Genomic DNA, 56,006 nt, shown 5'->3' on the forward strand with positions numbered 1-56,006 from the left:
TGGATCAACTTCCCGTGGAGCGTCGAGCCGCCGGTGGTCCGGCGGGAGGGGCAGATCCTCGACGCGTGACCCGGTAAGTCCCGTACCGCACAAGGGAGTTGGCTTCGGCCGGCTCCCTTGTTTGCGTCCTGTGCGCGTCTTTCGGCCAATGGCGTTACCGGTGTTCCGCCCGGGCTTACTTGCGAGTACAACCCGCGGTAACAGCAGACCGGAGGGGAGGCCGCAGGGTGCGTACGACAGGCGTGAGACGTGCGGGGCACGGGTGGCGCGGGTTCGGTGGCTTACGGGGTGCGGTGGTGGGCTCGGCCGCGGTGCTGGGGGTGGTGTTCAGCCTGGCGGCGGGCGGCGGGGCGAGTGCCGCCACCGGAGCCGCGAGCGGAAGCGGGCGGGCGACGATCAGGGCCACCACACCGCTGCCGCCCGAGCTGGAGAAGGTCCGGGCGCAGGAGGCCGTCAAGCTCTACGGGGACCCGGCCGAGCGGCCGCTCGCCGAGCGCAAGACCTCGCTGATCTCGCTGGGCGACAGCGAGATCTCCGGCGAGGGCGTCGGGACGTACGAGCCGGGGACCGACGGGCCCACCAACTGGTGCCACCGGTCCCCGGACGCGGCGATCCACCGCACCGGCATCGCGGCCGACGTCACGTACAACGTCGCGTGCTCGGGCGCGTCCAGCGGGAACATCGTCATCGGCGGCAGCAAGCAGTACGCCGATGAGCTGGTGCAGAGCGACAGCCTGGCGATCGCGGCGCGCAACACCCGGCTGAAGATGGTGCTCCTGGTGGCCGGCGCCAACGACGACCTCCAGTTCGGGCCGGTGATGACGGACTGCGTGGAGCACTGGTTCCTGTTCCAGGGCACCTGCGAGCCGAAGTACCGGCCGGGGTGGCAGGCGCGGGTCGACGGGCTGGTGCCGAAGATCGAGCGGACGCTGACCGACCTGCGGACCGTGATGCGGAACGCCGGGTACGCGGACGGCGACTACCGGCTGGTGGTGATGTCGTACCCCAGCCCCATCGGGCCGGACGTGGAGGACAACCCGCACTTCCCCGGGAAGCTGCCGGGCGGCTGCACCGGCTACACCTCCGACGCCGGCTGGGGCCGCAACGCCGCCGTACCGGCCTTCGAACGCGGCGTCCGGAGGATCGCGCAGGACACCGGCGTGACCTACCTCGACGCCTCGCGGCTCTTCCACGGCCACGAGGTGTGCATGGAGGACACCTGGGCGCGCGGACTGTACGTGAACCTCACCAACCCCTTCCCGCCCGACTCCAATTCGGTGCGGCAGTCCTTCCACCCCAACGCGCGCGGGCATGCGGCGTTCGCCTCCTGCCTGACCCAGCTGTACGCGGCGCCGGGACTGCGTGAGGCGTCCTGCGCGGACCCGGCGAGCACCGGGCGGCCGAAGCTGTACCCGGGCGCTTGGGACGACGCGTACCGGCCGCTGCGGAACACCGCCACCGGCAGCTGTGTGGACGCGACCGGCGGCGCCAGCGGCAACGGCACGGTGGTCGGCGGCTGGGACTGCAACGGCCAGCGCCACCAGGACTGGTGGTACGACGACGACCAGCGGTCGGTGCACGTCGGACTGACCCAGGACCGGTGCCTGGACGTCCCCGGCGCACGCTACGAGCCGGGGGCCGGGCTGGTGCTGTGGAACTGCTCGGGCGCGGCCAACCAGCAGTTCGCCCGGCCGGCGGACGGCACGATCCGGCCGGCCGCCGCGCAGTCGCTCTGCCTGACGCTGGACGGTGCGAAGGAGCCGTTGCGGCTGCGGTCGTGTGACGGGTCGACAGGGCAGCGGTTCGCGTAACGGCCGCTGCCGGTACGCCGATCGCGCGCGGCGCCCGTACGGCGAAGGGCCCGTCCCGGAGCGGAGTGCTCCGGGACGGGCCCTTGCCGTGTGGCGGTCCGGTCCGGGCCGTGGCCTACAGCGTGCCCAGCTTGAGCAGCGCCAGCAGCGCGACCAGCTGGATCGCGGAGGCGCCGAGCGCCTTCGGCCACGGCAGGTCGTGCGACTTGCTGACCATGGACGTCAGCAGGTAGCCGGTGGCGAGCCAGGTCAGCCAGCCCAGGACCTGGACGAGCGCGGAGTCGCCGCCGAGGAACATCGCGAACAGCAGCCGGGGCGCGTCCGTGATCGTCATGATCAGCATGGCCAGGCCGATGGTCGGCTGCCAGGCACCGTCACCGCCGAGCTGGCGGGCCAGGGTGTGGGTGACAGCGCCCAGGATCAGACTGCCGACGATGAACATCACGGCGGTGATCAGCACCCAGGGGATGCTGTTGGAGAGCGTGGCGTTCAGCACGTCCTCACGGGCCTTGTCGAAGCCGAAGACCGCGAGCAGGCCGTAGACGAACGTGACGGTCAGGGCCGGGCCCCACACCTGGTGGTCCCGCATCTGCCAGAACGTCGGGTCGGGGCGCAGCACGATGCCGGACAGCAGCTGCTTCCAGTGCAGCCGGGGGCCGGCCGGCGGCGCGGAGGACTGGCCGGCGCGGTACGTGCCGCCGGCGGCGTAGTCACCGTCGGCCGGGCCGTTGCCGTACTGATCGGGGTACCCGCCGTACGCGTCCGGGGCCTCGCCGATGCTGAACTGCCGGGTGCTGCCGGGGTTGTTGTCGCCGCCGTACGGTGCGTAGCCGGCGCCGCCGGCGTCGCCGAAGTACTCGGGCTCGCCGTACTGCTGCGGCTGCCCCTGCGGTCCCCCGCCGTACTGCTGCCACTGCCCGTGCGGTGGCGGCGCGGCCTGCTGCCCGTACGGCCCCTGCTGCCCGTACGGCGCCTGCTGCGCCTGCCCCTGCTGTCCGTTCTGCGCGGGGCGGGCATCCCGTCCGCGACCCATCCTGAATCCAGCCACGCCTTCGAAAGTACCTGGTCCCCGGGGACCGGGTGGCCGAGTGGGGAGATGGGGGTGCGTTTGGGGCTGAGCTGTGACAGTTCGCTGCGCTTGGCTGCCGGCCCACGTACGGGCCTGCGGGGCCTTGTTCGTGGACGTAAAGCGTCAGCAGTCCACGAACAAGGCCCCTCCGGCCCGTCACCTCCCGTTGGCGGAAGGGAAAAGGCCGGTGGGGGTGCGCGTGATTTCTCACGGGCACCCCCACTCAGGGTTCTTCAGGTGTGGGCTACTTCACCGGCTCGGGCTCGGGCTCGCTCTCCGCGGGAGTCTCGTCCGTCGGGTCGGTGGGGGTCTTGACGGAGTCCAGCAGGAGCTGGGCGACGTCGACGACCTGGATGGATTCCTTCGCCTTGCCGTCGTTCTTCTTGCCGTTGACCGAGTCGGTGAGCATGACCAGGCAGAAGGGGCAGGCGGTGGAGACGATGTCGGGGTTGAGGGAGAGGGCTTCGTCGACGCGCTCGTTGTTGATGCGCTTGCCGATGCGCTCTTCCATCCACATGCGGGCGCCGCCGGCGCCGCAGCAGAAGCCACGCTCCTTGTGGCGGTGCATCTCCTCGTTCCGCAGGCCCGGCACCTTGGCGATGATCTCGCGCGGCGGGGTGTAGACCTTGTTGTGGCGGCCCAGGTAGCAGGGGTCGTGGTAGGTGATCAGACCCTCGACCGGGGTGACGGGGGTGAGCTTGCCCTCGTCCACCAGGTGCTGGAGCAGCTGGGTGTGGTGGATGACCTCGTACTCGCCGCCCAGCTGCGGGTACTCGTTCGCGATGGTGTTGAAGCAGTGCGGGCAGGTCGCGACGATCTTCTTCGACGCCTTCGGCTTCTTGGTCGACTCGTCCTCGTCGTCCTCGCCGAAGGCCGCGTTCAGGGTGGCGACGTTCTCGGCGCCGAGCTGCTGGAAGAGGAACTCGTTGCCCAGACGGCGCGGCGAGTCACCGGTGCACTTCTCGTCGCCGCCCATGATCGCGAACTTCACGCCCGCGATGTGCAGCAGCTCGGCGAAGGCCTTGGTGGTCTTCTTGGCGCGGTCCTCCAGGGCACCGGCGCAGCCGACCCAGTAGAGGTACTCGACCTCGGTGAGGTCCTCGACGTCCTGGCCGACGACCGGGACCTCGAAGTCGACCTCCTTGGTCCAGGCGAGCCGCTGCTTCTTGGCCAGGCCCCAGGGGTTGCCCTTCTTCTCCAGGTTCTTGAGCATGGTGCCGGCTTCGGACGGGAAGCTGGACTCGATCATGACCTGGTAGCGGCGCATGTCGACGATGTGGTCGACGTGCTCGATGTCGACCGGGCACTGCTCGACGCAGGCACCGCAGGTGGTGCAGGACCACAGCACGTCCGGGTCGATGACGCCGTTCTCCTCCAGCGTCCCGATCAGCGGGCGCTCGGCCTCGGCCAGCGCCGACGCGGGCACGTCCTTGAGCTGCTCCTCGGTGGCCCGCTCCGTGCCCTCCATGTCCTTGCCGCCGCCGGCGAGCAGGTAGGGGGCCTTGGCGTGCGAGTGGTCGCGCAGGGCCATGATCAGCAGCTTGGGGGAGAGCGGCTTGCCGGTGTTCCAGGCGGGGCACTGCGACTGGCAGCGGCCGCACTCGGTGCAGGTCGAGAAGTCCAGCAGGCCCTTCCAGGAGAAGTGCTCGATCTGGGAGACGCCGAACTGGTCGTCCTCGCCCGGGTCCTCGAAGTCGATCGGCTTGCCCGCCGAGGTCATCGGCTGCAGCGCGCCCAGGGCGACGTCGCCGTCGGCCTCGCGCTTGAACCAGATGTTGGGGAAGGCCAGGAAGCGGTGCCAGGCGATGCTCATGTCGGTGTTGAGGCCGACCGTGATCGCCCACGTCATCGTCACGCCGAGCTTGATCATGGCGACGAAGTAGGTCAGGTTCTGCAGGGTGCCGAGGCTGAGGCCCTTGAACGCCGCGACGAGCGGGTACGAGGCGAAGTACGCGGGCTCGTAACCGTCGACGTGGTGCAGGGCGCCTTCGAGGCCGCGCAGCGTCATGATCGCCAGACCGATGACGAGGATGACGTACTCGACAAAGTACGCCTGCCAGGCGGTCGAACCGGCGAAGCGGGATTTGCGGCCGGCCCGCGAGGGCAGGTTCATCAGCCGGATCGCGATCAGCACGATGATGCCGATCGTGGTGGCCGTGCCGATGAACTCGGTGTAGAGCTCGTACGGCAGCCAGTTGCCGATGACCGGCAGCACCCAGTCGGCCTTGAAGAGCTGGCCGTAGGCGTTGACGATCGTCAGCCCCAGGGTGAGGAAGCCGACGGCGACGAACCAGTGGGCGATGCCGATGACACCCCACTTGTTCATCCGGGTGTGGCCGACGAACTCTTTGCCAAGGGTGATCGTGCGCTGCTTCGGGTCGCCGGTGCGGGTGCCCGCCGGAACCGGCGAACCGAGCCGGAAGAACCGGATGAACCGGGCGATGGCTCGGCCGACGAGCGCAACACCGACTGCCGTGAGGACCAGCACCACGATGATCGCGGCGAGTTGCATTGGGGGCTCCTCGAACCTGCGAGAGCGGAATTACTAAGCGGTAACTTTTTGGATCTGACGCTGAGGTTACCCATTCTCCCCGGCGCCATGAAGGCGCCCGGCCGGTGATCTGTGTCGCGCAGGCAACCCTGCGTCGGGGGCGGGCGTCCTCCGGGGTGGCCGGGTGACGATAAGGGCGACATAAAAGTTGAGCGGACTCGACTCAGCTCTGTTGACAGGTTTTTCTCGGTGTTGCACTCTTGAGCCTGTTCCACTCAAGTCAGCTGGAGGAATCGAAATGGCACGTGCGGTCGGCATCGACCTGGGCACGACGAACTCCGTCGTCAGTGTTCTTGAAGGCGGTGAGCCCACCGTCATCACCAACGCCGAGGGCGCCAGGACCACGCCGTCCGTCGTCGCCTTTGCGAAGAACGGCGAGGTGCTGGTCGGCGAGGTCGCCAAGCGCCAGGCGGTCACCAACGTCGACAGGACCATCCGGTCGGTCAAGCGCCACATGGGCACCGACTGGAAGATCGGCATTGACGGCAAGGACTTCAACCCGCAGCAGATGAGCGCCTTCATCCTGCAGAAGCTCAAGCGGGATGCCGAGGCGTATCTGGGCGAGAAGGTCGTCGACGCGGTCATCACCGTTCCGGCCTACTTCAACGACTCCGAGCGCCAGGCCACCAAGGAGGCCGGTGAGATCGCGGGCCTCAACGTCCTGCGCATCGTCAACGAGCCCACCGCGGCCGCCCTGGCCTACGGCCTGGAGAAGGACGACCAGACCATTCTGGTCTTCGACCTCGGTGGCGGCACCTTCGACGTCTCGCTGCTGGAGATCGGCGACGGCGTCGTCGAGGTGAAGGCCACCAACGGTGACAACCACCTCGGTGGTGACGACTGGGACCAGCGCGTCGTCGACTACCTGGTCAAGCAGTTCCAGAACGGCCACGGCGTCGACCTGTCCAAGGACAAGATGGCGCTGCAGCGTCTGCGCGAGGCCGCCGAGAAGGCGAAGATCGAGCTGTCGTCGTCCACCGAGACGACGATCAACCTGCCCTACATCACGGCCTCGGCCGAGGGCCCGCTGCACCTGGACGAGAAGCTCACCCGCTCGCAGTTCCAGCAGCTGACCGCGGACCTCCTGGAGCGCTGCAAGACGCCGTTCCACAACGTGATCAAGGACGCCGGCATCCAGCTGGCCGAGATCGACCACGTGGTCCTGGTCGGCGGTTCGACCCGTATGCCGGCCGTCGCCGAGCTCGTCAAGGAGCTGACCGGCGGCAAGGACGCCAACAAGGGCGTCAACCCGGACGAGGTCGTGGCCATCGGCGCCACCCTGCAGGCCGGTGTCCTCAAGGGCGAGGTCAAGGACGTCCTCCTGCTGGACGTCACCCCGCTGTCCCTGGGCATCGAGACCAAGGGCGGCATCATGACCAAGCTCATCGAGCGGAACACGACGATCCCGACCAAGCGGTCCGAGATCTTCACCACCGCCGAGGACAACCAGCCGTCCGTGCAGATCCAGGTCTACCAGGGCGAGCGCGAGATCGCGGCGTACAACAAGAAGCTCGGGATGTTCGAGCTGACCGGTCTGCCGCCGGCCCCGCGTGGCGTCCCGCAGATCGAGGTCTCCTTCGACATCGACGCCAACGGCATCATGCACGTGACCGCGAAGGACCTGGGCACGGGCAAGGAGCAGAAGATGACCGTCACCGGCGGCTCCTCGCTGCCGAAGGACGAGGTCGACCGCATGCGGGAGGAGGCCGAGCGGTACGCGGACGAGGACCACAAGCGCCGCGAGGCCGCCGAGGCCCGCAACCAGGGCGAGCAGCTCGTCTACCAGACCGAGAAGTTCCTCAAGGACAACGAGGACAAGGTCCCCGCGGAGGTCAAGACCGAGGTCGAGACCGCCGTGGGCGAGCTGAAGGAGAAGCTCAAGGGCGAGGACACCGCGGAGATCCGCACCGCCACCGAGAAGGTCGCGGCCGTCTCCCAGAAGCTCGGCCAGGCCATGTACGCCGACGCCCAGGCCGCGCAGGGCGCCGAGGGTGCTCCGGCCGGTGAGCAGGCCAAGGCCGACGCCGCCGACGACGTCGTGGACGCCGAGATCGTCGACGACGAGAAGCCCAAGAAGGACGGTGCCGCGTGACGGAGGAGACCCCGGGCTTTGAAGAGAAGCCCGACGTCCCCTCTGACGCCGCAACCCCCGAAGACGCGGCGCAGGAGGCCGAGTCCGCCGACAAGGCGGGCTCGGCCCCGGCCGGGGACGTACAGGACGTAGCACTCCAGGCGCAGTTGGACCAGGTGCGTACGGCGCTCAACGAGCGCACGGCGGACCTCCAGCGGCTCCAGGCGGAGTACCAGAACTACCGCCGTCGGGTGGAACGGGACCGGGTCGCGGTCAAGGAGATCGCGGCGGCGAACCTCCTGTCCGAGCTCCTTCCCGTGCTCGACGACGTCGGCCGGGCGCGTGAACACGGCGAGCTGGTCGGCGGCTTCAAGTCGGTCGCCGAGTCGCTGGAAACCGTGGTCGCCAAGCTCGGTCTGCAGCAGTTCGGCAAGGAGGGCGAGCCCTTCGACCCGACGATCCACGAGGCCCTGATGCACTCGTACGCGCCCGACGTCACGGAGACGACGTGCGTGGCGATTCTGCAGCCCGGGTATCGCATCGGTGAGCGAACGATCCGCCCCGCGCGGGTCGCCGTCGCCGAACCGCAGCCGGGCGCGCAGAGCGCCAAGTCCGCCTCGGACGAGGACACCAAGGCTTCGGACGAGGAGAGCGGTGGCCCGGAAGAGGGCTGACGTGAACACCAACAGAAGAACCGCGCGGGAGGAGGGACGTCGGGGATGAGCACCAAGGACTTCGTCGAGAAGGACTATTACAAGGTCCTCGGCGTCCCCAAGGACGCCACCGAAGCGGAGATCAAGAAGGCGTACCGCAAGCTGGCCCGGGAGAACCACCCGGACGCCAACAAGGGCGACGCCAAGGCCGAGGAGCGCTTCAAGGAGATCTCCGAGGCCAATGACGTCCTGGGCGACGCCAAGCGCCGCAAGGAGTACGACGAGGCGCGCGCGCTGTTCGGCAACGGCGGCTTCCGGCCGGGGCCGGGCGGCGGCGGCAGCTTCAACTTCGACCTGGGCGACCTGTTCGGGGGCTCGGCCGGCGGCGGTGGCGGTGCCGGCGGCTTCGGCGGCGGGCTCGGCGACGTCTTCGGCGGTCTGTTCAACCGCGGCGGCGGTGCGGGTACGCGTACCCAGCCGCGGCGCGGCCAGGACGTCGAGTCCGAGGTGACGCTGAGCTTCACCGAGGCGGTCGACGGGGCCACGGTCCCGCTGCGGATGTCCAGCCAGGCGGCCTGCAAGGCCTGTTCGGGCACCGGCGACAAAAACGGTACGCCTCGGGTCTGCCCGACCTGTGTCGGCACCGGCCAGGTCAGCCGGGGCGCGGGCGGCGGCTTCTCGCTGACCGACCCGTGCGCCGACTGCAAGGGCCGCGGCCTGATCGCGCAGGACCCGTGCGACGTCTGCAAGGGCAGTGGACGGGCCACCAGCGCGCGCACGATGCAGGTCCGCATCCCCGCGGGCGTCTCCGACGGGCAGCGGATCCGGCTGCGCGGCAAGGGCGCTCCCGGTGAGCGGGGCGGTCCGGCCGGCGACCTGTACGTGGTCGTGCACGTCGGCGCCCACCCGGTCTTCGGCCGCAAGGGCGACAACCTCACCGTCACGGTGCCGGTCACCTTCCCGGAGGCGGCGCTCGGCGGCGAGGTGAAGGTGCCGACGCTGGGCGGCCCGCCGGTGACGCTGAAGGTGCCGGCCGGCACTCCCAACGGACGCACGATGCGGGCCCGGGGCAAGGGCGCGGCCCGCAAGGACGGCACCCGGGGTGATCTGCTGGTCACCATCGAGGTCGTCGTTCCCCAGGACCTCAGCGACGAGGCGAGGGAAGCGCTGGAGTCCTATCGCGAGGCGACCGCGGGGGCCGACCCGCGGGCGGAGCTGTTCCAGGCCGCGAAGGGAGCTTGAGATGGAGAGCCGGGGCGGGCAGCGTCGTAACCCGTATGAACTGACCGAAGAGTCGCCGGTGTACGTCATCTCCGTCGCGGCTCAGCTCTCCGGCCTGCATCCGCAGACCCTTCGGCAGTACGACCGGCTGGGGCTGGTCTCGCCCGACCGCACGGCCGGGCGGGGCCGCCGCTATTCGGCCCGGGACATCGAGCTGCTCCGCACGGTGCAGCAGCTGTCCCAGGACGAGGGCATCAACCTCGCGGGCATCAAGCGCATCATCGAGCTGGAGAACCAGGTCGCGGCCCTGCAGCAGCGGATCGCCGAGCTCCAGGGCGCCCTGGAGGGCGCGGCCAGCGCGATGCAGCAGCGGGAGGCCGCGGTGCACGCCTCGTATCGGCGCGATCTGGTGCCCTATCAGGACGTGAAGCAGACCAGCGCGCTGGTGGTGTGGCGGCCGAAGCGGTCCGAGTGACGGGCGCCGCGCCCGGTGGTTTCCCGGCCGAGGGCCGGGGTGGTGACGAGCCGCCCCGGCCCTCGGTCGTGTCCGGGGCGGGCCGCACGGGCGTGCCGGGCCGGGAGCGGTCCGGCGGGGCGCTCAGCAGCCGTTGTAGCCCGCGGTCGGCATCGACAGCCGGCGGTGTACCTGTGACTTCATCGCGAGCGTGTAGACCGGCTCGTCGAGGTCGGCGGTCTCCAGCCGGACGCCGGCCGCCGCGCAGCGGGCGCTGAACTCGTCGGCGCCGTCGATGGCGTTCTCCAGCGCCCGCCGATTGGGCGTCACGAACACGTCGACCAGGCCCTTTTCGACGTCGCGCCACAGCGCGCTGTGGTCGGCGCGCAGGTGATGCAGGGTGAGCTGGCAGGTCAGGTGGTAATCACGGGCCGCCGCCCACTGTTTGCACATGTCGTGCTGGCTGCGGTCGTCGACCAGGAACGGGTCCTCGTCCAGCTCGGACAGCGGCATCAGGCAGGCGATCGCCGTCACTCGGACCGAGTTCATCGTGCCCTCCGGTGCGTGGCGACTGTGGGGGCGACGATACCCCCGAGGGCGGCCCGTGGTGGAGGGGCTGTACCGGGCGGCGAGGCGTATCCGCAGGCGTGGCAGATCTTCCAGCCGTCCTGGTTGACCGCGAGCTGGCCGCCGCAGCGCGGACAGAGCTCGGCGTGCGGGTGGGGACGGGCGGGGTGCGGACGGCGCGGAACGGTCGTCACGATGCGCAAAGCCGACGCCATGGCGCCTCCAGCTGCCTTCTTCCGGCCGGGACGACGCCGAAGTTGCCCGTCGTTGTCCGGTGCTGTTCGGTCCCCGTCGTCCTTGGGTACCAGGTGGTGCGGTGCCACCGGATGCGGAGGATCCGTTTTCGGACAGGTCTGGACCAGGGCCTCTGGCAGGCGCTCAGGCCCGTCCCATGGCCCTGGTCACCGCGATCTCGATCATGACCCGATCGGGGTTGGGGGCCGGGGTCCGCCCGTACCGCTCGGCGTACCGCGCGACGGCGTCGGCCACCGCCTCGGCCTCGGTCCGCACCCGCGCGATGCCCTCCAGGGTCGCCCAACGGCCCCGGTCGACCTGGCACACCGCGACCCGGGCCCCGTCCGGCCCGGCGGCCAGCACGTTCTTGACCTTGGTGCTGTCCTTGCGCGTGATGACCCGCGCGATCCGCTGCCCGGCGTCGTAGGTGACCCCCACCGGGACGACGTGCGGCGTCCCGTCGGGCCGCGGCGTGGTGAGCGTCGGCATCAGGTACTCGCCCCAGAAGGCGAGGTACTCGGGACTGAGGGCGCTGAGATCGTGGGCCATGGGGGTCAGGGTAATTGGGGGGAAGGGGGTGGAAGGGGGTGGAAGGGGGAGGGAGTTCCGGTGCCCGAATCGGGCCGGAGCGGGCTTGAGTGGAATAGACTCAACTTATCGCACGTTGGCATAGGCAGGATTGGCTCAGGGAACGTGCGCCAGTAGCGGGTACGGGCACGAGTACGAGGAGGATCACAGGGCCGTGGACGCCGAGCTGACCAACAAGAGCCGGGAGGCGCTGAGCGCCGCCAATGAGCGGGCGGTCACCGCCGGGCACGCGGACATGACGTCCGCGCATCTCCTGCTCGCGCTGCTGGCCGGGCAGGACAACGAGAACATCATGGACCTGCTGGCCGCCGTGGAGGCGGACGCCGCCGCGCTGCGCAACGGCGCCGAGCGGCAGCTCGCGGGGCTGCCCAGCGCGCAGGGCTCGACGGTCGCCCCGCCGCAGCCCGACCGCGAGCTGCTGACCGCCATCGCGGACGCCACCCAGCGGGCCAGGGACCTCGGGGACGACTACGTCTCCACCGAGCACCTGCTGATCGGGATCGCCGCCAAGGGCGGGCGCACCGGCGAGCTGCTGGAGCAGCAGGGCGCCTCCGCCAAGAAGCTGCTGGCCGCGTTCGAGGCGAACCGCGGCGGGCAGCGGGTGACCAACCCCGACCCGGAGGGCACGTACAAGGCGCTGGAGAAGTTCGGCACGGACTTCACCGCGGCCGCCCGCGAGGGCAAGCTCGACCCGGTCATCGGCCGGGACCACGAGATCCGGCGGGTGGTGCAGGTGCTCTCCCGCCGCACGAAGAACAACCCGGTGCTGATCGGTGAGCCGGGCGTCGGCAAGACCGCCGTCGTCGAGGGGCTGGCGCAGCGGATCGTCAAGGGCGACGTGCCCGAGTCGCTGCGCAACAAGCGGCTGGTCGCGCTGGACCTGGGGGCGATGGTCGCGGGCGCGAAGTACCGCGGTGAGTTCGAGGAGCGGCTGAAGACCGTCCTGGCGGAGATCAAGTCCAGCGAGGGCCGGATCATCACCTTCATCGACGAGCTGCACACCGTCGTCGGCGCGGGCGCCGGCGGGGACTCGTCGATGGACGCGGGCAACATGCTCAAGCCCATGCTGGCCCGTGGTGAGCTGCGGATGGTCGGTGCGACCACGCTCGACGAGTACCGCGAGCGGATCGAGAAGGACCCCGCGCTGGAGCGGCGCTTCCAGCAGGTGCTGGTCGCCGAGCCGACGGTCGAGGACACGGTGGCGATCCTGCGCGGCCTCAAGGGCCGCTACGAGGCGCACCACAAGGTGCAGATCGCCGACTCCGCGCTGGTCGCCGCGGCCACCCTCTCCGACCGCTACATCACTTCCCGCTTCCTGCCGGACAAGGCGATCGACCTGGTCGACGAGGCCGCGTCCCGGCTCCGGATGGAGATCGACTCCTCGCCCGTGGAGATCGACGAGCTCCAGCGCGCCGTCGACCGCCTCAAGATGGAGGAGCTGGCGCTGCGCAACGAGACCGACGCCGGCTCCCTGGCGCGCCTGGAGAAGCTGCGCAAGGACCTCGCCGACAAGGAGGAGGAGCTGCGCGGACTGACCGCCCGGTGGGAGAAGGAGAAGCAGAGCCTCAACCGCGTCGGTGAGCTGAAGGAGAAGCTCGACGAACTGCGCGGCCAGGCCGAGCGCGCCCAGCGGGACGGCGACTTCGACACCGCGTCCAAGCTCCTCTACGGCGAGATCCCGGGCGTCGAGCGGGAGCTGGAGGAGGCCGCGGCCGCCGAGGCCGAGCAGGAGGCCGCCAAGGAATCCATGGTCAAGGAGGAGGTCGGCCCGGACGACATCGCGGACGTGGTCGGCTCCTGGACCGGCATCCCGGCCGGCCGCCTCCTGGAGGGCGAGACCCAGAAGCTGCTCCGCATGGAGGAGGAGATCGGCAAGCGGCTGATCGGCCAGAACGAGGCCGTCCGCTCGGTGTCGGACGCGGTCCGCCGCACCCGCGCCGGGATCGCCGACCCGGACCGGCCCACCGGCTCGTTCCTCTTCCTCGGCCCGACCGGCGTCGGCAAGACCGAGCTGGCCAAGGCGCTCGCCGACTTCCTCTTCGACGACGAGCGGGCGATGGTCCGGATCGACATGTCGGAGTACGGCGAGAAGCACAGCGTCGCCCGCCTGGTCGGCGCGCCGCCCGGTTACGTGGGCTACGAGGAGGGCGGCCAGCTGACGGAGGCGGTCCGCCGCCGCCCGTACAGCGTGATCCTGCTCGACGAGGTGGAGAAGGCGCACACCGAGGTCTTCGACGTCCTGCTCCAGGTGCTCGACGACGGCCGGCTCACGGACGGCCAGGGCCGCACGGTCGACTTCCGGAACACCATCCTGATCCTCACCTCCAACCTGGGCTCCGCCTTCCTGATGGACCCGCTGCTGAAGGAGGAGGAGAAGAAGGAGAAGGTGCTGGAGACCGTCCGCGCGTCCTTCCGGCCCGAATTCCTCAACCGGCTCGACGACGTGGTGGTCTTCCACCCGCTCGGCACGGAACAACTCCAGCGGATCGCCCGGATCCAGCTGGACCACCTCCAGCGCCGGCTCGGCGACCGCCGGCTCACCCTGGACGTCACCGACCGGGCGCTGGACTGGCTCGCCTGGCTCGGCCACGAACCGGCCGTCGACGCACCCGCGCCCGACCTGTCGTACGGCGCCCGGCCGCTGCGCCGCCTGGTGCAGACGGCCATCGGCGACCAGCTCGCCCGGGCCATCCTGGCCGGCGAGGTGCTCGACGGCGACACCGTACGGGTGGACGTGGACGGCGACGGGGAGCGGCTGACGGTGGCGGCCGCCGGGCGCGCCGCGGCCTGAGCCGGGGTCTGAGCCGGGGCCGGCCCGGCGGGGAATCGCCCGCCCGGGCCGGCCGAAGCCGCCGGTGGACCGCCCGGATCGGTCCCTTGACCCACACGTTGCCCGCACCGGCCCCGTCCGGGCTTGCCAGGACGGGGCGGATGTGGGGGAGGATGGCAGGGACCATACGAAGGGAATTCCACGGTGAGCATCGACCCGTCCTCGATTCCGAATTTCGGGGGCCAGCCCGAACCGCAGCCGTCGGGGCCTGATGGTCCCGTCCTGCCAGACCAGGACCTGGTCAAGCAGCTCCTCGACCAGATGGAGCTGAAGTACGTAGTCGACGAGGAGGGTGACCTCGCCGCCCCGTGGGAGCAGTTCCGCACGTACTTCATGTTCCGGGGCGAGGAGGAGCAGCAGATCTTCTCCGTCCGCACGTTCTACGACCGTGTCCACGGCCTCGATGAGAAGTCGAAGCTGCTGGAGGCGATCGACGACTGGAACCGCCGGACGCTGTGGCCCAAGGCCTACACCCACACCCATGACGACGGCACGGTCCGTCTGATCGGTGAGGCATCGATGCTGATCGGCACCGGTGTCTCGCTCGAACACTTCGTGTCGAGCACGGTCAGCTGGGTTCGCGCCTCGATCGAATTCGACAAGTGGATCGTCGAGCAGCTCGGTTTGGAGGCCGAGATCGACGGCGACTCCGACGACAAGCCGGGCGAGGAGGAGGGCTGACACCCCCCTTCACCCCCGGACCCGGCTGCGCGGGCCCAGGAGCATCCGCTCCGGGGCCCGCGTCGTCGTGTGTGGGGGTCCTTCCGGCCGCCGGCTATCCGGCGGCCAGCGCCTTCAGCCGCCCGGCCGCCTCCCGGAGGACCTCGATGCTCTTGCAGAAGGCGAAGCGCACGAACGGGGTGCCCTGGTCCTTGTCGTCGTAGAAGACGGCGTTGGGGATGGCGACGACGCCGGCGCGCTCGGGCAGGGACCGGCAGAAGGCGAAGCCGTCGGTCTCTCCCAGGGGGCGGATGTCGGTGGTGATGAAGTACGTGCCGGCGGGCCGGTAGACCTGGAAGCCGGCGTCGGCCAGGCCGGCGGCGAGCACATCGCGCTTGGCGCGCAGGTCGTCGCGCAGGCCGCTGTAGTAGCCGTCGGGCAGGGCCAGTGCCTCGGCGACGGCGTACTGGAAGGGGCCGGCGGAGACGTAGGTGAGGAACTGCTTGGCCGAGCGGACCGCGGTGATCAGCTCCGGCGCCGCGGTGACCCAGCCGACCTTCCAGCCGGTGAAGGAGAAGGTCTTGCCGGCCGAGCTGATCGTGACGGTCCGGTCGCGCATCCCGGGGAAGGACGCGAGGGGCAGGTGCTCGCCCTCGAAGACGAGGTGCTCGTAGACCTCGTCGGTGATCACGAGGAGGTTCCGCTCCACGGCCAGCTCGGCGACCGCGGCGAGCTCCTCGCGGGTCAGGACGGTGCCGGTGGGGTTGTGGGGGGTGTTGAGGAGGAGGAGACGGGTGTTGTCGGTGACGGCGTCCCGCAGCTCGTCGAGGTCGAGGCGGTACGTACCGGATTCCGGCTCGGCGCGCAGGGTCACCGGCACCCGGTGGCCGCCCGCCATGGCGATGCAGGCCGCGTAGGAGTCGTAGTACGGCTCCAGCGCGACGACCTCGTCGCCGGGTTCGAGGAGGGCGAGCAGCGCGGCCGCGATGGCTTCGGTGGCGCCGGCGGTGACCAGGACCTCGGTGTCGGGGTCGTACGAGAGGCCCAGGTGGCCGTAGAAGCGCTCCTGGTGGGCGGCGACGGCGGTGCGCAGCTCGGGGATGCCGGGGCCGGGCGGGTACTGGTTGCCACGGCCGTCGCGCAGGGCGCGCACCGCCGCCTCCCTGACCTCTTCGGGGCCGTCGGCGTCCGGGAAGCCCTGGCCGAGGTTGAGGGAGCCGGTGCGCACGGCGAGCGCCGACATCTCGGCGAAGATCGTGGTGCCGAATTCGGCGAGGCGGCGATTGAGCAGCGGTCGGTCCATGCGCGCCATCCTGCGCCGAACCTCTGGAGTTCCTCAACTGTGCTTTGAGACGGGGAGGGCGGGGCATCAGCCCCGGCACACAAGCACGGAGCGATGCCTTGCTTCGGGGGACCGGAAGGAGTGTGAGGCAGATGATGGGGCTCGTATTCTTCGGGCTGATCTGCGCGGTGGTGATCGGGGTCGTGGCCCTGGCCGTGCGGAACGGGGGCGGCGGACGCGGCGGGAGCTCGGCCGGCGCCAGCTGGTGGGCGGGTGGCGACTCGGGGTCGGGCGGCCACCACGGCGGGCATCACGGTGGGCACCACGGCGGCGGGCACCACGGCGGGCACTCGTGCGGCGGCGGTGGTGGCTGCGGGGGTGGCGGGGGCTGCGGCGGAGGGTCCTGAACCGTACACATGCGGGTGGCCCATGCCCTTGTGCATATGCGCCCGACGGGTCGGGAAATGGGCATCAACGCCCGCCGGGAGTAAGGTAGTTGAACAGATGAACTGCTAGGCCCTCTAGGGGATGGAAACCCGGAGGAGATGGGTAAAACTGCTGTAGGTGGCCCGGCATTCATGATTCCCTCTTCATAGAGAATCCCCCACGTTCTCCGATTCCCACGTGGGCACGAGCCGGCAGGCAGACGTACATTCCTGATCCTTCACGGGCGGGCCGGCCCACCATTCCACTGCGTGCTTGCGGAGCCGACCCATGCTCACCACTTTGAAGACGGCGTACACCGATACCCGTGCATCCGACCTGGCCTGGGCGCTGGGCAGGGAACCCCTGCCGGCCCTGGCCGTGCTCGATCTCCAACACCACGACGTCCAGGTCCAGTTGAGACTGCTCGGCGCCTCCCACCAGGTCATCCTCGAAGAGGAGCGCGGGACGTGTTCCGAGACCGTCGCCTGCATGCCGGGCAGCAGCACCCCGCTGCCGCTCGGCGTGGCCAAGCGCCTGGGGGACTGGGAGTACGAGTTCGCCGCGCATGTGGAGACCCTGTCGCGCGGTTCGTTCGCCGGGCGCGCGCAGGAGCTGCTCGCGCTGGTCGCCGAGCATCCGTACGGGCTCGCCGGGACGTTCCCCGGTTCGCCGCACGCCTTCACGGCGCTGCTGGCGCAGTGCCAGCGGGACCAGGTGCGCTGGCGGACCTGGCACGCGTATCCGCAGGAGGGCCGTTTGGTGGCCACCCGGACCCGGGTGGGCGTACGCGCAGCGGTCGCGGCCGTCTAAAGGGGGCACCTCGCACTGCGGGTACGCGCCGGGCGGATGCAGGGGCGGCGGGGCGCGCGCGGTGCCGCGCACGCGGGCGCGCAACCGCCGCCGTCCGCCGCGGACTTGCGCTCCTGCATCGCTCAACTGACGCGTGTAGCCCGCAGAGTGCACTCGTGTGGGTGACCGAAAGGCACGGAATCGTCACGTAGCGTTCACGCATGATCGACCCGCCAGAGTCCGCTCTCACCGGCACCCTGGAGCCGTCGGAGACCATGACGCCGGCGCGGCTGCCCGTCCCGGCCGGGCTCGGCCGGCTGCTCGTGCTCTGCGTGGTCTTCGTCTGCGCCGCCTGCGGACTGGTCTACGAACTCGAACTCGTCGCCCTGGCCACGTACTTGGTGGGCGACTCGGTCACCCAGGCGTCGGTCGTGCTGTCCGTCATGGTCTTCGCGATGGGCGTCGGCGCGCTGCTCGCCAAGCGGCTGCGCTGCCGGGCGGCGGTCGGCTTCGGCGTGGTCGAGGCCGGCCTCGCACTGGTCGGCGGCAGCTCCGCGATGGCGCTCTACGCCTGCTTCGCCTGGTTCGCCCAGTCCCGCTCCGCGCTGGTCGCCTTCTCCCTGGTCATCGGCGTCCTGATCGGCGCCGAGGTGCCGCTGCTGATGACCCTGATCCAGCGGGTGCGGCGCCAGGACGCCGGCGGGGCGGTCGCCGACCTGTTCGCCGCGGACTACGTCGGCGCGCTCGTCGGCGGCCTGGCGTTTCCCTTCCTGCTGCTGCCGAGCCTCGGCCAGCTGACCGGCGCGCTGGTCACCGGCACCGTCAACGACGTGGCCGGCGGCGCGCTGGTGCTCTGGCTGTTCCGCCGCGACCTGACCGCCCGTGCCCGCTGGACCCTGCTCGTGGTGAACGCCCTCGTGCTGGCGCTGCTCGCCACCGGCGTGCTGCTGGCCGCGCCCTTCGAACGGGCCGCGCGCCGGGCGGTGTACGGCTCGGCGGCCCGGGTCGCGGTGCAGACCGATGTCCAGGAGGTGGTGCTGACCGGCGGTACGGGAACCGGTGCGGGACGGGCGAGGAAAGGTTCCGGCCGGCCGCTGGAGCTCTATCTCGACGGCCGGCTGCGGGTCAGCGCGGACACCGAATCCCGCTACCACGAAGCGCTGGTGCACCCGGCGATGGCCGCCGGGCCGCACGCCCGGGTCCTGGTCCTCGGCGGCGGCGACGGCCTCGCCGTGCGCGAGATCCTCCGCTACCGCGCGGTCCGCTCGGTGACCGTCGTCGAGCTCGACCCCGGCGTCCTCCGGCTGGCCCGTACGGACCCCGGCCTGACCCGCCTGAACGACCACTCGCTCGGCGACCCCCGGGTCCACGTCGTCACCGCCGACGCCTTCGACTGGCTGCGCGACCGGCACGCCCCCGGCCCCCGCCCGGCGCCGTACGACGTCATCGTCTCCGACCTCCCCGACCCCGGCATCACCGCCAGCACCAAGCTGTACTCCCAGGAGTTCTACGGTCTGGCCGCGCGGCTGCTGGCCGACCGCGGACGCCTGGTGGTGCACGCCGGACCGCCGGTCGCCCGGGCCCGGGCGTACTGGACGGTGGACGCGACGGTCCGCTCGGTGGGTCTGGCCACCGATCCGTACCGCATGCCCGGCCGCCCCGCGTCCTCCTTCGGCCCGGACCGCTCGGCCGACCCCCTCCCCCGCCCGACCGGCGAACCGCTCACCGTCGGCCCGACGCCCGGCTACTGGGGCTTCGTGCTCGCCGCCCGGCACCGCCCGCGCTTCGGCCCGGCGCCCGACGCACCCCCGCCACCGGTGACCCGCGAGGCGCTCGGGGCCGCCCGGCACGGCGACCTCCGCGACCGCATCCCCGGCCTGCCGGCCTCCACGCTGATGCGTCCGCGCTACCAGGACTGAGCACCGAGGCCAAGCCGTTCCGCGACCCGGGCAGGGTACGCGCGGCGGCCCCGACCCGCGCCGGAGTGCAGAAAGTTGTGCGTGGGCGGGCACGGTTCCGGGGGCGCTGGGTAGGCTCCGTTGTCATGGAGCATGAGGTGTACGTTCCGTTTCCCGTCCGGACCGTGCGGCAGGCGCTCACCGAACCGGAGCGGGTGGCGCGCTGTGTCCCCGGAGTCCAGCTCGACGCCGATGCCGCCCCGCACCGCCCCGAGGGCCGCCTGCGGCTGCGCATCGGAAGCTCCACCATCACCTACCGCGGCAGTCTCACGGTCGGCGAACCGGCGGACGGCGGCCCCGGCGACGACGGCACCGCCGAACTGACCGTCGAGGCGAAGGGCACGGAATCCGTGGGGGAGGGGGCGGTCGCGCTCACCCTGACCGTCCGGCTGGCCCCGGCCACCGAGCCCGGCCCCGGCACCACCCTGGCCTGCGCCGGCACCGTGCACAGCGACGGCCGGCTGGCCGAGGCCACCGACCGGTCCGCCGAGGCCGCCGGGCGCCGGCTGCTGGACCGGTTCGCCGAGAACCTCGCGGACGACCTGCGGCAGCGCCCGGTGGCCGACGGTCCCGCCCGGACCGGCGTCTTCGACGCCGAGGTGCCGCCGCCCTCCCTGGACCCGCTCAGCGACGAGGACGCCATCGAGGAGGCCGACCTGGCCGACGCGGGCGACGCCGCCGAGGAGTCCGGGTTCGGCTACGACGACGACCTGGACGAGGTCGCTCCGGCCGAGGCCGCACACGCCCGCCGCACGATGATCGGGCGCAGCGCCGAGGAGGTCGACCACGCCCCGCCGCGCGGCCGGTACGCGCCGGTGCCCGCACCCGAGTCCAACGCCACCTCGCTGACCCTGCGCTGGGCGGCGCCGGCCGCCGCGGTGGTGCTGGCGTCCGCCGTCGTCGTCGGCCGGGTGCTGCGCCGCCGCCGCTGACCGCGCCCCCCGCCGGCTTCCCCCGGCGCGGCCCGGCGCACCGCTAGGGTCGGGCCCCGTGAGTACCGACAACACCACGCAGGGCGGCGCGCCGGACGGGGTACGGCTGGCCGCCGGAGACACCGAAGTGACCGTCCGGCCGGACAACGGCTGCCGGATCGAAAGCCTCCGGGTCGGCGGGACGGAACTGCTGCGGCAGGGCGACACGTACGGCTGTTTCCCGATGGTTCCGTGGTGCGGCCGGCTCGCGCACGGCGAGTTCCGCAACGGCGGCGAGCGGCACCGGATGCCGCTGAACGCCCCGCCGCACGCGATCCACGGCACCGGCCGCGACCTCGGCTGGCACACCGCCCGGACCGGCCCGACGGAGGCGGTCTTCACCTACGACCTCACCGACCCGGCGGCGCCCTGGCCGTACCCGGGGCGGGTCACCCAGCTCGTCCAGCTCGGCGCGGACGGCACCTCGCTCACCCTCACCATGGGCGTCGAGGCGACCGGCGACTCCTTCCCGGCACAGGCCGGCTGGCACCCGTGGTTCCGCCGGAACCTCGGCGAGGGGGGCGACGTACACCTCGACTTCCTGCCCGAGTGGCAGGAGGAGCGGGGTCCCGACCACCTCCCGACCGGCCGCCGGATCACCCCGCGGCCCGGTCCCTGGGACGACTGCTTCGGTGTGCCGCGCGGGGTGGCCGCCACCCTCACCTGGCCGGGCCGGCTGGAACTGAAGGTCACCAGCCGCGCCGAGTGGGTGGTGGTCTACGACGAGCAGGAGGCCGCGGTCTGCGTCGAACCGCAGACCGGCCCGCCCAACGGCCTCAACACCCTGCCGCGCCTGGTCACCCCCATCGACCCGCTGGAGATCTCCATGACCTGGAGCTGGCGGAGCCTGTCCGGGGACACCGCATAAGCTCGGGACCATGAGTGACGACGTGCGCGGCGAGCTGCTGCAGCAGATCAAGGACAAGGCCGTGGTGCACGGCAAGGTGACGCTTTCCTCCGGCAAGGAGGCCGACTACTACATCGACCTGCGCCGGATCACCCTGGACGGCGAGGCCGCGCCGCTGGTGGGGCAGCTGATGCTGGACATCACCGCCGACCTGGACTACGACGCGGTGGGCGGGCTGACGCTGGGCGCCGACCCGGTGGCGACCTCGATGCTGCACGCCTCCGCCGCGCGCGGCCGGCGACTGGACTCCTTCGTCGTCCGCAAGGCCCAGAAGGCGCACGGCATGCAGCGCCGCATCGAGGGCCCGGACATCACGGGCCGCCGGGTCCTGGTCGTCGAGGACACCTCCACCACCGGCGGCTCCCCGCTGACCGCCGTCGAGGCGGCCCGCGAGGCGGGCGCCGAGGTCGTCGCGGTGGCCACCATCGTCGACCGCGGCGCCGCGTCCGCGATCGCCGACGCCGGACTGCCCTATATCACGGGCTTCCAGCTCGCCGACCTCGGCCTCGCCTGAGGGTGATCCGGCAGCCGGCGCTGACGTGGGGATAACCCGCTGACCTGCGGTTTTGTGGAGGGGCGGTCGGTTTCACGTGAAACCGACCGCCCCATTCGCGTGGTGGCCGGATGGGGGAGGTGGAGCAATCCGCGGAGTCTGGGAAGATGTGCTCGGCAACGTCGCCGTCCCAGGTCAGGGCCAAGAACGCACACCCGCACATACAAGGAGCGGACAGATGCCCATCGCAACCCCCGAGGTCTACAACGAGATGCTGGACCGGGCGAAGGCAGGCAAGTTCGCCTACCCGGCCATCAACGTCACGTCGACGCAGACGCTGCACGCCGCACTGCGAGGGTTCGCCGAGGCCGAGAGCGACGGCATCATCCAGATCTCCACCGGTGGTGCGGAGTTCCTGGGTGGTCAGCACAACAAGGACATGGTGACCGGCGCGGTCGCGCTCGCCGAGTTCGCGCACGTCGTGGCCGACAAGTACGGCATCACCGTCGCGCTGCACACCGACCACTGCCCCAAGGACAAGCTGGACGGCTATGTCCGCCCGCTGCTCGACATCTCCGCCGAGCGCGTCGCCAAGGGCCAGAACCCGCTGTTCCAGTCGCACATGTGGGACGGCTCGGCCGAGACCCTCGCCGACAACCTGGCCATCGGCCAGGAGCTGCTCGCCAAGGCCGCCGCCGCCAAGATCATCCTTGAGGTCGAGATCACCCCGACCGGCGGCGAGGAGGACGGCGTCACCCACGAGATCAACGACGAGCTCTACACCACGGTCGACGACGCGCTGCGCACCGCCGAGGCGCTGGGCCTGGGCGAGAAGGGCCGCTACCTGCTCGCCGCCTCCTTCGGCAACGTCCACGGCGTCTACAAGCCGGGCAACGTCGTGCTCCGCCCCGAGCTCCTCAAGGACCTCCAGGAGGGCGTCGGCGCCAAGTACGGCAAGGCCGCGCCGTTCGACTTCGTCTTCCACGGCGGCTCCGGCTCCACCGAGCAGGAGATCGCCACCGCGCTGGAGAACGGCGTGGTCAAGATGAACCTCGACACGGACACGCAGTACGCGTTCTCCCGTCCGATCGCGGACCACATGTTCCGCAACTACGACGGTGTGCTGAAGGTCGACGGCGAGGTCGGCAACAAGAAGACCTACGACCCGCGCAGCTGGGGCAAGCTGGCCGAGGCCGGCATGGCCAAGCGGGTGACGGAGGCGTGCGCGAACCTCCGCTCCACGGGCACGAAGATCAAGTAACGCGCCGTCCCCTCCCGTGAGGGGGTGGAAAACGGTGTGTGGGGGCGGGCGTCTGCGGGCGTCCGCCCCTTCGCCGTGCGAGAGGCCCGGGAGGCGGGCAGGCTCGGGCTATGGGTGACGTGGGGCTGAGGTCCTCGCAGGGGCGGTGGGTGTTGCTGACCGCCGTCCTGGGGTCCGGGATGGCGATGCTGGACAGCACCGTCGTCAATGTCGCGCTGCCGCGGATCGGGCAGGACCTGCATGCGGATCTGGCGGTGCTGCAGTGGACGGTGACCGCCTATTTGCTCACCCTCTCCGCGCTGATCCTGTTGGGCGGGGCGCTGGGGGACCGGTACGGGCGGCGGCGGGTCTTCGTCATCGGGGTGGTCTGGTTCGCCACGGCCTCGCTGTTGTGCGGGCTGGCGCCGCAGGCCGGGGTGCTGATCGCGGCCCGGGCGTTGCAGGGGGTCGGCGGGGCGCTGCTCACGCCCGGTTCGCTCGCCCTGATCCAGGCGGTCTTCCGGCCGGGCGACCGGGCCCGGGCGGTCGGTGCCTGGTCGGGGCTGGGCGGGGTGGCCGCGGCGATCGGCCCGTTCGTGGGCGGCTGGCTGGTGGACGGGCCCGGCTGGCGCTGGGTGTTCTTCGTGAACGTACCGCTGGCGCTGGTGTGCGTACCGGTGGCGCTGCGGCACGTCCCCGAGACCCGGGAGCGGGACGCGGAGGCGCGCCGCGGGTTCGACGTGGCGGGCGCGGTGCTGGGCGCGCTGGCGCTGGCCGGGGTGACGTACGCGCTGATCGCCGCGCCCGGCCGGGGTCCCTCGCCCTGGGTGGTCGTCCCCGCGGTGGCCGGTGTGCTGCTCGGGGTGGCCTTCGTCCGCGTCGAGGGACGCCGTACGGACCCGATGCTGCCGCCGGCGATCTTCCGCATCCGTCTGTTCTCCGCGATCAACGCGGTGACGGTGTGCGTCTACGCGGCGTTCAGCGGCTTCTTCTTCCTGGTCGTTCTCCAGCTCCAGGTCGTCGTGGGCTATTCGGCCCTCCAGGCCGGTGTCGCGCTGCTGCCGACCACGGTGCTGATGCTCCTGCTGTCCGCCCGCTCCGGTGAACTGGGGCAGCGCATCGGGCCGCGGATCCCGCTCACCGTCGGGCCGGTGCTGTGTGCCGCCGGGATGCTGCTGATGATCCGGGTGGGCCCGGGCGCCTCCTATCCGGCCGATGTGCTGCCCGCGCTGGTGGTGCTGGGCACGGGAATGGTGACGCTGGTGGCGCCGCTCACCGCGACCGTGCTGGCCTCGGTGGACGTGGACCGGGCCGGTCTGGCCAGCGGCATCAACAACGCGGCGGCCCGGGCCGCGGGCCTGGTCGCGGTGGCCGCCCTGCCCCTCCTCGCGGGCATGGGCCCCGAGGCGTACCGCTCGGCCGACGAATTCGCCGCCACCTTCCGCCGCGCCATGCCCCTGTGCGCCGCCGTCCTCCTGGCCGGCGCCCTGATCGCCTGGCTGACGGTGCGGCCCGCGGCGCTGCGCGGCGCGGCGGCGGGCGCCGGGAAGCGGTGTCATCCGGAGTGCGCGTACCACTGTGGAGCGAGCGCACCCCCGCTGGATCCCGGCGACCACTGAGGCGGGACGCGGGACGCCGGCCCGGGCGGTGGCCGAGTACGCGCGCAGGCCCGCCGCAGGCGCCACGTAGGCGAGACTAGGGACATGCCCATTCACGAAAACCTGCTGGGGGGACCGCCCCCCACCCATCTCCCCGACGACCCCGGGCCCCGGGAGGCGCTCGCGGCCGGTACCGCGCCGGCCGACGTCGCCGCGAAGTACCCGACGTCCTCCCTCGCCTGGGCGCAGCTCGCGGACGACGCGTTCGAGGGCGGCCGGGTCGTCGAGTCGTACGCGTACGCCCGCACCGGCTACCACCGCGGTCTGGACGCGCTGCGCCGGGCCGGCTGGAAGGGCCACGGCCCGGTGCCGTTCGAGCACGAGCCCAACCGCGGCTTCCTGCGGGCGCTGCACGCCCTCGCCCGGGCCGCCGGGGCGATCGGCGAGCAGGACGAGTACGAGCGCTGCACGCAGTTCCTGAAGGACTCCTCGCCGACGGCCGCCCAGACCCTGGGCTGACCGCGACCGGACGCCGCGCCCGCGAAGGCGCCCGCTGGCCCGCCTGGCCCTCTGACCAGGCGGGCCTTGCACATGCCGGGGACCATTGCGGAAGATGCCCGGTGGGGACCGGGGCCCCCGTGCCGGAATCGGCAGGGGCGGACCGCTACCCGGAGTACGTTTCGAGGAGACAGCGATGTCCCACGAGGTAACCGGCGGGGCTCAGGAGCCTGAGACCCCGAACCTCGACTTCGCAGGTACCACCCCGTACGAGGACTACGTCCAGGCGGACGTCCTCACCCATCTCCAGCATCCGCTCTCCGACGATCCCGGCGAGATGGTCTTCCTGGTCACCACCCAGGTCATGGAGCTGTGGTTCACCGTCATCGTCCACGAGTGGCAGACCGCGGCCGGGGCGCTGCGCCGTGACGACCTGCCGGTGGCCATCGACGCGCTGCGGCGCTCCGCGTACGAGCTGGAGGCACTGAACGCCGCGTGGAAGCCGCTGGCCAAGCTGACCCCGGCCCAGTTCAACGCCTACCGCAGTGCGCTGGGCGAGGGTTCCGGGTTCCAGTCGGCGATGTACCGGCGGCTGGAGTTCCTGCTCGGTGAGAAGTCCGCGTCGATGCTGGTGCCGCACCGCGGCGCCCCCCGCGCGCACGCCGAGCTGGAGAAGGCGCTGCACGAGCCGAGCCTGTGGGACGAGGTGCTGCGGCTGCTGGCCCGCCGGGGCCACCAGGTCCCCGCGGCCGTACTGGAGCGGGACCCGGCGCAGCGCTACGAGCCGGACGCGGCGGTGGAGGCCGCCTGGGCGGAGATCTACGCGGGGGAGCAGGACTCCGAGCTGGTCCGGCTGGGCGAGGCGCTGACCGAGGTGGCCGAGCTGGTCTGGCGATGGCGCAACGACCATCTGGTCGCGACCCGGCGGGCGATGGGGGCGAAAATGGGTACCGGTGGTTCCGCGGGCGTCGCCTGGCTGGAGAAGCGGGCCCGCAAGAACGTGTTCCCCGAGCTGTGGACGGCGCGCAGCCATGTCTGAGACCCCCGAGATGCCCGCGGCTCCCGCATCCGGGAGCGAACTGGCCCTCCGCGCGGCGGAGTTGGACGCCGCCGATCCGCTCGCCCCGGTCCGTGAGCGGTTCGTCCTCGACGACACCGTCTATCTGGACGGCAATTCCCTCGGCGCACTGCCCCGCGCGGTGCCCGGCCGGATCGCCGACGTCATCGCCCGCGAGTGGGGCGAGCTGCGCATCCGCTCGTGGACCGAATCCGGCTGGTGGACCGCGCCCGAGCGGATCGGCGACAAGATCGCTCCGCTGATCGGGGCCGGCCCCGGCCGGGTGGTGGTCGGCGACTCGACCAGCGTGAACATCTTCAAGGCCGTGGTCGGCGGCGTCCGGATGGCCGGGAAGGGCTGTACGGAGATCCTCGTCGACGCCACGACCTTCCCGACCGACGGCTACATCGCCCGGTCGGCGGCCCGGATGACCGGGCTCGCGGTGCGGCCGGTGGAGCCGGCCCGGATCGCCGACGAGGTCACCGAACGCACCGCGGTCGCGCTGGTCAACCACGTCGACTACCGCACCGGGCGGCTCAACGACCTGCCGTCCATCACCACCGCGCTGCACTCCGCGGGCGCGCTGGCCATCTGGGACCTGTGCCACAGCGCGGGCGCACTGCCGGTCGGCCTCGACGCCCACGGCGTGGACCTCGCGGTCGGCTGCACGTACAAGTACCTCAACGGCGGCCCGGGTTCGCCCGCGTACCTCTACGTCCGCGAGGGCCTCCAGGAGCGGTTCGAGTCGCCGCTGCCGGGCTGGAACTCGCACGCCGACCCGTTCGCGATGGAGCCCGGCTACGCCCCCGGCGACGGCATCGTGCGCGGCCGGGTCGGCACCCCCGACATCCTGTCGCTGCTGGCGCTGGAGGCGGCGCTGGAGGTCTGGGACGGGGTGTCCATGGACGAGGTACGGGCCAAGAGCCTGGCGCTGACCGACTTCTTCCTGGAGTGCGTGGCCGCCCATGTGCCGCCGGGCCGGGTCCGGTCGGTCACCCCGGCCGACCACCGGCAGCGCGGCAGCCAGGTGGCACTCCAGTGCGCGGGTGCCGGTGAGGTGATGGACGAGCTGATCCGCCGCGGTGTGGTCGGCGACTTCCGCCGGCCGGACGTGCTGCGCTTCGGCTTCACCCCGCTCTACACCTCCTTCGGGGACGCGGAGCGGGCGGCGCGGGTGCTCGGCGAGGTGCTGGGCGCGCAGCCGGACGCGGTGGCGCCCGGGACCGTCGGGTGAGCGCGGCGGACGAGGAGGCGGCGCTGCTGGGGCTTGCCCCGGTGGCGCCGGACCGCACGCTGGCCTACGGGTCGCACCCGGACCAGATCGTCGATCTCTACGGCCCGTGGGGCGCCGCCGCCGGTCCGCCCGTGGTGCTGCTGCACGGCGGATTCTGGCGCGCGGCCTACGACCGGTGTCATCTGTCGCCGCTGGCCGCCGCGCTGGCCGGGCAGGGGTGGCCGGTCGCGCTCGTCGAGTACCGCAGGGTCGGTGCGGGCGGCGGCGCGCCGGGGACCTTCGAGGACGTGGCGGCCGGCATCGAGGCGGTGGCGGCGCAGGATCCCGGCGCCGGCGCTCCGGTGCTGGTCGGGCACTCGGCCGGCGGCCATCTCGCGCTGCTCGCCGCGGCCCGCCCCGGCACCCCGGTCGCCCACGTGCTGGCCGTCTCGCCGGTCGCCGACCTGGCACGCGCCCATGAGCTGGGCCTCAGCGACGGCGCGGTGGCCGAGCTGCTCGGACCGGCGCCCGGTCTGGCGGAGCGCCTGGCCGCCGCCGACCCGGTGCGCCGTCCGCCGGCCGGCGTCCCGGTGACGCTCCTGCACGGCACCGACGACCCGGACGTCCCCCTGGAGCTCTCCCGCCGGTACGCCGCGGCGCACCCCGGCAGCGCCGCGCTGCGGGAACTGCCGGGCGTCGGGCACTACGCCCCGGTGACACCGGGCACCCCGGCCTGCGCCACGCTGTGCGGACTGCTGCCGGGACCCGTTCCGCGGTGATCCCCGGCACCGCCCCCACCAGGTAGTACTTGAGACGGACCCCGGCAAATCCCCTTTGGTGGGGACGCCCGGCGGTCCGTCTCTGCTTACCGTTGTCTGCGTGAACGAGAAGACCCAGTCGCAGGGCACCCTGCGCTCAGAGGCCCGGATAGCCCGCGGTGCGCTGCACCGGCTGCGCCAGGACCTGTTCGTCGACGCCTTCGCCTTCCGCCCGATGCCGCCGCTGGAGGACGCCAAGGTGTCCCGGTGGGTCCCCTGGCTGCCGGAGCGGCTGCGGCACTGGGTGCGCTGGCTGCCGCACCTCATCGTCGGCGGCTTCTCGGCGCTGGTCTTCCTGGCGTCCTTCACCGCGGGCTATGACATCGGACCGGTGAAGGGCGTGCTGGCCGCCGGCTTCAGCCTGCTGGTCGCCGCGCCGCCGGCGGTCACGCTGTTCCGCCCGGTGGGCGCCTTCTGGCTGTCGCTGTGCGCCGTCGTGGTCCAGCTGTTCGCCACGGCGGCCTTCTCCTCGTACCCGGACCTCTTCGGCGGGGGAGCCTTCCCCATCCTGGTGGCCACAATGGTCCTGGTGGTGCTGCGTACCCGCCCGCGGCTGGCGGTGGAGATGTGGCTGGTCACCTTCGCGCTGGCGGCCGTGCTGACGGCGTTCGTGGGCGGCCTCGCGGGCGATCTGCCGCCGGTGGCGTTCTTCACCGGTGTGGTGCTGATCTCCGCCGCCGCGGTCCGCGCCTGGCGCGAGGAGCGCCGGCAGGTCGTCGAGACGCTGACCGCGACCGCCGAGGAGCGGTCCCGGCGCACGCTCCTGGAGGAGCGCGCCACGATCGCCCGTGAGCTGCACGACGTGGTGGCCCACCACATGTCCGTGATCGCGATCCAGGCCGAGGCGGCCCCGTACCGGGTCGAGAACACCCCGCCCGAGCTCGCCAGGTCCTTCGCCACGATCCGCGAGAACGCCGTCGCCGCGCTGACCGAACTGCGCCGCATCCTGGGCGTGGTCCGCTCCGAGGACCCGGACGCCTTCGCCGAGGCCGATCCGGAGGCCCCGCAGCCGACGCTGGCCAGCCTCGAATCGCTGCTGGACAGTGTCCGCGGCGCCGGGCTGACCGTCGAGGCGGTGATCACCGGTGCGCCGCGTCCGCTGCCGCAGGGCGTGGAGCTCTCCGCCTACCGGATCGTGCAGGAGGCGCTGAGCAACACGCTGCGCCATGCGCCGGGCGCCGACGCCCGGGTGGAGATCTCCTACGTGCTCGGCGGGCTCGGCCTGCGGATCATCAACGGCGCCCCGAGCCGGCTGGCCAAGCCCTCCCCGGGCGCGGGCCACGGCGTGCTGGGCATGCGCGAGCGGGTACAGATGCTGGGCGGCGAGATGACCGCCGACCACACCGAGGACGGCGGTTTCGAGGTAGCGGCGTTCATCCCGATCGCCGCGTCCGAGGCCACTGCGAAGGGGGGTGCCGCATGATCCGGGTGCTGATCGTCGACGACCAGGTGATGGTCCGCGAGGGGTTCTCCGTCCTGCTCAACGCCATGCCGGACATCGAGGTCGTCGGGGAGGCCGTGGACGGCCGCCAGGCGGTGCGGAAGGTCGCGGAGCTCAAGCCCGACGTCGTCCTGATGGACATCCGCATGCCGGAGATGAACGGTCTGGACGCGACCCGCGAGATCGTCGCCGCCGACGCGGACGCCAAGGTCCTGGTCCTGACCACCTTCGATCTGGACGAGTACGTGTACCAGGCGCTGCGCGCCGGGGCCAGCGGCTTCCTGCTGAAGGACGCCTCGGCCGGCCAGCTCGCCGAGGGCGTGCGGATCGTCGCCTCCGGCGAGGCGCTGCTGGCCCCGACCGTCACCAAGCGGCTGATCTCGGAGTTCTCCCGGCTGGGGACGCCCCGCGCCCCCGCCCAGGAGCGCATCGCCGATCTGACGGAACGCGAGACCGAGGTGCTGGTGCTGGTCGCCCAGGGCCTGTCGAACGGGGAGATCGCGGCCCATCTCGTCGTCGCCGAATCGACGGTGAAGACGCACGTCAGCCGCATCCTGGTGAAGCTCGGCCTGCGCGACCGCACGCAGGCGGCGGTCTTCGCGTACGAGGCCCGGCTGGTGACACCGGGGGCCTGACCCGCCTCTGCGTCCACAGCCTGTGGACACGAGTACGCGGCCGGAGTCCGCTACAGCTCCGGCCGCGTACGTCTGTGGGTGGTGGTTTCACGTGAAACAGCGCTGTACGTCGGTGAGTTGGGGTTTCACGTGAAACGGCGGCGTACCTCCGTGAGTCGCCGTTTCACGTGAAACCGCCGGGCGGGATCAGCCGATGTCGCGCCGGCGGAACCCGGCCAGGCCGGCGGCGAGGAAGACGGCGGAGAGCGCGAGCAGCCAGACGAACGGGGCGGCGGTGGCCTCCGCGCCCGGAAGCTTGGGCAGGTGGCCGTAGGGCGAGAGGTCCATGGCCCACTGGGGGAGCTTCAGCGAAGGGCCGATCCAGCCGAGCGTCAGACAGCCACCGACCACCGCCCACACGGCCGTGGTGGCCCGGGGCAGCAGCCCGAAGGCCAGCACCGCCAGGCCGGTGAGCGTCCAGACCGCCGGCACCTGGGCGAGCGCGGCGGCCAGCACCGGTCCCACCCGGCCGGTGTCGCCGACCGAGATGCCGTACGAGACGCCGAGCGCCAACCCGCCGAAGCCGAGGACGACGACCGTCCCGGCGTAGGCGACGGCCAGGTGGCCGGCGGCCCAGCGGAGCCGGCCCACCGCGCCGGCCAGCACCGGTTCGGCCCGGTCGGCGGTCTCCTCGCCGCGCAGCCGGAGCACCGCACCGGCCGCGTAGATCGCGGCGACCATGCCGAGCATGCCGACCATGGTGGCCAGGAAGGCATCGGTCAGCCGCGCATGGCCGCCCATCCGCTCGAAGATCTCGCGGGTCCGCTGGTTGCCGCCGACCATGTCGGACGCGCCCTTCGCGATCCCGCCGAAGACCGCGCCGGCGCACACGTAACCGAGCGTCCAGCCGCCGAGAGCCGTCCGCTGCAGTCGCCAGGCCAGGCCGAACGGGCCGGCCAGCGAGCGCGGGGCCCGGGCCGGACCGGGCCGGGCCGGCAGGAAGCTCATGCCGAGGTCGCGGCGGGCGGTCAGCGCGTAGGCGGCGGCCACGGTGAGTGCGGTGCCCGCCAGGAAGAGCAGCAGCACCCACCAGCGTTCGTCGGCGTACGCCCGCAGGTTCTCCGCCCAGCCGAGCGGCGAGGCCCAGGTGAGCGGGGAGCCGGCGGTGGCGTCGGCGGCATCGCCCGCGCCGCGCAGCGCGAAGGCGAGGCCGAGCACCGCGCCGGTCAGTCCCTTCGCCATCCGGGCGCTCTCGGTGAGCTGCGCGGCGATGGCGGCCAGACCGGCGAACAGCATGCCGGTGCTGCCGATGGCGAGCCCGAGGGCCAGCGAACCGGCGGCCGGCCGGCCGGACCGGGCGAGCCCCGCCGCGATCAGCACGACGAGCAGGGCGTTGGCGAGCAGCGCGGTCAGCAGGGCCGCGGTCAGCGGCGCCCGACGGCCCACCATCGCGGCGGACAGCAGCTCCTGACGTCCCGTCTCCTCCTCCTCGCGGGTGTGCCGGACGATGATCAGCAGGCTCATCACCGCGGCCAGCACCGCCCCGAACCCGGCCATCCGCCAGGCGATCAGGCCGCCGAGGGAGTCGCTGAAGACCGGGCCGTACAGCGCGCGCATCGAGCCGTTGGCGGTCATCGAGCCGGCCAGTTCGGCGCGCTCGGCGGCGGTGCCGTAGAGCGCCTCGAAGGACGAGCCCACGCTCGCCACGACCAGGCCGAGGCCGAGCGCCCAGGCCGGGATCATGACCCGGTCGCGGCGCAGCGCGAGCCGCAACAGGGCGCCGGTGCCGGCCAGTTGGCGGGAGCGGGCGGTGCCGGCGGGCACCGCGGCGGCCACGGCGGTCATCGGGCGACCGCCGTCCCGTCGCGGTCGGACCCGCCGCGTACGTCGTCCTGGTAGTGCCGCAGGAACAGCTCTTCCAGGGTGGGCGGGGTGCTGGTCAGGCTGCGCACTCCGGAGGTGCCCAGCGACCGCAGCACGGCGTCGAGCTTGTCGGTGTCGACCTGCAGCCTGACCCGGTGCCCCTGGACGTCCAGGTCGTGGACACCGGGGAGCGCGGCCAAACCATTGGGCGGACCGGCCAGTTCGGCGACGATCGACGTTCGGGTCAGGTGCCGCAGCTCGCCGAGCGAGCCGGACTCGACCGTCCGCCCCTTGCGGATGATGCTGACCCGGTCGCAGAGCGCTTCGACCTCGGACAGTACGTGGCTGGAGAGCAGCACCGTACGGCCGCGGTCGCGCTCCTCGGTGACACAGGTCTGGAAGACCTCCTCCATCAACGGGTCGAGCCCGGAGGTCGGTTCGTCGAGGATCAGCAGGTCGACGTCGGAGGCGAAGGCGGCGACCAGGGCGACCTTCTGCCGGTTGCCCTTGGAGTACGTGCGCCCCTTCTTGGTCGGGTCGAGCTCGAAGCGCTCCAGCAACTCGTCCCGCCGCGCCCCGTCGAGTCCTCCGCGCAGCCGCCCGTAGAGATCGATGACCTCGCCGCCGGAGAGGTTGCGCCACAGGGTGACATCGCCGGGGACGTAGGCGATGCGGCGGTGCAGCGCGACGGCGTCGTGCCAGGGGTCGCGGTCCAGGAGCCGGGCGGTGCCGCGGTCGGCGCGCAGCAGACCGAGCAGTACGCGGAGGGTGGTGGACTTCCCGGCGCCGTTGGGCCCGAGGAAGCCGTGTACCTCGCCGGCCTCGACGGTGAGGTCGAGACCGTCCAGCGCACGGGTCCGACCGAAGGACTTGTGGAGACCGTCCACCCGGATCGCGGGAGCGGGAGCGATTGGCTTGGTCATGCTTCGGAAACTACGCTTGTTTCACAAATTTGTGAAGTTAAGAAACCGTATAAAGTTGGGCGGGGTGGCGCTGATCAGGGGAGAGGATGCGGACATGACCAATGCGGAACGTGCGGCCGGTACGGACAGCGGCGACCGGCGGCGGCCTGCCGACCCGCGCGCCCAGGAGGCGATCTCCCAGTTCGTCGAACGGTTCGCGGCCCAGATGGTGGACGCCGGGATGGCCCGCATGCCGGCCCGCGTCTTCGCCTGCCTGCTCGCCTCCGACTCCGGCGTGCTGACCTCCGCCGAGCTGGGCGAACGGCTCCAGATCAGCCCCGCCGCGGTGTCCGGCGCCGTGCGGTACCTCTCCCAGGTCGACATGATCAGCCGCGAGCGCGAGCCCGGCTCCCGCCGCGACCGCTACCGCGTGCACAGCGACCAGTGGTACGAGGCGCTGACCCGCCGGGAGAACGTCATCGCCCGCTGGGAGGGCACCCTGCGCGAGGGCGTGGAGAGCCTCGGCCCCGACTCCCCGGCCGGCCGCCGGCTCAACGAGACCCTGGTCTTCTTCGCCTTCCTGCAGAAGGAACTGCCCGCCCTGCTGGACCGCTGGCGCGACCACCGCGACCAGCTGCGCGCCGGTGACGACGGCGCCGACGGCTGAGCCGGGCGGCCGACGGCCCCACCGCTCGGCGCGCAGACGAGAGCCTCAGCCCCGCCGCTCCCCGCTCATCCCCGCCACTCCGCTCCCGGCTCACCCCCGCCGCGGCAGCTGCAGCCGCCAGGCCCCCGGCTGCACCGTCCACGTACGGGTCCGCACCGGCCCGCCGACCACCGCGTCCGCCCGGTAGTGGAAGTCCGCGCCGGACACCGTCACGGCCCGCGCCCGGGCCCGTACCGGATGCCCACCGCCCGGCCAGTGCACCACGACCTCGGCCAGCTCCCCGCCGCCGTCCCGGCCGTCCCCCGGACCGTCGCCGTCACCCGCGCCGCGACCGGTCCCGGCCCCCGGCCACCCCGCCCCGGCCTGCCCGCCCGGCACCACCGACACCCCGCGCACCGGCCGGTCCAGGTCCGCCAGCAGCACCCCGTCCGCCTCGATCCGCAGCCGCTGCTCCGGCACCCGCACGCGCCGCCCGCCCGCCGCCCCGGCCTCCGTACGGGCCGCCCCCCAGAACCCGGCCGCCGGTGCCAGCAGCGCCAGCGCCGACCGCGCGGTCCGGGCGGCCGGCCCCCACCACGGCCGGTGCCCGTCGGCGCCCGGCACCCCGGGCTCCGTACGGGACGCCTGGGAAGGCACCGCGCCCTCCGTGTGCTCCCCGGCATCCACCGGCCCGGCCGCACCCGGCACGAACACCCGGGGCCCCGGGCCGGCCGCCGCCCGACGCCCGCCGTTCCGTCCACCGTCCCGCCCGCACGGGATCCGCAGCCCGCCCAGCACGATCCCGCCGCTGTCGTCCGTCAGCAGGTCCATCGCCCGCTCCGCACCGTCCAGCACCGTCCGCGCCGCGGCGACGGTGTCCTGCGGCACACCCAGCGAGCGGCTCAGCGCCACCGCCGCCGGCGCCCCCACCGGGACCATCGACACCGGCACCCCGGCCAGCTCCCGCTCCCTGTGCAGCAGCCCCACGACCCGCAGCAGCGCCCGGTCGTCGCCGATCACCACCGGCCGCCGCTGCCCCCGCCGGGCCAGCGCCCGCGCGAACTCCTCCGGCCCCTCCGGCAGGCAGATCTTCGCCCCCGCACCCCCCGCGCCCGCACACAGCACATCCCGGGCAATCCGTACGGATTCCCCGTCCGTACTGCGCGCGACCGGATCGATGACCACGAGCAGGGGGTACCCCCGAACGGAGTCCACGGGAGAGTGCCCAGAAGGCTGCGCCGACACCTCGGTCCTTCCTCAGGTAGCATCTCGGTGCAAGAGCCCCTTGCGCTATTGCGCCAGGGGCTTCGTCTATTCCGGGGCACCGGTTCGACGGCTGCAGCGATGACGGACGCGTGAACACGCGGGCGTCCCGCCATCCACGCACGTTGGACATGCCCCGCCCGGAAGGGGTGTACGCCTGTGCCCGCACTTGTGCTGCTCGGTGCTCAGTGGGGTGATGAGGGCAAGGGGAAGGCCACCGACCTGCTCGGTGGATCCGTCGATTATGTGGTGCGCTACCAGGGCGGCAACAACGCCGGCCACACGGTCGTCGTGGGCGACCAGAAGTACGCGCTGCATCTCCTCCCCTCCGGAATCCTCTCGCCGGGGTGCACCCCGGTCATCGGCAACGGTGTCGTCGTCGACCCCGCGGTCCTGCTCTCCGAGCTGAGCGGACTCAACGAGCGCGGCGTCGACACGTCCAAGCTGCTGCTCAGCGGTAACGCGCACCTGATCACGCCGTACAACATCACCGTCGACAAGGTGACGGAACGGTTCCTCGGCAAGCGGAAGATCGGCACCACCGGCCGCGGCATCGGCCCGACCTACGCCGACAAGATCAACCGCGTCGGCATCCGCGTCCAGGACCTCTACGACGAGTCGATCCTCCAGCAGAAGGTCGAGGCGGCGCTCGACGTCAAGAACCAGCTGCTGACCAAGCTCTACAACCGCCGCGCCATCGAGGCCGGCCAGGTCGTCGAGGAGCTGCTCGGCTACGCCGACCAGATCAAGGGCTACGTCGCCGACACCACCCTGATCCTCAACAACGCCCTCGACGAGGACAAGGTCGTCCTCTTCGAAGGCGGCCAGGGCACGCTGCTGGACATCGACCACGGCACGTACCCCTTCGTGACGTCCTCGAACCCGACCGCCGGCGGCGCCTGCACCGGCACCGGCGTCGGCCCGACGAAGATCAGCCGGGTCATCGGCATCCTCAAGGCGTACACCACCCGCGTCGGCGCCGGCCCGTTCCCCACCGAGCTCTTCGACGAGGACGGCGAGGCCCTGCGCCGCATCGGCGGCGAGCGGGGCGTCACCACCGGCCGCGACCGCCGCTGCGGCTGGTTCGACGCGGTCATCGCCCGCTACGCGACCCGCGTGAACGGCCTGACCGACTTCTTCCTCACCAAGCTCGACGTGCTCACCGGCTGGGAGCAGATCCCGGTCTGCGTGGCGTACGAGATCGACGGCAAGCGCGTCGAGGAGCTGCCCTACTCGCAGTCCGACTTCCACCACGCGAAGCCGATCTACGAGACCCTGCCGGGCTGGTCCGAGGACATCACCAAGGCGAAGTCCTTCTCCGACCTGCCGAAGAACGCCCAGAACTACGTCAAGGCGCTGGAGGAAATGTCCGGCGCCCCGATCTCCGCCATCGGCGTCGGCCCCGGCCGCGACGAGACGATCGAGATCAACTCGTTCCTGTCGTAGGGACCGGCTGAACACCACCAGGGCCCGCGCACCGTCCGCAGAGGACGGGGCGCGGGCCCTTTGTGCGTGCCTCGTGTGCTCGATCGAGTGAGGGGTGGGCGAATATGCCTCCGGCACCGTCCATGCCTGGCGACACTGGCCTTCCTCTCGAAAGGAGTGCAGCATGACGGTTATGGCCGAGCGCATGCCTCAGATGACGGTGGAGGACTTCGAGGTGATCGCCTCCGCCGCGCCCGAAACCGTCACGTTGGAATTCATCAACGGGCAGATCGGGGTAAAGCGGGTGGCGGACGGAGATCACGAGGAGATCGTCAGGTGGCTACAGAAGCGCTGTTTGCAGCACCGCCCCGATCTCTGGCTGTATGCGACCGGCCGCGGCGTGAAGGTCGAGGCATACCGTCAGGGCCGGGCCCGGCCGGATGGTGTCCTGGCGCCGGACGAGCACTTCCTGGGGCACGGCGAGTGGTCGGACCCTGCCGGAGTTCTGATGGCCGTCGAGGTCACCTCCTACGACGGTGACACCGACCGTCGCGACCGGCGGGAGAAGCCGACCGCCTACGCGGCTGCGGGCATTCCCGTCTACCTCCTCGTGGACCGTGACTACTGCGAGTTCGTCGTCCACACCAATCCCGCCCCAGAGCGAGGCCGATACGACGACGTCCACCGCGCTCCCTTCGGCGAGCAGGTCACCCTCCCCGACCCAGTCGGCATCACCCTCGACACCGAGGCCCTGAAGAACTACGTCCGCTGACGGCACGGGGCGGGGGGCCTTGCCGGCGCTGGCGGATGTCGAATTCCGTGTGGCGGAACCTTCCACGGGCGTGGAACGTAGAACCAGCACGAGCACAGTCCGTTCGCCCGCGAAGGAGACCGTGTGATTCCCGCCTTACGAGCCCTCGCCCGCGCCGCCATGGCCGCGCGCCCGGTACCGCTCGCCGACGTCCAGGCACGGGCCGAACTCCGCACCCGCTTCGGCCGCAGCTACCTCGTCCCGGTCGAGCTCTTCGCCGCCTTCGCCGCCGAACTGACCGACCGGCGCCGGCCCGAGGGCCCGTTCGCCGTGCTGTGCATCAACGGGCGGCGCTGGTTCCGCTACCGCTCCGTCCACTACGACACCCCCGACCTGCGCTTCTTCCACGACCACAGGGAGGGCGACCGGCCCGGCTACCTGATCCGCGAGCGGCGCTACGAGGACACCGGGCAGCGGCAGTTCGAGATCAAGCTGACGGGGCGGCGCGGCGAAACGGTCAAGCACCGGCAGCCACTGCTGCCCGGCGCCCCGGCCCTCGGCCCGGCGGCCCGCGGCTTCCTGTCCTCCGTACTGGACCGCTCGTACGGCATCGCCGCCCCCACGGACCTGGGCCTGGCCCTGGAAACGGAGTACACCCGCACCACGTTCGTCGCGGACGGCCAGCGCATCACGTGCGACGCGGCGCTGCACTGCCGCGACCTGGCGACCGGCCGCACGGTACGGGCCGACGGCGGGCTGGTCCTCGTCGAAACCAGGACCACCGGCCGGCCGACGGCGGCCGACCGGTTGCTGCACGGCCACGGTGTCGTGGCGGCCGACTTCACCAAGTACTGCGGCGGATTGTCGGCCCTCCGTCCGGACCTGCCCGCCGCGCACTGGCGGAGGGCCGTCCACACGGTCTTCCCGCCGGCTAGCCCGCGAACTCGCCCGCTCTGACAGCCCCGACGAACGCGGCCCAGGAGCGGGCGGGGACGACGAGGGCGGGGCCGTGGGGGTCCTTGGAGTCACGGACGGGGACGATGCCGGGGAGGGAATCGGCGACCTCGACGCAGTTGCCACCCTCCTCGTTGCTGTAGCTGGACTTGCGCCAGACTGCGGTGCTCAGATCGGGACGGGATGCGCTCAGCAAGGTAGGTCCCCTCGATCGCGGATCGGATCATGTCGAGCGACATGTTCGGCGGCAGGGCCAAGGCCCGAAGCCGATCGTAAGCCACCGTGAAATCCTTCACCTCCTCTGCCTCCTCGATGAGTTGGCCGTATCCCGCGCCTTCGACGTAGGCCGCTTCGGCGCCATCCGGCAGTGTCAGGATGGAGAGCGACCCGCCCATGGGGTAGTGCTCCCCGCTGCTCAAGGGCAGCATCTGCAGCGTGATGCGCGGGTGGTTGGCTGCTTCCAGCAATCGGCTGAGCTGGGCCCGCATCACGGCCGGACCGCCGACGGACCGATAGAGGATTGCCTCATCGAGGACGGCCCAGAATTCGGGCCCCTCCGGCTCGATGAGCCGAGCCTGTCGCCCGAGCCGGGCGGTCACCCGTTCCTCCAACTGCTCGGGGCTTTTCAGCGTCAGGCCCACGCTCAGGACCGCGCGAGCGTAGTCGGCGGTCTGGAGCAAGCCGGGGACAACGGCCGCCGCATACTCGCGGATGACCACCGCCCGCTCCGAAAGCGCTATGAACTTCCGTGACCAGTCCGGGAATGCTTCCCGGTAGACGTACGGCCACAGATCGACGAGTAAGCCGTCGGCGGCGAGGGCGCCGTCCAGAGCCTGCGCCAGCTTCAGCGTCGGCTTCGAGCCCGTCGTGCGTTCGACCTGATTGATCCGCGTGCTGTGCGTATGCGCGCGTTTGCCGAGCTCGGACTGGGTGAGTCCGGCCGCTTCGCGGAGTCTGCGGACCCGTAGTCCGAAGAGCGCTGCCATGGATGACGAGGGGTCAACTTCGTTGGCCAAAGCGTCACTTCCATCCTTACGGCTTGAGAAGTAAGGAGCTACCTCCTTCCGCAGCCTATGCCGCACGGCAACGATGTGAACACGGAACGTAGTGATCCGCACGACAGACCCCCGCGACCGTCGCAACCGGTCCGGGGGCATGGTCAACGCGCAAATTCGAGAAAGAACGTCGACATGTTTCAGCGTATTGCCCGCTGCCTCGCGTGGCTGGGGCTTCTCCCAACTCCCCGGCCGCAAGGGCGACATCGCGCCGTCCCCGCGCCCCGTGTGGCCGTGCACCGCAGGCCGCGTCGACCGGTGATCGAGACGCCGATCGACGGCGACGCCTCCCCCCTCGTCCGCCCCTACCTCGTCGCGCACGAGCAGCGCGAACGGCGGGACGCCCTGCTGCTGGCCACGTTCGGGGTCGATGCCCCCGGGCCGTACTGGATCCACGGTGTGGAGGTCGCCCGATGACCGGCGAGGAGACCGGAGGAGCAAACGGAAGGGCGACCGGCGGAACGGGCCGGCCGCTGCCCCTCCGCATGTGCGTGCGCTGCGAGCGGATCACGGACGAGCCCGTGCTCGTCGCCGAGGTGCACGGGAACAGCGGGCCCGGCTGGAACGTCTACGCGTGCCCCGGCTGCGCGCCGCACGTGCCCGCGGCGCCTGATCCGCTGGTGGTCCTGGAGGCCCTGCTCGGGCGCCGGAGGGGCGGGCCGCGGCGGTGAGCGGGCCCAGGGGAGGGGCCTGGAGCTTCCTCCAGGCCGTAGACAGTGTGTCTGTGGGCGTGGTGAGCGCCATACAGACTGTCGGTACCGGCGCGCGGACCGTGATCCCTACGCTGGGGACGTTCGCCGTGCCGATCCCTCGGCGGACCCGAGCGACCCGATCCGAGGTACTGACCGTGACCACGACGCACCCCTCTCCCGCCGCCGATCCCGCCGCCGGGGCGGCGGTCAAGGCCGCCGACCGCGCCCACGTCTTCCACTCCTGGTCCGCGCAGGGCCTGATCGACCCGCTGGCGATCGCCGGCGCCGAGGGGTCGTACTTCTGGGACTACGACGGCAACCGCTACCTCGACTTCTCCTCCCAGCTGGTCAACACCAACATCGGCCACCAGCACCCCAAGGTCGTCGCGGCGATCCAGGAGCAGGCCGGGAAGCTGTGCACGCTCGCGCCCGGGTTCGCGGTGGATGTACGGTCCGAGGCCGCGCGGCTGATCGCCGAGCGCACCCCCGGCGACCTCGACAAGATCTTCTTCACCAACGGCGGCGCCGAGGCCGTGGAGAACGCCGTCCGGATGGCCCGGCTGCACACCGGCCGCGCCAAGGTGCTGTCCGCCTACCGCTCGTACCACGGCGCGACCGCCGCGGCGATCAACCTGACCGGTGACCCGCGCCGCTGGCCCTCCGACACCGCCTCCGCCGGCGTGGTCCACTTCTGGGGCCCGTTCCTGTACCGCTCGCCCTTCCACGCGGAGAACGAGCAGCAGGAGTGCGAGCGCGCCCTGGCGCACCTGGAGCAGACCATCGCCTTCGAGGGGCCGCAGTCGGTCGCCGCGATCATCCTGGAGACCGTCCCGGGCACCGCCGGCATCATGGTCCCGCCGGCCGGCTACCTCGCCGGGGTCCGCGAGATCTGCGACCGCTACGGCATCGTCTTCATCCTCGACGAGGTCATGGCCGGCTTCGGGCGCACGGGCCACTGGTTCGCCGCCGACCACTTCGGCGTCACCCCCGACCTGCTCACCTTCGCCAAGGGCGTCAACTCCGGCTACGTCCCGCTGGGCGGCGTCGCGATCAGCGCCGAGATCGCCGCGACCTTCGAGACGCGGCCGTACCCGGGCGGGCTGACGTACTCCGGCCACCCGCTGGCCTGCGCCTCCGCCGTCGCGACGATCAACGCGATGGCCGAGGAGCGGATCGTGGAGAACGCCGCGGAGATCGGCGAGAAGGTCATCGGGCCGGGCCTGCGCGCGATCGCCGAGCGGCACCCGTCCGTCGGCGAGGTCCGCGGCCTGGGCGTCTTCTGGGCCCTGGACCTGGTCAAGAACAAGGAGACCCGCGAGCCGCTGGTGCCGTACAACGCGTCCGGCGCGGCCAACGCCCCGATGGCCGAATTCGCCGCGGCCTGCAAGCGCGGCGGGCTCTGGCCGTTCGTCAACATGAACCGCACCCACGTCGTCCCGGCCTGCACGATCACCGAGGCCGAGGCCAAGGAGGGCCTCGCCGCCCTCGACGAGGCACTGACCGCGGCCGACGCGCACACCGCCGCCTGAGCGGCCGCCGCGCGCAGCGGCACCCCGCGGCCCTCGCCTATGGTTGGCGGGGGCCGCTGCCACCCGCGGTCAGGGACGGCGAAGGAGACGCACACGATGGCCGCCGGCGGAGACAGCACAGTCATACGTCGCAGCACACTGCGCCAGCAGATCGCCGACGCCCTGCGCGACGAGGTCCTGGCGGGCCGGCTGCCGTGCGGCCACCCGTTCACCGTCAAGGAGATCGCCGAGCAGTACGGCGTCTCCGCGACCCCGGTCCGCGAGGCGCTGCTCGACCTCTGCGCCCAGGGACTGCTCGACGTCGAACAGCACCGCGGCTTCAAGGTCCACGCCTTCACCGCCGACGACTTCCGGGCCATGGTCGAGGCCCGCACCCTGGTCATCGAGGGGATCTTCCGCAGTGGCGCCCAGGAGGCGCTCGCCGCCACCCCCGCCGAGGTGCTGATCTCCATCCGGCGCCGCGCCGACGAGGCCGAGCGGGCCGCCCGGGCCGGCGACCTGGACGTGCTCATCGGCTACGACCTGCGGTTCTGGCGCGAGCTCGGCAACATCGTGAACAACGCCTACATCAGCGACTTCCTGGACCGCATCCGGATCCAGACCTGGATGTACGCGGTGCCGCTGCTGCGCCGCGCCCCCGACCTCACCAACCGCCTGTGGCAGGGCCACTGCGCCCTGGCCGACGCCCTGGTCCGGCGCGACCTGGCCGCCGCCCAGCGGCTGATCGCCGAGTACAACGCGCACGCGCTGGCCCTGGTCCGTTAGCCGGTAACCGTCCGGTGCGCCCGCTCTCGTCGGATGGCGCCGCGGGCACTACGCTGTCCCGACTCGGCCGTAATGGGCCGCACCCGTAGCTGTGCGTGCGCCGGTGTCCTAGTCCCCGACCGGAAGCGAGTCCTCACCCGTGGCATGTGACCTGTGGCTGGTACCCCTCGTCGATGTGCTGTGCCACAGCCCCGACAACCCGTTCTCCGAAGAGATCGCCGCCTACGACAAGGCCCTGACGGAAGCGGGACTGCCACCGGTCCCCGTCTTCAGCTACATGCCGGGCCTGTCCGGGGACGTCGCCCCCATCGCGGGCTTCGACTACGACGCACTGCACTTCCTGCGCCGCGCCTACCTCCTGCGGCTGTGCGGCCTGGAGGTCACCCCGGTCGACGAACTGGGCGGTGACTACGAGCAGTTGCTGGAGATGTTCGAGACCACCGCCCAGCAGTCCCACCTGGTCTGGCACTACGACCACGCGGGCGCGTACGTACCGGTCGACTTCCCGCATCCGCTCGCCAACGACGAACTGCTGGAGGGCGGCGGCCCGCTGGGATCCTCGCACGGTCTGCTGCGGGACCTGGAACTGGTTGCGCCATCCCTGGGCATCGATCCGGCCAATCCGCCGGCCGCGCCGGAGCCGCCGGCCGGGCCGACCTCTCTGGAGGAGCGGGCGGGCGCGGTGCCCATGGACGACGGCCCGTTCGCCCGGGAGCGCCATGTCTGGCTCGGCCTGCACGCGGCGGCGACCCGCAGCCTGGGCCAGGGCTCGATGATCGTCTTCAGCTGATCGGTCGTCTCCGGCCGAGCCGTCGGCTCGGGGTGATCGGTCGTCTCCGGCTGATCGGTCATCTCCGGCTGGTCGGTCCTCTTCGGCTTCGGCAGGGCCGGCGGGGCGGTGGGGGCGGGCCGTGTCGCCACCCCCGCCCGCCGTCGCCGCCCCGGACTGCTCAGCACGGTGGTTCCGGCGGCCGCTGGCGCGGCATGTTCGGGCGGCCGCGGTGCGGCAGCGCGTACCGGCCCGTCGGCCCGGCGTGCTCCTGGCGGGGGACCGTCCACTGCGCCAGGGACTGGGTGGCCCGCGGCACCGGACCGGTCCGGAACTCCGCCATCCAGTCGGCCGTCTCGACCCGCACCAGCTCCCCCAGGTCCTCGTTGAACCGCCGGAGCAGCCCCAGACAGCGCTCGGCCGCCTCGCTCGCGGTGCCCTCCGTCGGGCCGAGCACCTCGCGCACGCCCTCCGACGCCCAGTCGAACTGCAGCGCCTCCAGCCGCCGGTGGATCGCCTGCGCGGTCGCCAGGTCCCGCATCCAGCCGGCGGTCACCCCGAAATACCGGTCGCAGCCCACGCACACCGCCGCCAGCAGCAGGGACAGACAGCCCCACGGTGCCCCGCCCTGCCACACCCGGGCCAGATCCAGCAGCGGCAGCACCCCGCCCCCCGTGACCCCGGCCGCGGCGCCCAGCCGGAGCGCCCGGGCGCCCCGGCGCTTGGCCAGCCGGTCGTGCAGGTACCAGTCGGCGGCGCGCAGCGCACCGTTCTCGGTCCAGAGGTAGAGCGCGTCGAGGCGGTCGCCCGGCTCGCCCCAGCCGCCCGCGGGGAAGGCCCGCCCGGCGACGTCCCGGCGGGCCCGGCCCCGGACGCCGTACTTGCGGAGCGGGCGGCCCTCCTGCTGAGGGGGCCCCTCGGGCTGCATCTCCGGCTGACTCACCCGTGCACTCCCTCTCTGCGCGCTGTACGGAACGGATACCTGCGGTGCCTGCGATGGGGGTCCCTCCCCATGCCTTCCGGGCGGTGGGGGAGTACCGGAGGGCCGTCGCGCGCCGCCCCCTTCCTACCGCCGAACGGCTGGCCCCAGCTCCAAGATCACGCTATTTCCGCCCAGAAGTGGTGCGGAGTCGGGTAGGGGACGGCGCGGAATCTCACCCGAAAGAGTTGCCGCCGCGGCGACGGACGGTTTCCGGACCGCCCGTCCGCCGTCCGGCCGTCCCGGCCACTCGTCTAGGCTGCCTGTCGTGAAGGTCCTCGTCATCGGCGGCGGCGCCCGCGAACACGCCCTGTGCCGCTCTCTGTCCCTCGACCCCGACGTCACCGCGCTGCACTGCGCTCCCGGCAACGCCGGTATCGCCGAGGTGGCCGAACTGCACCGGGTCGACGCCCTCGACGGCCGGGCCGTCGCCGACCTGGCCACGGGCCTGGCGGCCGACCTGGTCGTCGTCGGTCCCGAGGCCCCCCTGGTGGCGGGCGTCGCGGACGCGGTCCGCGAGCGCGGCATCCCGGTCTTCGGCCCGTCCGCCGACGCCGCCCAGCTGGAGGGCTCCAAGGCATTCGCCAAGGACGTGATGGCCGCCGCGGCCGTCCCGACCGCCCGCAGCTACGTCTGCACCACCCCGGAAGAGATCGACGAGGCCCTGGACGCCTTCGGCGCGCCGTACGTGGTCAAGGACGACGGGCTGGCGGCCGGCAAGGGCGTCGTGGTGACCGACGACGTGGACACGGCCCGCGCCCACGCGCTGGCCTGCGACCGCGTCGTCATCGAGGAGTTCCTCGACGGCCCGGAGGTCTCGCTCTTCGCGATCACCGACGGCGAGACCGTCGTCCCGCTCCAGCCCGCCCAGGACTTCAAGCGCGCCTACGACGGCGACGAGGGCCCCAACACCGGCGGCATGGGCGCGTACAGCCCGCTGCCCTGGGCCGACCCGAAGCTGGTCGACGAGGTCATGGCGAGCGTGCTGCAGCCCACCGTGGACGAGCTGCGCCGCCGCGGCACCCCGTTCTCCGGTCTGCTCTACGCCGGTCTGGCGATCACCTCCCGCGGGGTCCGGGTGATCGAGTTCAACGCCCGCTTCGGCGACCCGGAGACCCAGGTCGTCCTGGCCCGCCTCCAGACGCCGCTCGGCGGGCTGCTGCGCGCCGCCGCCACCGGCAACCTCGCCGCGCTGCCGCCGCTGCGCTGGAGCGACGACGCGGCCGTCACGGTCGTCATCGCGTCCCACAACTACCCGGACACCCCGCGCACCGGCGACGTCATCGAGGGCCTGGCCGAGGTCGCCGCGCAGGACGCCCCCGACGCCTACGTGCTGCACGCCGGCACCAAGCTCGACGAGGCCGGCGCGGTGCGCAGCGCGGGCGGCCGGGTGCTGTCCGTCACCGCCGCCGGGGCCGACCTCGCCACCGCCCGCGAGCGCGCCTACCGGGCCGTGGACCGGATCTCCCTGGACGGCTCCCAGCACCGCACGGACATCGCCGCCAAGGCCGCCGCGGAGGCCCGGGGCGCCTGAGACGCCCGCGCCGTGGGTCCCGCACCCCCGGGCCCACGGCGCGCCACCGCCGGTTCCCGGCTTTGCCCAAAGCCATTCCATCGAGTGACCACGCCAGATTCCGGCTGACGGGACGGAGCCCCCCAACTAGGGTGCCGCGCAAGCGTCCTGCGGCCGCCGCGTCCGGTACCGGTGCGGTGGCCACGGGGACGTCCGGCAAGTGGCTCACCGGCATTGCGATGTCGGTGGCCGGTGCCAGAGTGGTGGTGAGTGAGCTCGCTCGCACCACAACGCGCAAGTTCGAAGGCGTCCGTCCACTGTTCTCTCCGTCCGGCTCCATCAGGACAGCAGGGGGTGTACAGGCTCGTGGCAAGTCCGGAAACAGGCGTCCTGGCGGCGCGTGCCCGTGCCCTCGCCGTGCTGCGGATCCGCGGCGCCGCGCTGGCCGTGGCGCTGCTGCCCGCAGCGGTGGCGGTGGTGCTGGCCGTCGGCCGGGCGACCGGCCGCCTCGGCGCGGGCTGGGACCCGGCCGGCTGGGTGGCCGGCGCCTTCGCGCTGGTCGGCCTGCTCCTGGCCGCGTTGGTCGGGGCCGTGATCGCGCGCGCCCGGCCGGCGCTCAGCCCCTCCGTGCCGATCGCCGAGGAATCCGCCCCGGACCTCTACCGCCTCGTGCGTGACCTGGCCGACCGGCTGGAGGTCCCCGCGCCCTCCGCCATAGCCCTCACCCCGGACTGCGACAGCTGGCTGGAGGACCGTACGCACCGCGCGCACGGCCCGCCCCGCGGCACCGGCGGGCCCGAGCCCGGTGCCGGGCGCCGGTCCGCCGAGGCCCCGGTCCTGGTGATCGGCTCACCGTTCCTGTGGTGGATGCGGGTCGCCGAGCTACGTGCCCTGCTGGCCCCCGTAGTGGCCGGCACGGGCCCGTCCGCGCATCCGGACATAGCCGCCGCCCGCCGCTTCATCCGCGGCCTGGACGCCGCCGTCGCGGTCGCCGCCCGGGCCCGGGGCCCGCTGCGCGGCCCGACGCTCCGCTTCGTCGGCAAGGTGGCCCGGCTGCTGCTCCGCGCCTGCCGCGAACACGCCACGATCATGGAGCGGGCCGTCGCGGCCGCCGCCTCCGAGCGCGCCCAGAGCGTCGACTACGGCCTGCGGATCGTCGCCCAGGAGCAGGTCGGGCTGGCCTACGCGGGCTGGGACCGGCTGCTGACCCGGGTCGCGCTGCCCGCCTGGCGGATGGGCCGCTGGCCGTCCCGCCTGGACGCCGGCGTGGTCTCCGCACTCACCGAGCTCTCCCGCCGCGACCGCCTCGCCGACGGCTTCGCCTCCCGGCTGGGCGAGCGCCCGGCCTGCGACCTCCTGGAGGAGCCCGGCGCCATCGACCGCGCCGCCTCCCTGCTGGCCGCCCGCCTGTTCCACGGCGGCCCGGCCGAGACCGGGCCCGACTGGTCCCCGGTCGGCTGGAACCAGTACCCGGAAGAGGTCGTGGACCGGAAATGGCGCCTGGAGGCCGCCCGCCTCCACCGCGTCCTCGACGACCTCCCGGCCCCGGCGCTCGGCCCCGCACCGGCCCCGCCTCCGGTGGAGCCGTCCCCGGCCCCGACCTTCTCGTACGCCGGCGGCCCGGCCGGCCCGCCCGCGGGGCGCGGCGGCCCGGCGGACCACCGGCCCGGCGACGGGCGCCCCGGCGGCCCGCCGTCCGCGCCCACCGCGCCGCCGGGCCCGACGCTCGACCGGGTCATCGACCGGCTCGCCCATGACGCGCACGCCGGCGACCTGGTCGCCGCCCGGCTGGGCGCGGAGGTCGAGCGCGAGGAGCGCGAGGAGGCGGCCCGCCAGGCCGCCCGCGGCAGCCTGGCCGAGGACGCCGCGGCGGGCGTGGCCTGGGGCGACGGCCTGGCCGAGGGCGGCCTGCCGCTGTTCCCGCTGCAACCGCCCCGTACCGGCCGGGAGCTGCTCGCCGACCACGTCACGGCCATGGTCTGCTGCGCCGCCGTGGACACCGCCGGCGCGGTCCCCGGTCTGGACTGGCTCGACGGCCCGGCGCTGCTGGTCGACGGGGCCCGCCGGGCCGACCTGGGCAGCCCGGTGCTCAGCCTGGTCGACGACGGCGACGCGGGCCCGCTCCGCGGCTGGCTGACGACGGTCGGCGTGCGCCCGGAGAAGCCCGTCCGCCTGGTGTGACGCGGGGCCGTGCAGGGCCTCGCCGCACCGGCTGAAGGTTCCCCTTCAGCCTTGGCCCACCGGTCGTCGAGGGCCTTGAGCCCGTACCGGCCGGCCGGCGCCGACGGGCGGCTGACGCGACCGGTCGCCGGCCGCACGCCTCCAGTTCGTAATTCGGAGCCAAGGGCATCCAAATTCACGACGAAGGGTGACGGAGTAAGCGCGTAATGTGATGTGCTGGGGACGGCCGGGTTCACCCAGCCGGACGCAGCACCGGCCCGATCGGCCGCGCCGGTGGGGGATGCGGGAGGGGAGTGGAAGGTGGCGACGGAACAGATCAGGCGCTGGGAGTCGGGCGCCCTCGCCCACGCGGTCACGGACCCGTTCGGGCAGGGCCCGCTGCCCTGGCTGCGCGGCAGCGAGAACTACTTCGAATCCGGCCGCATCATCCCCTGGTACGTCGACCCCGCCGTCGCCCAGGGCGATCTGCGGGCGCCCGCACCCCGCAAGCTCAACGGCCCGCGCACCGCCGATGACGTCCACGGCCAGATCAAGGGCTTCGCCAATACCGGCGCGGTGGCGCCCGGCGAGGCCATCGACTTCCGGGTGTCGGTCGACCCGCCCCAGCCGTTCAGCATCGACGTCTACCGCATCGGCCACTACGCCGGCACCGGCGCCTCCAAGATCACCACCAGCCCCCGGCTGTCCGGCATCGTCCAGCCGCCCCCGATGGCCGCCGGCCGCACCGTCTCCTGCCACCACTGGTGGCAGTCCTGGCGCCTCCAGGTCCCCGCGTACTGGCGGCTCGGCGCCTACGTCGCGGTCCTGACCACCGCCGACGGCTGCCGCTCCCACATCCCCTTCACGGTCCGCGACGACCGCCCCGCCGACCTCCTGCTGCTCCTGCCCGACATCACCTGGCAGGCGTACAACCTCTTCCCGGAGGACGGCCGTACGGGCGCCAGCCTCTACCACGCCTGGGACGAGAAGGGCGCGCTGCTGGGCGAACAGGACGCCGCCACCACCATCTCCTTCGACCGCCCCTACGCCGGCGCCGGCCTCCCCCTCCATGTGGGCCACGCCTACGACTTCATCCGCTGGGCCGAGCGCTACGGCTACGACCTCGCCTACGCCGACGCCCGCGACCTGCACGCCGGCCGGGTCGACCCGTCCCGCTACCGCGGCCTGGTCTTCCCCGGCCACGACGAGTACTGGTCCGTGCCGATGCGCCGCACGGTCGAGCTGGCCCGGGACACCGGCACCTCGCTGGTCTTCCTCTCCGCCAACACCATGTACTGGCAGGTCGACCTCGCCCCGTCCCCCTCGGGCAGCCCCGACTCCCTGCTCACCTGCCGAAAACGCCAGGGCCCCGGCCGCCCCGCCCTGTGGCGCGAGCTGGGCGACCCCGAGCAGCGGCTGATGGGCATCCAGTACGCCGGCCGGGTCCCCGAGCCGGCCCCGCTGATCGTCCGCAACGGCGACCACTGGCTCTGGGAGGCCACCGGCGCGCACGAAGGCGATGAGCTTCCCGGCCTGGTCGCCGGCGAGGCCGACCGCTACTTCCCGCGCACCAGCCTCCCCGACCACACCCGTCGCATCCTGCTCGCGCACTCCCCGTACCGCGACGGCGAAGGCACCCGCCGCCACCAGGAGACCTCCCTCTACCGCGCCCCCAGCGGCGCCCTGGTCTTCGCCTCCGGCACCTTCGCCTGGTCCCCCTCCCTCGACCGCCCCGGCCACGTCGACGAACGCATCCAGCGCGCCACCGCCAACCTCCTCGACCGCATCTGCAAACGCGACTAGCCGCTCTGCGGGTGCCGCCCACGTACCCGTCTGTCCCGCCGCGGTTGTTGCTCGCCGTTGCGCGCTTTGCGGCGCCCCGTACGTACCTGGCCGTCCCGCCACGGGGCGTCTCGCCGTTGCTCCCCCACTGCCTAAAGGGCGTGGGAGGTACCCCCAGCGGCGGGCTGGGTGGTGGTCGGGTGCGGTGACAGCCCTACAGACTTCGTCCTCCGGTCTGTCCCCTCCCGTTGGTGGGAGGTGGGAGGCCGGTGGGGGCGGGCGCCGGGAAATACCTTCCCGGCCCGTTGCGTTGAGGCCCTGCAGGGGGCGCTCGCGACCCTTACGGGTTCTGTTCGACCGTCCCCTACGGGTTCCAAGGGCCCCTGGTACCCCCAACGCCCGCCCCCACCCACCTTCTTCCCATCCCCCAACGGGAGGGGACGGGCCGGAGGGGCCGGTGTTTGGGACGTAAAGCGACAGCAGTCCCAAACACCGGCCCCGGAGGCCCGTCACCGCACCCACAACAAACCCAGCCCGCCGCTGGGGGTACCTCCCACGCCCTTTAGGCAGTGGGGGAGCAACGGCGAGACGACCCGCGGCGGGACGGCTACGTGCGGGGGCGCCGCAAAGCGCTACGGCGAGTTGCCCCGCGGCGGGACAGCCAGCAACGTGCGGGGCGCCGCAAAGCGCAACGGCGAGCAACCCCGACGGCGGGACGCCCAGGTACGTGGGAGGAAAGCCAAGCGCAGCGCTACGCGTCCTCTGCCCTGGTCGTCGGCAGCAGTTCCCGGATGTCGTGCGGCAGCGCGTGGCTCAGCCGTTCCATCAGTTCCGGGGCCAGCGCTGCGTCCAGCACCTCGAAGACCGCCGCCGCCTCCTGGAGGGCCGCCTGCTCGGAGACCCTGCCGCGCCAGGCGACCCGCGCGGCGAAGACCGTGAGGTCGAAGCGTTCGCCGTCGCCCGGAGCGGCCACCCCGCCGGGCCGTTCCGCCGAAGGCCCGGCGGAATCCCCGGCCTGCTGCGGCTCCCGGGTCAGATGGCCCGCCAGTTCGTGCGGCAACTGCGCCGCGATGTGCCGGGCCAGCCCGGACGGTACCCGCTCGGCCACCGTCTCCAGCGTCGAGCGGACCGCCCGTTCTGCCGCGCCCCGGTCCGGCAGTGAGGCGCGCTCCTGCACCAGAGCGAGGAACTCGTGATGCTGCATGGTTCTGCCTCCCTTCCCAACCGTCGCCTACCCGGGGCACGCGCCGCCCATCACGGGCGGGCTGATTCAGCCCTCCTTGCCGATTTCCTTGCTGACCTCCGCCGGGGAGGGATATTCCTTCGCCGGCAGCTTCTTCAGCGCGTCCATGATGTCCTTGCCGGCGCCGTGGCGACCGGCCTCAGTGACGATGTCGTCCTTCGAGGCGGGGTACTCGACGCCGCCGAGGCACTTCTGCATTTCGATGGGGTTCACCTTCATGCGGGGAGGAATAACCGCTCCCGCGCGGCCCGTACCGCCCCCGCCCCGCAATCCACCTCAAGAGCTCAACCGGCCGCCCGCCCCGCCCGAGAGGGCGCCCCTTTCTTCCGGGTTTGTCATCACTGGACGCCGGGAACCCATCGACAGATCCCGACCCACGACCGACTTTCCGGAGGCATGTCATGGCGGAGTCCGGACCCGTGAGCGACACGCTCTGGGACGAGTTCCACGCCCTGGTCAATATGACCTCGCGCGAGCTGCAGGACTGGCTGAGCACCGACGCGGCGGGCGAGGAGACCGAGGAGGTCCCCGACCGGGCCGGCAAGCACACCGGCCGCCGGGTCCTGGGAATCCTGGGCAAGCGCCGCACCGACCTCACGGAGGACGACGCGCGGATCATGGAGCAGGTCTGCGACACCATCCGCTCCCAACGGGACGCCTCCCGCGACCCCCAAGCCGGCGGCGACTCCTGGCGCCACGGCCTGATGAGCATCGGCCACGATCCCCTCAAGCCGGGTTAGACGGGCACTCCCACCCCTGCGACGTCGCCGTACCTCGGCGTACGGGAGAATCGGTACGACTCCTGGATCAACCTACGCGGAGGAAGCGTGTCCGGTTTTGTAGAAAAGCCTGAGCCCGTGGAGGTCCCGGGGCTCACCCACCTGCACACCGGCAAGGTGCGCGACCTCTACCAGAACGCCGCCGGTGAGCTGATCATGGTCGCCAGCGACCGCATGTCCGCCTACGACTGGGTGCTGCCCAGCGAGATCCCCGACAAGGGCCGGGTGCTCACCCAGCTGTCCCTGTGGTGGTTCGACCAGCTCTCCGACCTGGCCTCCGACCACGTGCTGTCCACCGAGCTCCCGCCCGGCGCCCCGGCCGACTGGGCGGGCCGCACCCTGGTCTGCAAGTCGCTGCGGATGGTCCCCGTCGAGTGCGTGGCCCGCGGCTACCTCGCCGGCTCCGGCCTCGTCGAGTACCGCAAGACCCGTACGGTCTGCGGTCTGGCGCTCCCCGAGGGCCTGGACGACGGCTCCGAGCTCCCCGCGCCGATCTTCACCCCCGCGACCAAGGCCGCGGTCGGCGACCACGACGAGAACGTCTCCTACGAGGAGGTCGCCCGCCAGGTCGGCGCCGAGACCGCCGCCCACCTCCGCCAGCTGACCCTGGGCCTCTACGCCCGGGCCCGCGACATCGCCCGCGAACGCGGACTGATCCTGGCGGACACCAAGTTCGAGTTCGGCTTCGACGGCGACACCCTCACCCTGGCCGACGAGGTCCTCACCCCGGACTCCTCCCGCTACTGGCCCGCCGACCAGTGGCAGCCCGGCCGCCCCCAGCCGTCCTTCGACAAGCAGTACGTCCGCGACTGGCTGACCTCGCCCGCCTCGGGCTGGGACCGCACCGGCGAACAGCCGCCGCCCGCCCTGCCGCAGGAAGTCATCGAGCGCACCCGCGCCAAGTACCTCGAGGCGTACGAGCGCCTCACCGGCCTGAGCTGGTCGTAACGGCCGCCGGCCGGCCAGCCGGAACACCGGACACAAAAGGGGAGAGCCCCCGGTCACCGACCGGGGGCTCTCCCTCTGTGGAGCGGACGACGAGGCTCGAACTCGCGACCTCAACCTTGGCAAGGTTGCGCTCTACCAACTGAGCTACGTCCGCATGCTCCGTGCCGAGCTCCTGTTCCCAGTCGCTCACCGCGCGGTGCGGGGTCCACTATAGCCAACCCCGAGCGCTTCCCGGGACCGCCACCGAAGGCCGAATGCCCCCGCGCCCGGCTGCCGCCACCGCCGACGGGGCGGCAGACGCGCGCCGGCCCCCGGCACCGACCGAACACCCGGGTTCGCCCCCCTCGACCGCCAACTCCCCAGCCGGCGAAACCCCTTCCGGCGAGAACGGCCCGAAGAAGAGTCCCCACCCTCTCCGTGCCTTCTCCGCCGGCCATGCCCGGAACCTGGAAAACGATCTGGACCGGATCTTCCTTCTCGATCACTCGGCCCGTGACATCCCTCACGCCAATTCCCGCAGATCACGATTCCGGGGGGCGGTGGGAAATGCAGAAGGCCCCGGTCACAAGGACCGGGGCCTTCATTCTGAGCGGACGACGAGGCTCGAACTCGCGACCTCAACCTTGGCAAGGTTGCGCTCTACCAACTGAGCTACGTCCGCAGGCATCCACTCGGCTTTCACCGGTGGCGCGACAGCTACTCTACCTGATCCAAAGGACTGGTCGAGACTGTCAGAGCGGGTGACAGGGATTGCACACTGCGCCTCCCCCTTGGAAAGGGGGCGCTCTACTACTGAGCTACACCCGCGTGACTCCTCGGGGCCCGGCCTTTCGGCCTCGCCCCTCGGCGTGCTCCAGACTCTAGCTGATCAGTAGGGGTGCTGTGCAAGTCGGCTGCGCCCGGGCCGGCGGACGCCGGCAAGTCGGTTAGTGGTTCGCCGCGTTGAAGGCCTCGTAGACCTTCTTGGGGATCCGGCCGCGCGGCGGGACGTCCATCTGGTGCGAGCGGGCCCAGGCACGGACGGCTGCCGGGTCGGGGGTCACGGCGGTCCGGGTGTAGGCCTTGCCGGACTTGGCCCGCTTGCGGCCGGCCTCGACGAAGGGGGCGAGGGCACCGCGCAGTTTCTTCGCATTGGCGGGATTGAGGTCGATCTCGTACGACTTCCCGTCCAATCCGAAGGTGACCGTCTCTGCGGCTTCTCCTCCGTCGATGTCATCGGAGAGCGTTACTACTACGCGCTGCGCCACGGATATCGGTCCTTTCGTGGAGCGACCCCGTGTTGACGTGGGGTGATGCTCCGGATCCGGCTGATTGGGATCAATGCTTTTTCATTTGTACAGCGATGGGCATTGCATTGTGAAGCCCAGTTAATTTCGTCAGCGTGTCTTCCCGCAATCCGGCCTCCGGATCTTTTCGAGGATTTTCCCTGGGGGGCACTCCGCCCGATACCGGACCGTGATCGGGCAGGCAGGATATCTATGCGCGTAGATTTTCGAACACGGTACTGTGAGGACACCGCCTTACGCACCACACCACCGGGAGTGCCAGTGGCACGCGTCGTAGTCGACGTCATGCTCAAGCCGGAGATCCTCGACCCGCAGGGGCAGGCGGTGCAGCGCGCACTGCCTCGTCTGGGTTTCGAAGGGATCGCCGATGTCCGTCAGGGCAAGCGATTCGAACTGGAGGTGGAGGGACCGGTCGATGACGCCGCCCTCGCCCGGGTCCACGAGATGGCCGGGACCTTCCTCGCCAACACCGTCATTGAAGACTTCACCGTGCGGGTCGAGTCATGACCTCGCGTATCGGTGTGATCACTTTCCCCGGCACGCTCGATGACCGCGACACCCAGCGCGCGGTCACTCTGGCGGGCGCCGAGGCGGTGCCGTTGTGGCACCGTGACAAGGACCTCAAGCAGGTCGACGCCGTCGTCCTGCCCGGCGGGTTTTCCTACGGCGATTACCTGCGCGCCGGAGCGATCTCGCGCTTTTCGCCGGTGATGGAGACCGTCATCGAGCAGGCGAAGGCCGGCCTTCCCGTACTGGGTATCTGCAACGGGTTCCAGGTGCTGACCGAGACGCATCTGCTGCCGGGCGCGATGCTGCGCAACAACCATCTGCACTTCATCTGCCGTGACCAGAAGCTGCGGGTGGAGAACGACGCCACGGCCTGGACCGCGGACTACGAGGCGGGGCAGGAGATCTCCGTCCCGTTGAAGAACATCGACGGCCGGTACACCGCCGACGAGCGCACGCTCGACGAGTTGGAGGCGGAGGGCCGGGTGGTCTTCCGTTATCTGGACGGTAACCCCAACGGTTCGCTGCGTGACATTGCCGGCATCACGAATGCGGCGGGCAATGTGGTCGGCCTGATGCCGCACCCCGAGCACGCGGTGGAGCCGCTGATCGGGACCGGCCGGACCGACGGCCTGGGATTCTTCACCTCGATCCTGAAGAAGCTGGTGGGCGCCTGATGACTCTCGACACTGTCAAGCACGCCACCGAGTCCCCCGAGGCCGCCCAGCCGTGGGCCGAACTGGGGCTGAAGGAGGACGAGTACGCGCGGATCCGGGAGATCCTGGGCCGCCGCCCCACGGGGGCGGAGCTGGCGATGTACTCGGTGATGTGGTCCGAGCACTGCTCGTACAAGTCCAGCAAGGTGCATCTGAAGCAGTTCGGGGAGAAGGCTCCCGAGAACGATGCGCTGCTGGTGGGCATCGGTGAGAACGCGGGCGTCGTCGACGTCGGTCAGGGTTATGCGGTGACCTTCAAGGTCGAGTCGCACAACCACCCCTCCTACATCGAGCCCTATCAGGGTGCGGCCACGGGTGTCGGTGGCATCGTGCGCGACATCCTGGCGATGGGTGCCCGTCCGGTGGCGGTGGTGGACCCGCTGCGGTTCGGTGCGGCCGATCACCCCGACACCAAGCGCGTGCTGCCCGGTGTGGTGGCGGGCATCGGTGGTTACGGCAACTGTCTGGGTCTGCCCAACATCGGTGGTGAGGTCGTCTTCGACGCCTGCTACCAGGGCAACCCGCTGGTCAACGCCGGCTGCATCGGTGTGATGAAGCACGAGGACATCCACCTGGCCAAGGCCTCCGGCGCCGGCAACAAGGTCATCCTCTACGGCGCCCGTACCGGCGGCGACGGCATCGGCGGCGTGTCCGTACTGGCCTCGGAAACCTTCGACGACACCAAGCCGGCCAAGCGGCCTGCCGTTCAGGTCGGTGACCCGTTCCAGGAGAAGCTCCTGATCGAGTGCACCCTGGAGATCTTCGGCGAGAAGCTGGTCGCCGGTATCCAGGACCTGGGCGGGGCCGGTCTGTCGTGTGCCACCAGTGAGCTGGCGTCGGCCGGTTCGGGCGGTATGCGGGTCGAGCTGGACTCGGTGCCGCTGCGGGATTCCTCGCTCTCTCCTGAGGAGATCCTCATGAGTGAGTCGCAGGAGCGGATGTGCGCGATCGTCGAGCCGCAGCACGTCGAGCGGTTCATGGAGATCTGCGAGAAGTGGGACGTGATCGCCACCGTCATCGGTGAGGTCACCGACGGCGAACGCCTGGAGATCTTCTGGCACGGCGAGCAGATCGTCGACGTCCCCCCGCGCACGGTCGCCCACGAGGGCCCGGTCTACCAGCGGCCCTACGCCCGCCCCGACTGGCAGGACGCGCTGCAGGCCGATGATGCGGGCAAGCTGCCGCGTCCGGTGGGCGGCGAGGAGCTCAAGCGGCAGGTTCTGCAGCTGGTGGGGCACCCCAACCAGGCGTCCAAGGCGTGGATCACCGACCAGTACGACCGTTTCGTGCAGGGCAACACGGTGCTCGCGCAGCCTGAGGACGCGGGCATGGTGCGCATCGATGCCGACACCAACCTGGGTGTGGCGCTGGCCACGGACGGCAACGGCCGGTACGCCAAGCTCGACCCGTACGCGGGTGCGCAGCTGGCGTTGGCGGAGGCGTATCGCAATGTGGCGGCTGCCGG

51 protein-coding genes, 3 tRNA genes and 1 pseudogene (1 of these 55 cut by a window edge) are annotated in these 56,006 nt (G+C 71.9%); 38 read left to right on the forward strand and 17 right to left on the reverse strand.

The genetic code is table 11. The annotated features are described in order from the left end of the window. Together ACZ7MX_RS13630 and ACZ7MX_RS13635 are read left to right on the forward strand one after the other, a co-directional pair. Window positions 1–69: the 3' portion of a phosphoribosyltransferase gene (locus ACZ7MX_RS13630; protein ID WP_472131712.1), read on the forward strand. The gene continues 429 nt to the left of window position 1, outside the view; only the last 69 of its 498 coding nucleotides appear in the window; its start codon lies beyond the left edge, outside the window; its stop codon occupies window positions 67–69. Window positions 70–293: 224 nt separating this feature from the next. Then, window positions 294–1,811: a ricin-type beta-trefoil lectin domain protein gene (locus tag ACZ7MX_RS13635; RefSeq protein WP_472131713.1), complete on the forward strand. Its 1,518-nt coding sequence runs from the start codon at window positions 294–296 to the stop codon at window positions 1,809–1,811. 115 nt (window positions 1,812–1,926) lie between these two features. On the opposite strand, the gene ACZ7MX_RS13640 is transcribed toward ACZ7MX_RS13635, so the two are convergent. Both ACZ7MX_RS13640 and ACZ7MX_RS13645 read right to left on the reverse strand, forming a co-directional pair. Next, a complete protein-coding gene (locus ACZ7MX_RS13640) occupies window positions 1,927–2,844 on the reverse strand; it encodes a Yip1 family protein (RefSeq protein WP_472131811.1) in 918 nt (305 codons plus the stop codon). Window positions 2,845–3,124: 280 nt separating this feature from the next. Then, window positions 3,125–5,392, reverse strand: coding sequence for a (Fe-S)-binding protein (locus ACZ7MX_RS13645; protein WP_472131714.1), 2,268 nt, complete (start codon window positions 5,390–5,392; stop codon window positions 3,125–3,127). Between the two features lie 277 nt (window positions 5,393–5,669). Here ACZ7MX_RS13645 and dnaK point away from each other — a divergent pair, with 277 nt between their 5' ends. Genes dnaK through ACZ7MX_RS13665 form a run of 4 tightly spaced genes read left to right on the forward strand, consistent with a single transcriptional unit; the run spans window position 5,670 to window position 9,851 of the window. Further along, complete coding sequence (gene dnaK, locus ACZ7MX_RS13650) at window positions 5,670–7,523, forward strand: molecular chaperone DnaK (RefSeq protein ID WP_472131715.1); 1,854 nt, start codon at window positions 5,670–5,672, stop codon at window positions 7,521–7,523. Further along, window positions 7,520–8,176, forward strand: coding sequence for a nucleotide exchange factor GrpE (gene grpE, locus ACZ7MX_RS13655; RefSeq protein ID WP_472131717.1), 657 nt, complete (start codon window positions 7,520–7,522; stop codon window positions 8,174–8,176). The genes dnaK and grpE overlap by 4 nt, the downstream gene beginning before the upstream one ends. A gap of 45 nt (window positions 8,177–8,221) precedes the next feature. Further along, complete coding sequence (gene dnaJ, locus ACZ7MX_RS13660; RefSeq protein ID WP_472131718.1) at window positions 8,222–9,397, forward strand: molecular chaperone DnaJ; 1,176 nt, start codon at window positions 8,222–8,224, stop codon at window positions 9,395–9,397. Between the two features lies 1 nt (window position 9,398). Beyond that, a complete protein-coding gene (locus tag ACZ7MX_RS13665; protein WP_030414444.1) occupies window positions 9,399–9,851 on the forward strand; it encodes a heat shock protein transcriptional repressor HspR in 453 nt (150 codons plus the stop codon). A 123-nt stretch (window positions 9,852–9,974) separates the two neighbouring features. Here ACZ7MX_RS13665 and ACZ7MX_RS13670 read toward each other — a convergent pair whose 3' ends face one another. Beyond that, a complete protein-coding gene (locus tag ACZ7MX_RS13670; RefSeq protein ID WP_030414445.1) occupies window positions 9,975–10,379 on the reverse strand; it encodes a hypothetical protein in 405 nt (134 codons plus the stop codon). A 396-nt stretch (window positions 10,380–10,775) separates the two neighbouring features. After that, a complete protein-coding gene (locus ACZ7MX_RS13675) occupies window positions 10,776–11,180 on the reverse strand; it encodes a pyridoxamine 5'-phosphate oxidase family protein (protein WP_472131720.1) in 405 nt (134 codons plus the stop codon). Between the two features lie 193 nt (window positions 11,181–11,373). Here ACZ7MX_RS13675 and clpB point away from each other — a divergent pair, with 193 nt between their 5' ends. Both clpB and ACZ7MX_RS13685 read left to right on the forward strand, forming a co-directional pair. Next, window positions 11,374–14,010: an ATP-dependent chaperone ClpB gene (clpB, locus tag ACZ7MX_RS13680; RefSeq protein ID WP_472131722.1), complete on the forward strand. Its 2,637-nt coding sequence runs from the start codon at window positions 11,374–11,376 to the stop codon at window positions 14,008–14,010. 183 nt (window positions 14,011–14,193) lie between these two features. Next, a complete protein-coding gene (locus tag ACZ7MX_RS13685; protein WP_030414448.1) occupies window positions 14,194–14,730 on the forward strand; it encodes a YbjN domain-containing protein in 537 nt (178 codons plus the stop codon). A 94-nt stretch (window positions 14,731–14,824) separates the two neighbouring features. Here the strand turns inward: ACZ7MX_RS13685 and ACZ7MX_RS13690 are convergent, their stop codons facing one another. Next, complete coding sequence (locus tag ACZ7MX_RS13690) at window positions 14,825–16,012, reverse strand: pyridoxal phosphate-dependent aminotransferase (RefSeq protein ID WP_472131724.1); 1,188 nt, start codon at window positions 16,010–16,012, stop codon at window positions 14,825–14,827. Between the two features lie 693 nt (window positions 16,013–16,705). On the opposite strand from ACZ7MX_RS13690, the gene ACZ7MX_RS13695 reads away from it, so the two are divergent. The 13 genes from ACZ7MX_RS13695 (at window position 16,706) to ACZ7MX_RS13755 (ending at window position 30,035) form a co-directional block, all read left to right on the forward strand. Then, window positions 16,706–17,227 (forward strand): DUF2617 family protein, encoded by a 522-nt coding sequence (locus ACZ7MX_RS13695; protein WP_030414451.1) that lies wholly within the window; start codon window positions 16,706–16,708, stop codon window positions 17,225–17,227. Between the two features lie 200 nt (window positions 17,228–17,427). Next, on the forward strand, window positions 17,428–19,125 hold the full coding sequence (locus ACZ7MX_RS13700; RefSeq protein ID WP_472131726.1) for a polyamine aminopropyltransferase: 1,698 nt from the start codon (window positions 17,428–17,430) through the stop codon (window positions 19,123–19,125). A gap of 125 nt (window positions 19,126–19,250) precedes the next feature. Further along, the gene (locus ACZ7MX_RS13705) at window positions 19,251–20,096 is read left to right on the forward strand and encodes an SRPBCC family protein (RefSeq protein ID WP_472131728.1); all 846 of its coding nucleotides are present in this window, start codon (window positions 19,251–19,253) and stop codon (window positions 20,094–20,096) included. A gap of 58 nt (window positions 20,097–20,154) precedes the next feature. Beyond that, window positions 20,155–21,003 (forward strand): aldose epimerase family protein, encoded by an 849-nt coding sequence (locus ACZ7MX_RS13710; protein WP_472131730.1) that lies wholly within the window; start codon window positions 20,155–20,157, stop codon window positions 21,001–21,003. 10 nt (window positions 21,004–21,013) lie between these two features. Then, window positions 21,014–21,556, forward strand: a complete 543-nt coding sequence (gene pyrE / locus ACZ7MX_RS13715) for an orotate phosphoribosyltransferase (RefSeq protein ID WP_030414455.1) — start codon at window positions 21,014–21,016, stop codon at window positions 21,554–21,556. A gap of 217 nt (window positions 21,557–21,773) precedes the next feature. Then, entirely contained in the window at window positions 21,774–22,796 is a 1,023-nt protein-coding gene (gene fbaA / locus ACZ7MX_RS13720) for a class II fructose-bisphosphate aldolase (protein ID WP_362144766.1), read from the forward strand. A gap of 110 nt (window positions 22,797–22,906) precedes the next feature. After that, window positions 22,907–24,394 carry an MFS transporter gene (locus tag ACZ7MX_RS13725; RefSeq protein ID WP_472131732.1) on the forward strand — a complete coding sequence of 496 codons (1,488 nt, stop codon included), beginning with the start codon at window positions 22,907–22,909 and terminating at the stop codon, window positions 24,392–24,394. Between the two features lie 84 nt (window positions 24,395–24,478). Further along, window positions 24,479–24,892 carry a DUF3151 domain-containing protein gene (locus ACZ7MX_RS13730; RefSeq protein ID WP_030809918.1) on the forward strand — a complete coding sequence of 138 codons (414 nt, stop codon included), beginning with the start codon at window positions 24,479–24,481 and terminating at the stop codon, window positions 24,890–24,892. A 175-nt stretch (window positions 24,893–25,067) separates the two neighbouring features. Further along, the gene (locus ACZ7MX_RS13735; RefSeq protein ID WP_472131734.1) at window positions 25,068–25,910 is read left to right on the forward strand and encodes a tryptophan 2,3-dioxygenase family protein; all 843 of its coding nucleotides are present in this window, start codon (window positions 25,068–25,070) and stop codon (window positions 25,908–25,910) included. Beyond that, window positions 25,903–27,162, forward strand: coding sequence for a kynureninase (kynU, locus tag ACZ7MX_RS13740; RefSeq protein WP_472131736.1), 1,260 nt, complete (start codon window positions 25,903–25,905; stop codon window positions 27,160–27,162). The genes ACZ7MX_RS13735 and kynU overlap by 8 nt, the downstream gene beginning before the upstream one ends. Further along, complete coding sequence (locus ACZ7MX_RS13745) at window positions 27,159–27,920, forward strand: alpha/beta hydrolase family protein (RefSeq protein ID WP_472131737.1); 762 nt, start codon at window positions 27,159–27,161, stop codon at window positions 27,918–27,920. Before kynU ends, ACZ7MX_RS13745 begins: the two co-directional genes overlap by 4 nt. Before the next feature lie 148 nt (window positions 27,921–28,068). Continuing rightward, window positions 28,069–29,382 carry a sensor histidine kinase gene (locus tag ACZ7MX_RS13750; RefSeq protein ID WP_472131813.1) on the forward strand — a complete coding sequence of 438 codons (1,314 nt, stop codon included), beginning with the start codon at window positions 28,069–28,071 and terminating at the stop codon, window positions 29,380–29,382. Next, entirely contained in the window at window positions 29,379–30,035 is a 657-nt protein-coding gene (locus tag ACZ7MX_RS13755) for a response regulator (RefSeq protein WP_030414463.1), read from the forward strand. The genes ACZ7MX_RS13750 and ACZ7MX_RS13755 overlap by 4 nt, the downstream gene beginning before the upstream one ends. A 186-nt stretch (window positions 30,036–30,221) precedes the next feature. Here ACZ7MX_RS13755 and ACZ7MX_RS13760 read toward each other — a convergent pair whose 3' ends face one another. Then, window positions 30,222–31,859: an ABC transporter permease gene (locus ACZ7MX_RS13760; protein WP_472131739.1), complete on the reverse strand. Its 1,638-nt coding sequence runs from the start codon at window positions 31,857–31,859 to the stop codon at window positions 30,222–30,224. Next, on the reverse strand, window positions 31,856–32,800 hold the full coding sequence (locus ACZ7MX_RS13765; RefSeq protein ID WP_472131741.1) for an ABC transporter ATP-binding protein: 945 nt from the start codon (window positions 32,798–32,800) through the stop codon (window positions 31,856–31,858). Before ACZ7MX_RS13765 ends, ACZ7MX_RS13760 begins: the two co-directional genes overlap by 4 nt. Before the next feature lie 94 nt (window positions 32,801–32,894). On the opposite strand from ACZ7MX_RS13765, the gene ACZ7MX_RS13770 reads away from it, so the two are divergent. Beyond that, window positions 32,895–33,446, forward strand: a complete 552-nt coding sequence (locus ACZ7MX_RS13770; protein ID WP_472131743.1) for a GbsR/MarR family transcriptional regulator — start codon at window positions 32,895–32,897, stop codon at window positions 33,444–33,446. Between the two features lie 90 nt (window positions 33,447–33,536). Here ACZ7MX_RS13770 and ACZ7MX_RS13775 read toward each other — a convergent pair whose 3' ends face one another. Next, complete coding sequence (locus tag ACZ7MX_RS13775) at window positions 33,537–34,610, reverse strand: diacylglycerol kinase catalytic domain-containing protein (RefSeq protein ID WP_472131745.1); 1,074 nt, start codon at window positions 34,608–34,610, stop codon at window positions 33,537–33,539. A 237-nt stretch (window positions 34,611–34,847) separates the two neighbouring features. Here ACZ7MX_RS13775 and ACZ7MX_RS13780 point away from each other — a divergent pair, with 237 nt between their 5' ends. The 3 genes from ACZ7MX_RS13780 to ACZ7MX_RS13790 all read left to right on the forward strand — a co-directional run bounded on the left by ACZ7MX_RS13780 (window position 34,848) and on the right by ACZ7MX_RS13790 (window position 37,821). Further along, complete coding sequence (locus tag ACZ7MX_RS13780) at window positions 34,848–36,134, forward strand: adenylosuccinate synthase (protein WP_472131747.1); 1,287 nt, start codon at window positions 34,848–34,850, stop codon at window positions 36,132–36,134. Between the two features lie 163 nt (window positions 36,135–36,297). Further along, window positions 36,298–36,885, forward strand: a complete 588-nt coding sequence (locus tag ACZ7MX_RS13785) for a Uma2 family endonuclease (protein WP_472131749.1) — start codon at window positions 36,298–36,300, stop codon at window positions 36,883–36,885. Window positions 36,886–37,008: 123 nt separating this feature from the next. Next, the gene (locus ACZ7MX_RS13790; protein WP_472131751.1) at window positions 37,009–37,821 is read left to right on the forward strand and encodes a VTC domain-containing protein; all 813 of its coding nucleotides are present in this window, start codon (window positions 37,009–37,011) and stop codon (window positions 37,819–37,821) included. Here ACZ7MX_RS13790 and ACZ7MX_RS13795 read toward each other — a convergent pair. Both ACZ7MX_RS13795 and ACZ7MX_RS13800 read right to left on the reverse strand, forming a co-directional pair. Further along, a pseudogene (locus ACZ7MX_RS13795) lies at window positions 37,796–37,921 on the reverse strand (DUF397 domain-containing protein); the annotation flags it as partial. The gene ACZ7MX_RS13790 and the pseudogene ACZ7MX_RS13795 sit on opposite strands and share 26 nt — an antisense overlap. Then, on the reverse strand, window positions 37,890–38,804 hold the full coding sequence (locus ACZ7MX_RS13800; RefSeq protein WP_472131815.1) for a helix-turn-helix domain-containing protein: 915 nt from the start codon (window positions 38,802–38,804) through the stop codon (window positions 37,890–37,892). The pseudogene ACZ7MX_RS13795 and the gene ACZ7MX_RS13800, both read right to left, overlap by 32 nt. 327 nt (window positions 38,805–39,131) lie before the next feature. On the opposite strand from ACZ7MX_RS13800, the gene ACZ7MX_RS13805 reads away from it, so the two are divergent. The 5 genes from ACZ7MX_RS13805 to ACZ7MX_RS13825 all read left to right on the forward strand — a co-directional run bounded on the left by ACZ7MX_RS13805 (window position 39,132) and on the right by ACZ7MX_RS13825 (window position 42,649). Continuing rightward, entirely contained in the window at window positions 39,132–39,290 is a 159-nt protein-coding gene (locus ACZ7MX_RS13805) for a hypothetical protein (protein WP_472131753.1), read from the forward strand. Next, window positions 39,287–39,544, forward strand: coding sequence for a hypothetical protein (locus ACZ7MX_RS13810; protein WP_472131755.1), 258 nt, complete (start codon window positions 39,287–39,289; stop codon window positions 39,542–39,544). Before ACZ7MX_RS13805 ends, ACZ7MX_RS13810 begins: the two co-directional genes overlap by 4 nt. Before the next feature lie 176 nt (window positions 39,545–39,720). After that, on the forward strand, window positions 39,721–41,094 hold the full coding sequence (locus ACZ7MX_RS13815; RefSeq protein ID WP_472131756.1) for an aminotransferase class III-fold pyridoxal phosphate-dependent enzyme: 1,374 nt from the start codon (window positions 39,721–39,723) through the stop codon (window positions 41,092–41,094). 96 nt (window positions 41,095–41,190) lie between these two features. Further along, the gene (locus ACZ7MX_RS13820; protein WP_472131758.1) at window positions 41,191–41,859 is read left to right on the forward strand and encodes a GntR family transcriptional regulator; all 669 of its coding nucleotides are present in this window, start codon (window positions 41,191–41,193) and stop codon (window positions 41,857–41,859) included. A gap of 139 nt (window positions 41,860–41,998) precedes the next feature. Then, the gene (locus tag ACZ7MX_RS13825) at window positions 41,999–42,649 is read left to right on the forward strand and encodes a hypothetical protein (protein WP_030414475.1); all 651 of its coding nucleotides are present in this window, start codon (window positions 41,999–42,001) and stop codon (window positions 42,647–42,649) included. Between the two features lie 160 nt (window positions 42,650–42,809). Here ACZ7MX_RS13825 and ACZ7MX_RS13830 read toward each other — a convergent pair whose 3' ends face one another. After that, window positions 42,810–43,571 (reverse strand): SLATT domain-containing protein, encoded by a 762-nt coding sequence (locus ACZ7MX_RS13830; RefSeq protein WP_472131760.1) that lies wholly within the window; start codon window positions 43,569–43,571, stop codon window positions 42,810–42,812. Between the two features lie 304 nt (window positions 43,572–43,875). Here ACZ7MX_RS13830 and purD point away from each other — a divergent pair, with 304 nt between their 5' ends. From purD to ACZ7MX_RS13845, 3 genes are all read left to right on the forward strand, one after another. Continuing rightward, a complete protein-coding gene (purD, locus tag ACZ7MX_RS13835; protein WP_472131762.1) occupies window positions 43,876–45,141 on the forward strand; it encodes a phosphoribosylamine--glycine ligase in 1,266 nt (421 codons plus the stop codon). A 345-nt stretch (window positions 45,142–45,486) separates the two neighbouring features. Beyond that, window positions 45,487–47,301 (forward strand): hypothetical protein, encoded by a 1,815-nt coding sequence (locus ACZ7MX_RS13840; protein ID WP_472131764.1) that lies wholly within the window; start codon window positions 45,487–45,489, stop codon window positions 47,299–47,301. Between the two features lie 300 nt (window positions 47,302–47,601). After that, window positions 47,602–49,083 (forward strand): N,N-dimethylformamidase beta subunit family domain-containing protein, encoded by a 1,482-nt coding sequence (locus tag ACZ7MX_RS13845; protein WP_472131766.1) that lies wholly within the window; start codon window positions 47,602–47,604, stop codon window positions 49,081–49,083. 730 nt (window positions 49,084–49,813) lie between these two features. Here the strand turns inward: ACZ7MX_RS13845 and ACZ7MX_RS13850 are convergent. Both ACZ7MX_RS13850 and ACZ7MX_RS13855 read right to left on the reverse strand, forming a co-directional pair. Beyond that, window positions 49,814–50,266 carry a DUF2267 domain-containing protein gene (locus tag ACZ7MX_RS13850; RefSeq protein ID WP_472131768.1) on the reverse strand — a complete coding sequence of 151 codons (453 nt, stop codon included), beginning with the start codon at window positions 50,264–50,266 and terminating at the stop codon, window positions 49,814–49,816. Window positions 50,267–50,332: 66 nt separating this feature from the next. Continuing rightward, window positions 50,333–50,524: a DUF2795 domain-containing protein gene (locus tag ACZ7MX_RS13855; RefSeq protein WP_472131770.1), complete on the reverse strand. Its 192-nt coding sequence runs from the start codon at window positions 50,522–50,524 to the stop codon at window positions 50,333–50,335. 182 nt (window positions 50,525–50,706) lie between these two features. On the opposite strand from ACZ7MX_RS13855, the gene ACZ7MX_RS13860 reads away from it, so the two are divergent. Together ACZ7MX_RS13860 and ACZ7MX_RS13865 are read left to right on the forward strand one after the other, a co-directional pair. Further along, window positions 50,707–51,045 (forward strand): DUF3140 domain-containing protein, encoded by a 339-nt coding sequence (locus tag ACZ7MX_RS13860; RefSeq protein WP_472131772.1) that lies wholly within the window; start codon window positions 50,707–50,709, stop codon window positions 51,043–51,045. An 87-nt stretch (window positions 51,046–51,132) separates the two neighbouring features. Next, window positions 51,133–52,032, forward strand: coding sequence for a phosphoribosylaminoimidazolesuccinocarboxamide synthase (locus ACZ7MX_RS13865; RefSeq protein WP_472131774.1), 900 nt, complete (start codon window positions 51,133–51,135; stop codon window positions 52,030–52,032). Between the two features lie 78 nt (window positions 52,033–52,110). On the opposite strand, the gene ACZ7MX_RS13870 is transcribed toward ACZ7MX_RS13865, so the two are convergent. The 4 genes from ACZ7MX_RS13870 to ACZ7MX_RS13885 form a co-directional block, all read right to left on the reverse strand. Then, window positions 52,111–52,186 (reverse strand) — tRNA-Gly (locus ACZ7MX_RS13870). Window positions 52,187–52,620: 434 nt separating this feature from the next. After that, window positions 52,621–52,693: transfer RNA gene (locus ACZ7MX_RS13875), tRNA-Gly, on the reverse strand. 74 nt (window positions 52,694–52,767) lie between these two features. Continuing rightward, window positions 52,768–52,839, reverse strand: a tRNA-Gly gene (locus ACZ7MX_RS13880). A gap of 119 nt (window positions 52,840–52,958) precedes the next feature. Further along, window positions 52,959–53,279 carry a histone-like nucleoid-structuring protein Lsr2 gene (locus ACZ7MX_RS13885; RefSeq protein ID WP_351533610.1) on the reverse strand — a complete coding sequence of 107 codons (321 nt, stop codon included), beginning with the start codon at window positions 53,277–53,279 and terminating at the stop codon, window positions 52,959–52,961. A gap of 300 nt (window positions 53,280–53,579) precedes the next feature. Here ACZ7MX_RS13885 and purS point away from each other — a divergent pair, with 300 nt between their 5' ends. The 3 genes from purS to purL form a co-directional block, all read left to right on the forward strand. Then, window positions 53,580–53,825 carry a phosphoribosylformylglycinamidine synthase subunit PurS gene (gene purS, locus ACZ7MX_RS13890; protein WP_030414485.1) on the forward strand — a complete coding sequence of 82 codons (246 nt, stop codon included), beginning with the start codon at window positions 53,580–53,582 and terminating at the stop codon, window positions 53,823–53,825. After that, window positions 53,822–54,502 carry a phosphoribosylformylglycinamidine synthase subunit PurQ gene (gene purQ, locus ACZ7MX_RS13895; protein WP_472131776.1) on the forward strand — a complete coding sequence of 227 codons (681 nt, stop codon included), beginning with the start codon at window positions 53,822–53,824 and terminating at the stop codon, window positions 54,500–54,502. The genes purS and purQ overlap by 4 nt, the downstream gene beginning before the upstream one ends. Further along, window positions 54,502–56,006: phosphoribosylformylglycinamidine synthase subunit PurL (gene purL / locus ACZ7MX_RS13900; RefSeq protein WP_472131778.1), on the forward strand; the 1,505-nt coding region annotated here is incomplete at its 3' end. The genes purQ and purL, both read left to right, overlap by 1 nt.

This window comes from Streptomyces sp. NPDC107765, assembly GCF_055657085.1.

What these genes read in the sequence shown, in the direction of transcription:
- ACZ7MX_RS13855 (WP_472131770.1), bottom strand. Translation starts at nt 50,524, where the DNA reads ATGAAGGTGAACCCCATCGAAATGCAGAAGTGCCTCGGCGGCGTCGAG.
- ACZ7MX_RS13820 (WP_472131758.1), top strand. Translation starts at nt 41,191, where the DNA reads ATGGCCGCCGGCGGAGACAGCACAGTCATACGTCGCAGCACACTGCGC.
- ACZ7MX_RS13675 (WP_472131720.1), bottom strand. Translation starts at nt 11,180, where the DNA reads ATGGCCCACGATCTCAGCGCCCTCAGTCCCGAGTACCTCGCCTTCTGG.
- ACZ7MX_RS13725 (WP_472131732.1), top strand. Translation starts at nt 22,907, where the DNA reads ATGGGTGACGTGGGGCTGAGGTCCTCGCAGGGGCGGTGGGTGTTGCTG.
- ACZ7MX_RS13765 (WP_472131741.1), bottom strand. Translation starts at nt 32,800, where the DNA reads ATGACCAAGCCAATCGCTCCCGCTCCCGCGATCCGGGTGGACGGTCTC.
- ACZ7MX_RS13760 (WP_472131739.1), bottom strand. Translation starts at nt 31,859, where the DNA reads ATGACCGCCGTGGCCGCCGCGGTGCCCGCCGGCACCGCCCGCTCCCGC.
- ACZ7MX_RS13690 (WP_472131724.1), bottom strand. Translation starts at nt 16,012, where the DNA reads ATGGACCGACCGCTGCTCAATCGCCGCCTCGCCGAATTCGGCACCACG.
- ACZ7MX_RS13755 (WP_030414463.1), top strand. Translation starts at nt 29,379, where the DNA reads ATGATCCGGGTGCTGATCGTCGACGACCAGGTGATGGTCCGCGAGGGG.
- dnaJ (WP_472131718.1), top strand. Translation starts at nt 8,222, where the DNA reads ATGAGCACCAAGGACTTCGTCGAGAAGGACTATTACAAGGTCCTCGGC.
- ACZ7MX_RS13640 (WP_472131811.1), bottom strand. Translation starts at nt 2,844, where the DNA reads ATGGGTCGCGGACGGGATGCCCGCCCCGCGCAGAACGGACAGCAGGGG.
- ACZ7MX_RS13810 (WP_472131755.1), top strand. Translation starts at nt 39,287, where the DNA reads ATGACCGGCGAGGAGACCGGAGGAGCAAACGGAAGGGCGACCGGCGGA.
- fbaA (WP_362144766.1), top strand. Translation starts at nt 21,774, where the DNA reads ATGCCCATCGCAACCCCCGAGGTCTACAACGAGATGCTGGACCGGGCG.
- dnaK (WP_472131715.1), top strand. Translation starts at nt 5,670, where the DNA reads ATGGCACGTGCGGTCGGCATCGACCTGGGCACGACGAACTCCGTCGTC.
- ACZ7MX_RS13695 (WP_030414451.1), top strand. Translation starts at nt 16,706, where the DNA reads ATGCTCACCACTTTGAAGACGGCGTACACCGATACCCGTGCATCCGAC.
- ACZ7MX_RS13645 (WP_472131714.1), bottom strand. Translation starts at nt 5,392, where the DNA reads ATGCAACTCGCCGCGATCATCGTGGTGCTGGTCCTCACGGCAGTCGGT.
- kynU (WP_472131736.1), top strand. Translation starts at nt 25,903, where the DNA reads ATGTCTGAGACCCCCGAGATGCCCGCGGCTCCCGCATCCGGGAGCGAA.
- ACZ7MX_RS13785 (WP_472131749.1), top strand. Translation starts at nt 36,298, where the DNA reads ATGACGGTTATGGCCGAGCGCATGCCTCAGATGACGGTGGAGGACTTC.
- ACZ7MX_RS13770 (WP_472131743.1), top strand. Translation starts at nt 32,895, where the DNA reads ATGACCAATGCGGAACGTGCGGCCGGTACGGACAGCGGCGACCGGCGG.
- ACZ7MX_RS13670 (WP_030414445.1), bottom strand. Translation starts at nt 10,379, where the DNA reads ATGAACTCGGTCCGAGTGACGGCGATCGCCTGCCTGATGCCGCTGTCC.
- ACZ7MX_RS13730 (WP_030809918.1), top strand. Translation starts at nt 24,479, where the DNA reads ATGCCCATTCACGAAAACCTGCTGGGGGGACCGCCCCCCACCCATCTC.
- ACZ7MX_RS13665 (WP_030414444.1), top strand. Translation starts at nt 9,399, where the DNA reads ATGGAGAGCCGGGGCGGGCAGCGTCGTAACCCGTATGAACTGACCGAA.
- ACZ7MX_RS13850 (WP_472131768.1), bottom strand. Translation starts at nt 50,266, where the DNA reads ATGCAGCATCACGAGTTCCTCGCTCTGGTGCAGGAGCGCGCCTCACTG.
- ACZ7MX_RS13735 (WP_472131734.1), top strand. Translation starts at nt 25,068, where the DNA reads ATGTCCCACGAGGTAACCGGCGGGGCTCAGGAGCCTGAGACCCCGAAC.
- ACZ7MX_RS13860 (WP_472131772.1), top strand. Translation starts at nt 50,707, where the DNA reads ATGGCGGAGTCCGGACCCGTGAGCGACACGCTCTGGGACGAGTTCCAC.
- ACZ7MX_RS13700 (WP_472131726.1), top strand. Translation starts at nt 17,428, where the DNA reads ATGATCGACCCGCCAGAGTCCGCTCTCACCGGCACCCTGGAGCCGTCG.
- ACZ7MX_RS13705 (WP_472131728.1), top strand. Translation starts at nt 19,251, where the DNA reads ATGGAGCATGAGGTGTACGTTCCGTTTCCCGTCCGGACCGTGCGGCAG.
- purQ (WP_472131776.1), top strand. Translation starts at nt 53,822, where the DNA reads ATGACCTCGCGTATCGGTGTGATCACTTTCCCCGGCACGCTCGATGAC.
- pyrE (WP_030414455.1), top strand. Translation starts at nt 21,014, where the DNA reads ATGAGTGACGACGTGCGCGGCGAGCTGCTGCAGCAGATCAAGGACAAG.
- ACZ7MX_RS13800 (WP_472131815.1), bottom strand. Translation starts at nt 38,804, where the DNA reads ATGGCAGCGCTCTTCGGACTACGGGTCCGCAGACTCCGCGAAGCGGCC.